The sequence below is a fragment of the Rhodopirellula sp. UBA1907 genome (assembly GCF_002337565.1).
GTDB lineage: Bacteria > Planctomycetota > Planctomycetia > Pirellulales > Pirellulaceae > Rhodopirellula > Rhodopirellula europaea.
The window spans coordinates 41673-92004 of the sequence record NZ_DDGH01000089.1 but is presented as its reverse complement, the minus strand read 5'-3'; the positions used below and the strand labels follow the sequence as shown (position 1 = coordinate 92004).

General features: G+C 56.2%; 30 protein-coding genes and 2 tRNA genes. 19 read left to right on the top strand and 13 right to left on the bottom strand.

Annotated features, from left to right (window positions below; translation table 11 throughout):
* A partial coding sequence (locus B2R17_RS19625; protein WP_286765300.1) for a PQQ-binding-like beta-propeller repeat protein occupies positions 1–1050 on the top strand: 1050 nt, incomplete at its 5' end.
* Between the two features lie 85 nt (positions 1051–1135).
* On the opposite strand, the gene B2R17_RS19620 is transcribed toward B2R17_RS19625, so the two are convergent.
* Positions 1136–4144 (bottom strand): hypothetical protein, encoded by a 3009-nt coding sequence (locus tag B2R17_RS19620; RefSeq protein WP_339886605.1) that lies wholly within the window; start codon positions 4142–4144, stop codon positions 1136–1138.
* A gap of 87 nt (positions 4145–4231) precedes the next feature.
* Between B2R17_RS19620 and argH the strand changes: the two genes are divergently transcribed.
* Complete coding sequence (gene argH, locus B2R17_RS19615; protein ID WP_286765298.1) at positions 4232–5614, top strand: argininosuccinate lyase; 1383 nt, start codon at positions 4232–4234, stop codon at positions 5612–5614.
* A gap of 288 nt (positions 5615–5902) precedes the next feature.
* Here argH and B2R17_RS19610 read toward each other — a convergent pair.
* The 3 genes from B2R17_RS19610 to B2R17_RS19600 all read right to left on the bottom strand — a co-directional run bounded on the left by B2R17_RS19610 (position 5903) and on the right by B2R17_RS19600 (position 7289).
* Positions 5903–5977 (bottom strand) — tRNA-Met (locus B2R17_RS19610).
* Positions 5978–6025: 48 nt separating this feature from the next.
* Positions 6026–6613 (bottom strand): ATP-dependent Clp endopeptidase proteolytic subunit ClpP, encoded by a 588-nt coding sequence (gene clpP / locus B2R17_RS19605; protein WP_007339633.1) that lies wholly within the window; start codon positions 6611–6613, stop codon positions 6026–6028.
* A 58-nt stretch (positions 6614–6671) separates the two neighbouring features.
* On the bottom strand, positions 6672–7289 hold the full coding sequence (locus tag B2R17_RS19600; protein WP_007327156.1) for a ClpP family protease: 618 nt from the start codon (positions 7287–7289) through the stop codon (positions 6672–6674).
* A gap of 334 nt (positions 7290–7623) precedes the next feature.
* On the opposite strand from B2R17_RS19600, the gene B2R17_RS19595 reads away from it, so the two are divergent.
* On the top strand, positions 7624–8475 hold the full coding sequence (locus B2R17_RS19595) for an SGNH/GDSL hydrolase family protein (RefSeq protein ID WP_286765297.1): 852 nt from the start codon (positions 7624–7626) through the stop codon (positions 8473–8475).
* A 109-nt stretch (positions 8476–8584) separates the two neighbouring features.
* On the opposite strand, the gene B2R17_RS19590 is transcribed toward B2R17_RS19595, so the two are convergent.
* Positions 8585–9583: an NHL repeat-containing protein gene (locus B2R17_RS19590; RefSeq protein ID WP_286765296.1), complete on the bottom strand. Its 999-nt coding sequence runs from the start codon at positions 9581–9583 to the stop codon at positions 8585–8587.
* Between the two features lie 37 nt (positions 9584–9620).
* Here B2R17_RS19590 and B2R17_RS19585 point away from each other — a divergent pair, with 37 nt between their 5' ends.
* The 5 genes from B2R17_RS19585 to B2R17_RS19570 all read left to right on the top strand — a co-directional run bounded on the left by B2R17_RS19585 (position 9621) and on the right by B2R17_RS19570 (position 14673).
* Complete coding sequence (locus B2R17_RS19585; RefSeq protein ID WP_339886621.1) at positions 9621–11006, top strand: Sua5/YciO/YrdC/YwlC family protein; 1386 nt, start codon at positions 9621–9623, stop codon at positions 11004–11006.
* Positions 11007–11009: 3 nt separating this feature from the next.
* On the top strand, positions 11010–11483 hold the full coding sequence (gene rpiB, locus B2R17_RS19580; protein WP_007339637.1) for a ribose 5-phosphate isomerase B: 474 nt from the start codon (positions 11010–11012) through the stop codon (positions 11481–11483).
* A 3-nt stretch (positions 11484–11486) separates the two neighbouring features.
* Positions 11487–12617 (top strand): ATP-binding protein, encoded by a 1131-nt coding sequence (locus tag B2R17_RS19575; protein WP_286765295.1) that lies wholly within the window; start codon positions 11487–11489, stop codon positions 12615–12617.
* Between the two features lie 43 nt (positions 12618–12660).
* Positions 12661–12714: a hypothetical protein gene (locus B2R17_RS28435; protein WP_414707382.1), complete on the top strand. Its 54-nt coding sequence runs from the start codon at positions 12661–12663 to the stop codon at positions 12712–12714.
* Between the two features lie 330 nt (positions 12715–13044).
* Positions 13045–14673, top strand: coding sequence for a DUF1598 domain-containing protein (locus B2R17_RS19570; RefSeq protein ID WP_286765294.1), 1629 nt, complete (start codon positions 13045–13047; stop codon positions 14671–14673).
* A gap of 369 nt (positions 14674–15042) precedes the next feature.
* On the opposite strand, the gene B2R17_RS19565 is transcribed toward B2R17_RS19570, so the two are convergent.
* From B2R17_RS19565 to B2R17_RS19545, 5 genes are all read right to left on the bottom strand, one after another.
* Complete coding sequence (locus B2R17_RS19565) at positions 15043–16203, bottom strand: iron-containing alcohol dehydrogenase (protein ID WP_286765293.1); 1161 nt, start codon at positions 16201–16203, stop codon at positions 15043–15045.
* A gap of 77 nt (positions 16204–16280) precedes the next feature.
* Positions 16281–18650 (bottom strand): VWA domain-containing protein, encoded by a 2370-nt coding sequence (locus B2R17_RS19560; RefSeq protein ID WP_286765292.1) that lies wholly within the window; start codon positions 18648–18650, stop codon positions 16281–16283.
* Positions 18647–21214: a BatA domain-containing protein gene (locus B2R17_RS19555; RefSeq protein ID WP_286765291.1), complete on the bottom strand. Its 2568-nt coding sequence runs from the start codon at positions 21212–21214 to the stop codon at positions 18647–18649. Before B2R17_RS19555 ends, B2R17_RS19560 begins: the two co-directional genes overlap by 4 nt.
* Complete coding sequence (locus B2R17_RS19550) at positions 21211–22017, bottom strand: alpha/beta hydrolase (protein WP_286765290.1); 807 nt, start codon at positions 22015–22017, stop codon at positions 21211–21213. Before B2R17_RS19550 ends, B2R17_RS19555 begins: the two co-directional genes overlap by 4 nt.
* Before the next feature lie 189 nt (positions 22018–22206).
* Complete coding sequence (locus B2R17_RS19545; RefSeq protein ID WP_339886606.1) at positions 22207–24339, bottom strand: sigma-54-dependent Fis family transcriptional regulator; 2133 nt, start codon at positions 24337–24339, stop codon at positions 22207–22209.
* Between the two features lie 40 nt (positions 24340–24379).
* Here B2R17_RS19545 and B2R17_RS19540 point away from each other — a divergent pair, with 40 nt between their 5' ends.
* The 5 genes from B2R17_RS19540 to B2R17_RS19520 all read left to right on the top strand — a co-directional run bounded on the left by B2R17_RS19540 (position 24380) and on the right by B2R17_RS19520 (position 28542).
* Entirely contained in the window at positions 24380–25204 is an 825-nt protein-coding gene (locus tag B2R17_RS19540; RefSeq protein ID WP_008653502.1) for an enoyl-ACP reductase FabI, read from the top strand.
* A gap of 60 nt (positions 25205–25264) precedes the next feature.
* Positions 25265–25858: a thioredoxin family protein gene (locus B2R17_RS19535; protein ID WP_008653500.1), complete on the top strand. Its 594-nt coding sequence runs from the start codon at positions 25265–25267 to the stop codon at positions 25856–25858.
* Between the two features lie 5 nt (positions 25859–25863).
* Positions 25864–27270, top strand: coding sequence for a glycerate kinase type-2 family protein (locus B2R17_RS19530; RefSeq protein ID WP_286765455.1), 1407 nt, complete (start codon positions 25864–25866; stop codon positions 27268–27270).
* 102 nt (positions 27271–27372) lie between these two features.
* Positions 27373–27446, top strand: a tRNA-Arg gene (locus tag B2R17_RS19525).
* 112 nt (positions 27447–27558) lie between these two features.
* Entirely contained in the window at positions 27559–28542 is a 984-nt protein-coding gene (locus B2R17_RS19520) for a hypothetical protein (protein WP_286765288.1), read from the top strand.
* A 63-nt stretch (positions 28543–28605) separates the two neighbouring features.
* Here B2R17_RS19520 and B2R17_RS19515 read toward each other — a convergent pair whose 3' ends face one another.
* The 3 genes from B2R17_RS19515 to B2R17_RS19505 form a co-directional block, all read right to left on the bottom strand.
* Positions 28606–29493 (bottom strand): DUF2059 domain-containing protein, encoded by an 888-nt coding sequence (locus tag B2R17_RS19515; protein ID WP_286765287.1) that lies wholly within the window; start codon positions 29491–29493, stop codon positions 28606–28608.
* A 52-nt stretch (positions 29494–29545) separates the two neighbouring features.
* Positions 29546–30337: a trypsin-like peptidase domain-containing protein gene (locus tag B2R17_RS19510; protein WP_286765286.1), complete on the bottom strand. Its 792-nt coding sequence runs from the start codon at positions 30335–30337 to the stop codon at positions 29546–29548.
* A 141-nt stretch (positions 30338–30478) separates the two neighbouring features.
* A complete protein-coding gene (locus B2R17_RS19505; protein WP_286765285.1) occupies positions 30479–31648 on the bottom strand; it encodes a zinc-dependent alcohol dehydrogenase in 1170 nt (389 codons plus the stop codon).
* Between the two features lie 626 nt (positions 31649–32274).
* On the opposite strand from B2R17_RS19505, the gene B2R17_RS19500 reads away from it, so the two are divergent.
* From B2R17_RS19500 to B2R17_RS19475, 6 genes are all read left to right on the top strand, one after another.
* Positions 32275–34050, top strand: coding sequence for a helicase-related protein (locus B2R17_RS19500; protein ID WP_286765284.1), 1776 nt, complete (start codon positions 32275–32277; stop codon positions 34048–34050).
* Positions 34050–35039, top strand: a complete 990-nt coding sequence (locus B2R17_RS19495) for an efflux RND transporter periplasmic adaptor subunit (protein WP_286765283.1) — start codon at positions 34050–34052, stop codon at positions 35037–35039. Before B2R17_RS19500 ends, B2R17_RS19495 begins: the two co-directional genes overlap by 1 nt.
* Positions 35029–36495 carry an efflux RND transporter periplasmic adaptor subunit gene (locus B2R17_RS19490; RefSeq protein WP_286765282.1) on the top strand — a complete coding sequence of 489 codons (1467 nt, stop codon included), beginning with the start codon at positions 35029–35031 and terminating at the stop codon, positions 36493–36495. Before B2R17_RS19495 ends, B2R17_RS19490 begins: the two co-directional genes overlap by 11 nt.
* A 3-nt stretch (positions 36496–36498) precedes the next feature.
* Positions 36499–38700: a biotin/lipoyl-binding protein gene (locus B2R17_RS19485; RefSeq protein ID WP_286765281.1), complete on the top strand. Its 2202-nt coding sequence runs from the start codon at positions 36499–36501 to the stop codon at positions 38698–38700.
* 256 nt (positions 38701–38956) lie between these two features.
* Positions 38957–40849, top strand: coding sequence for a TolC family protein (locus tag B2R17_RS19480; RefSeq protein ID WP_286765280.1), 1893 nt, complete (start codon positions 38957–38959; stop codon positions 40847–40849).
* Positions 40850–41381: 532 nt separating this feature from the next.
* Positions 41382–50332: SdrD B-like domain-containing protein (locus B2R17_RS19475; RefSeq protein WP_286765279.1), on the top strand; the 8951-nt coding region annotated here is incomplete at its 3' end.

Here is a 50332-nt window from a genome sequence, read left to right as displayed (position 1 = left end):
CAAGTCTTCTTGCTCGACACCGCGACCGATCCCGCCGACAAGTCAATGAAGTTGGATCTGGTCAGCATCGATGCATCGACCGGCGATGTCCTTTGGCGCCGCTCGCATCCGTTTGAAGAACGTCATCGCCACAGCCGCAACACCGCCGCGTCCAGCACGCCTGTTGTGCATGAGGGACATGTGTACTTCGCATACGGCGACGCCAACCATGCCGAACTGCTGGCATACGACATGAAAGGCGAACCAGTCTGGTCGCGTGACTTAGGACCTTGGTCAGGAGTGCACGGTTTTGGTGCCAGCCCGGTCGTGATCGACTCCAAGTTGCTGCTTTTCAACGATCAGCAATCCAAGAGTTTGGAAGCGTGGCAGACACCAGGCAAGAGTTCCATGTTGGCGTTTAATCCCAAGACCGGTGAAACGATTTGGGAAACGCCCGTCACTTCAACGCGACCGTCGTACGGCGTCCCAACGACTGATGGCAAGCAACTGATTTGTGCCAGCACCGGTGACGGTGTGTTTGGTCTCGATCCCGAAACCGGCAAGATGCTATGGTCGCTCAAGGTGTTCAACAAACGATGCTGCAGCTCGCCGTTGGTGGTTGGCGACTTGGTGATCGGCACCTGTGGAAGCGGTGGCGGTGGAAACTATTTGTCCGCCGTCCGCATCCCGAAGAGTGCGTCTGATCAACCCACCGAAGCTTTCCGCATCACGACAGCCGCACCGTACGTCCCAACGCCCGCGGTCAAAGATAATTTGATGTTTCTGATTTCGGACAACGGGATCGCAACTTGCATCGATTGGCAGGACGACGGCAAGAAAGTCTGGAACAAACGGCTGGGTGGTAATTTCGGTGCCTCGCCCATCATCATTGGCGATCAGCTGCTGGCGATTTCATTAGACGGAACCGCACACGTGATGCCTGCCGGCGATTCACCAAGCGGAGCCAAATCATTCGATTTAGGCGGCCCGGTCGGAGCCACACCCGCATTCGCGGAAGGGCGTTTGTTCCTTCGCATCAACGACGAACTGTGCTGTTTGAAGACGAAGTAGTCGCACAGTGTCCTGAACGAGCATGCCCTTAACGAGCATGGAGCCGACATTGGACTCCATGGCTCGTTCGCGAGCATGCGGGACTCTACTGTGCCCGTGCGATCTCGATCGTCGCATCGGCGATCAACCGGTTTGGATACTGAGTCAAACGTGCCTCGGCACCGCGGAACCAACCCAACAATGGAGTTTGATATTCCGCCGGTGCGTACGGTGAGGGACCGAACTGATCGGACGGCCAAGCTGTGCTGACAAACCGTCGCCGAGCGGGATCAAACTGGTAGTCGCCACCGAGCGGGCATTGTGGACGACCACCCAAAACCAACTCGGCTTCGTCCATCGCTTGATCCACCGGCACGCCCAACTGAGCCACCAACGAATTCAAAAACTCGGCTCCCGCCAGACTGGCCGTTGCCGCTCGCTCGTAAAGCTGTTGATTCACCCAACCTTCCAGCTTCGTGCCTTTTAAGTTGTCAATTCTTCCTCGCACCTGAGCGTGATCGTCCACTTCGTTCGCGGAAAGATGCTGCAGTGAAGCGTTCAACACATCGGGTTGGAATGACAACACGCTGAAACCGCCACCGGTGTAGCGATACAAACCACCGATCAATCGGTTCATCCCTGGCCCAACAGGCTGGCCACGTCCCAGCCCGAGCGGCAATCGATCCAGCGCACCGGGTTGAGGCCACGCACCGAGGTACCCTGGCAGAGTCTTGAGGGCTCGATACTTGCTAATCAAACCATCAATCGACTCCGGTTCAGGCGGGAACGAATCCTTGATGGCAGCGAACAAGTGCGTCGGCGGGCCGAGAGTTTCCGACGCGACGTGAGCTTGCAACGCGACCACATCATCGGGAGCAAACTCCATCGCGACTTGTGTTGGCGGGCCGAGCTGCTTCGCCCAACTGCCATAGTTCTCCGGTTGCCAAGGTGCGATCTCAGCGTGAATGGTCAATCGTTCGCGACGCTCACCGGCGGTGGGTCCCGTTGGATCAATCGGAAACTCTTCTCGCTGCACGCCAATCACAATCGGATCGAGTGAACTGAATTGATCACTGTACGCGGCAGCAATTTGCCCGTACCAACGTGACTCGCTGGCGGTCACCGTTTCGACGGGATTATCGGCGATCGGCAAGAACGTTCCGCGAGCACCACGTCGTGTGTCGACTAAGTGATTGGCGAATGAAACCACACCGGTTCCATCGGCTCGATCACCAAAATTCTCAGGCAGGAATCCCGCGTTGATCAAACCGTCGATCTCTTGAATCGTGGATTCGCCGGGAACCGTATTGGATCGTGCGGCCATGCGAGCCAATCGAACCAATGCGATGTCGGCTTCCGCCTGCATCCGCCGACGAAGCTCGATCAAGTAAGAGGGCTCCAACAAACCTTGCAGCATCTCGGCGGAGAAGTAAGCAAAGATGGTGTCGTTGCGTTCCAACGGCATGTAGCTGCGAGCCAACTGAAAATCCGCGGTGGCGGCCAATGACTCACCGGTCTTCGCGACTTCCAAAAAACGGTCCGCAATGGTCTCGCTGTTCGTGACCAAGATGCATGGCCCGGCTTCGACCAAGAACGATCGCACGCGGTTGTCACTGCTGCGAAGTAACGTCGCGGAACCATGCTGCAGATCGACGTTCTTCAGCGTCACCGAGTCATCGCTATCGGCCAACTTGGTGCGGTCGCTATTCAAACTGCTTCGCAGCAAGAACACGTTCTTGGCATGAAACAAAACACCAATTGAGGCCCCATCGTCCAGGTACATGTCGCGACCAATCAACGCTTGATCCTCAATCACGCTGGGACCCAGCAAACGACTCATCGCATTGGTCTGAACACCCAACTGACGTTCCAAACGTTCCGCGGATTCGTTGCTGATCCCACGCAGCGTGATCATTCGCGAGATGTCACCGCCGTACTCGAGTGTCAAATCGCGAAACCACAGGTAGTTTTCAAACGATCCATAACGAAGATAGAAGCACTCCGGCGGCACATGTTCCGCCAAAACTTCCATCGCGGGCGGCTCGACGGGTGCGGTCGAAACCGGAGGTTGCCAAACCGGCGCGGCAGGCAGCGGCAACGCGGCGACCTGAGTCGGGGTTGGGTCGTTCAGAGTTTGTTGCAGCGGACCACCTGCGGCAGCGACGGCGAAGACTTCGTTGGCAACTCCCGCCGCACCACCGATCCACTCGAGCGTGTGAAGCAGCGGGTCATCCGTTTCGGTTTCATCACCTCGTCCAAACCAAGCCGGCAACGGCAAATTCAAACGCCCCGACAACATTGCGATCAGATAGGTTGGCACCCACGGCGGAGTGTCGGTTGCATCGATCTGTCGTTTCGCGGCCGCTGTGGTCTCATCCCACCAAGCCGTTTGCATGGTTCGAGCAAGTGCCGGATCAGCCACCGGCCGAACGTCCACCATCGTCAGCGTGCCCAGGTGATCTCGCACGGGCACTGAGAACGGCTGGTCGCCGGTGAAGAGGAACATCACACGGCGTCCGACCGTTTGTTCCGTCGCATCGTCACTCGATGTCAATTCGCGAATCAGATTGCCGACTCGGTTCAGCAAACGGCCACGGCCGATTTGGGGCACGGGTTGCTCCGACGGCGGACGTCCCACCGTAACACGGATGTCGTTGCTCACCGGATAGAAAATTTTCGTTGTCGCCGGAGCGGGTTCTCCATCGATCGTCAGGGGACCTGGAGCGGGTCCGACGATCGGATTCCGCAGTGGCATTTCGATGACTGCCACGCCGTAAGGCTGCCCCGTGACAGCTTGCACACGAACATCGACCGCATTGGTTGCACCACCCAGCGGCGGAGCAACCGCACCCTGCGAGAATGGACCTGGCGGGACTTGGCCGGACTGCCCGAACGGCACCGGTGGAACTGTAGCGGGCTGAAGCGGTGTGGCGGGCAACTGAGCTTTTGCGACCGAAACGTCACCGGCAATCAACAGACCAAACACCACCCCGGCGGACAACAGCACGGTCACGAGAAGGGTCTTCTCAGAAAACAAAGTGCGAATGGGGGTGGATTGTTCAGACGGGGAAGGCATGATCAGAGTCTCGTGGAAGATTGGCAGCGTGGTTTTCACCAGCCGTGTCTTGCGACATTCTATTCGGGCCTGAATTTGGGCACGCGAATCCTGAACATTCGAAACCTCTCACCCAGAAAGTCAACCGTGGCCAGCCCGTCTCGAAGTGGTGTCTTCCAAGCCGAAACCGATGCCCGACTGGAAGCATACGCCGAAAGCATCAGTTTTGACTCGCGGCTGTACGAGCACGACATTCGCGGATCGATCGCCCACGCGAACATGCTTCGCGACGTGGATCTGCTGACGGAAGAGGAATTCAAGCTCATCAAGGACACTTTGGAAACCATTCGAGGCGAACTGGATCGCGGCGAATTGCCGATGCGGTTCGAGCTCGAAGACATCCATATGCATGTCGAACAAGCCTTGATCGATCGGATTGGCGACACCGGCCGCAAACTGCACACCGCTCGCAGCCGAAACGATCAAGTCAGCACGGACACCCGAATGTGGATCCGGCAATCCCTCGATGAAATCGATGCGTTGTTGGTCGATCTGCAAGCCGCGTTTCTTTCGCGTTGTGAGAATGACTTTGACGTTGTCCTGCCCGCCTACACGCACCTGCAACGAGCCCAACCGGTGCTGGCGCCGCACTACTGGCTGGCCTACATCGAAAAACTGGAACGCGACCGGCAACGAATCGCCGATTGCCGAAAACGAGTCAACCAGTGCTCGCTCGGCATCGCCGCCGTCGCCGGCACGACTCTGCCCATCGATCGTCAACACACCGCGTCGGCGCTGGATTTCGAAGGCATCACCGCGAACAGCCTCGACACCAGCAGCGACCGTGACTTTGTGGTCGAGTCCACCTTTGTGATGTCGTTGATCGCATCCCACCTGAGTGGCTGGGCCGAAGAATGGATTTTGTGGAGCACGGTGGAGTTTGACTTCATCCAAATCCCACAAGCCTTCTGCACCGGCAGCAGCATCATGCCGCAAAAGGTGAACCCGGACACGCTGGAACTCACCCGCGGCAAATCGGCTCGCGTGATGGGTGCCCTGCAAACCCTGATGTTGCTGATCAAGAACTTGCCACTGGCTTACAACCGCGATTTGCAAGAAGACAAACCACCGTTGTTTGATGCGTTCGACACAACCCGAGCGATGTTGGAGTTGGCCGCGCCGATCGTTCGCGGCGCCGAACTCAAACGAGAATCCATCTCGGCACGGATCGAAAAGGGATACCTCGATGCAACGACGTTGATGGAATGGATGATCGCTCGCGGGATGCCACAACGAACCGCTCATCACTTGGTCGGCGCGATTGTTTCCGAAGCGATGCAGCAGGGCGTGACGCTGTCCGACTTGCCGCTGGAGACTTATCAAAAGCTCAGCGACCAAATCGACGAATCGGTCTATGAAGTGCTTGGCACCGCCAACGCAATCGCCGCGTTCCGCAGCGAAGGCTCCACCGCACCGGCACGCGTTCGCGAGCAGATCAAGCTGTGGACCTCACGCCTAGAAAACGCGTGACCAACACCGTCGCACCCCGTATCCCATCGACGCCGTTCGATGGGAGGTCAACGCAGCCTGTACCCCACCGACGCTGCTCGGTGGGAAATCAAAACAGCTGTAGCCCACCGACGCCGCTCGGTGGGCAGCCTGGGCATTGAAAAAGTGAAATTGACAATTGTAAATTTTAAAATGCTGTGACGCTGGAAGCAGGTTGCCTGAATCCGCGATTTTGCATTTTGCAATTGTCCATTTGCCCTTTGCGATCAGCACCACGCAGGCGTTGCAAGAACGCCTCAAGAGCAAGAGTACCCCCTGCCCGATTCGAACGAGCGTTTCCGACCGGATATGGGCCGATGTCCTGGGCCACTAGACGAAGGGGGCGATGCGAGACGGCCAGTCCAAACCGGCCATCTCTTGAATCGCAGGGGATCAGTCGTCGATGCTTTTGACGACCTTGTCGATCAAACCATAACTGCACGCTTCGTCAGCGGACATGAAGCGGTCACGGTCGGTGTCCTCTTCGATTTTCTCGAGCGAGTGACCGGTGTGTTCGATCATGATCTCGTTCATGCGTTGCTTGATCCGGCGCAACTCAGCGACGTGGATTTCCACTTCACGAGCGGTGCCCTGCATGCCAGCGAGTGGCTGGTGAATCATGATGCGAGCGTTCGGCAATGCGAATCGTTTGCCCTTGGCACCGGCGGTCAACAAGACCGCACCCATCGAAGCGGCCTGTCCAATGCAGTACGTCGCGACGTCACACGAAACGAATTGCATCGTGTCGTAGATCGCCATCCCCGCCGTGATGCTGCCACCAGGCGAGTTGATGTACATGTGGATGTCCTTCTTGGGATCATCGGCTTGCAAAAACAGCATTTGAGCGACGAGCGCGTTGCTGATTTGGTCGTCGACTTGTTGACCCAAAAAGATGATCCGGTCTTTCAGCAACCGGCTGTAAATGTCGTACGTGCGTTCTTCGCGGCCGTTGCTTTCGACCACGTAAGGAATGACGGGCATGATGATGTCCTAGTTGTTTTGGTTCGTTGAGAAGGGGAGGTCCGAAGTCTGAGAGGAATCAGTCTTCGTCTTCTTCGCTTGCGGGAGTTCCCAACAAGAGGTCGTCAACGAGCCCATATTCTTTGGCTTGTTGTGCGTCCAAGAAGAAATCGCGATCGGTGTCCTTGGCGATTTGCTCCACCGATTTGCCGCAGTGGCTGGAGATGATTTCGTTCAGTTTATCGCGATAGCGGAACATTTCCGCTGCTTGGATTTCAATGTCGCTGACTTGGCCTGAGACGCCGCCGAGCGGTTGGTGCATCATCACGCGACTGTTTGGCAAACAGAATCGTTTTCCCTTGGCACCACCGATCAACAACACGGCCGCTCCACTGCAGGCTTCGCCGACGCAGTAGGTCGCGACGGGGCACGACAGCATTTGCATCGTGTCATAAATCGCCAACGTCGCGGTGACGCTGCCGCCGGGCGAGTTGATGTACAGGTGGATGTCTTTGCGACGATTTTCGCTCTGAAGATACAACAACTTCATCACGATTTCGTTGGCATTGGCGTAGTGGATCTCGCCTTGCATGAAAACGATTCGGTTTTCAAGCAACAAATCGCCCAGCGTCATCTGACGTTGGCGTTGATAACTCTGATAGGAAGCCGCGTTCGCGAGACGATGATCCGAAGCCATGGCGTGTTGCGCGTTTAGGTTCTGATCATGCAGGGACGGAAACGGGGAACCAAACGGATCGGACATTCGTGGTAGCCTTTGGCGTGGAATACAGGGTTGCCGTCATGAACAAAAGGCCCAATCGGGGCAAGAAGGTTCAGTGTTCGCGATTGAACACCAGGTGACAAGACGGGTTGACCCGCGAAGGTGTTCTCCGATGCCCTTGGGATGCGTGCTAAACTACGCATCTTAACGTTCCGGCCCGTTTCACCCGCCCTTCACCCCGCCTGACGAAGCCGGCCCCGTCCACCGGCAACGCCCCCGCCCCACACGCTCCCCACCCAGGTTCCACACCATGCGTTTGAAAACGACTCTCTTTCGCCAGCCCGCCGATTCACTTCCTGCCAGTCCACGATTCACTTCCGCCCGTTTAACGGCATGGATTTTGGGCGGATTCGCCTGCCTTTCGATTCTTTCCGGCACGCATTTTCGCAGTGCAGAGGCTCAAGACGTTTCCGCGACGGGTGTCTCCGCCCAAACATCCGAGAGCGATGCCGATGTTTTGGCTCCCTATCGCGAAGCGGCCACCAAACGCTGGGAAAAGGAGATCCAGAAATACGAGGCTCTCGACGCGAAAACCACTGATCCGGCGGACGGAATTTTGCTGATCGGCAGCAGCAGCATTCGACGCTGGGATTCCGCCGCCGAAGACTTGGCGCCATTTCGAGTGATCCCAAGGGGCTACGGAGGCGCCAAGTACTCGGACCTTGCCGTTTTCGCTGAGCGGCTGATCACGCCCCATGATTTCCGTGCTGTGGTGATCTTCGTTGGCAACGACATCTCGGGCAAAGAAAACGATGCAACGCCCGAGGAAGTCGAACGATTGGTTCGCCACGTCGTCGCTGTCACTCGCGAGCATCGCCCCGACGCACCTGTATTGCTGGTCGAAGTCACCCCGACCCGTTCACGCTACGACGCCTGGCCAAAAATTCGCGAACTGAACGCGATGCTGCGAGAAGTTTGCTTCACCGAGCCCAACGTTCACTTCGTCGCGACGGCGGAAACGTTTTTGACGCACGACAATCAACCGCGAGAAAATCTGTTTGTCGACGATCAGTTGCACCTCAACGAAGAAGGCTACGACATCTGGGGCGACATCATTCGCGATCGCCTGATCGAAGTCCTCCGCGAACAGACACAAGATTGATTCGTCGCCAATGAGTTCGTCGCCCGTTGGCTCCGCCCAACGGAGATCCACCCCCGCAACAGCGAAGTGAGTCGATTGGCCGGAGCCAATGGGCGACATTGGTCACCCGCTAACCCGGCAGCGTGAATCGCTGCACACGGTGGTTGTTGCTATCCAGCACGTGCACACGCCGCTGAGAATCAACGACCAATCCCCAAGGCTCATAGAGCTGTCCGGGGTCATGTCCGGGGGCGCCCCAGGACGAAACAGGTTCGCCTTCGGGCGTCAAACGTTGAACCCGTTGGTTACCAAATTCACAGACCAACACGGTGCCATCCGGGTCCACCGCGATTCCATAGGGATAGTAAAACTCGCCGAGTTGCTTGCCTTCCTGTCCCCATGATCCAATCCATTGCGGCTCGGTCGTCGAGATATCGTATCGCTGAACACGATGATTGCAGGCGTCCGCGATCCACAGAGTCTGCTCGTGAATGACCAGGCTCTGCGGCCGGACAAAGTGCTGAACCTCGCGCCCCGTTCCGCCCCATTGAGCCATGAAGGTGCCATCGGGATCGAATCGTTGAATCCGATCCGACGCTCCATACTCGCCGATGTAAAGACAACCATCGCCATCCACCGCGATATCGGTCACGAAGGCAAACTCGCCGGCACCGCTGCCGGACGTGCCGCCGATTTGATCCTCCGGCAAAAGCTCTCCCGTCGGTGTAAACGCGAGCATCCGATAGTAGTGCGTGTCAGCGACCAGCAATCGGTCTTTTGCACCGTCGAAAACCATTCCCGTGGGACGTCCGTTGTTTGTTTCCGGCGTCGTCCAAGTTCGTAAATGTTGGCCATCGGCATCGAAAACTTGGATCCGACCGGTCGTGTCGACGATGTACAGTTGGTCGTCCGGATCGATCGCCATCGCTCGCGGCTTCAAAAAACGTCCGTCTGAAAACCCACGTCGTCCCCAAACCAGTTCGGGTGTCCCGCCGAACGCGGAAGCAACGCAACCGTTCAGACTCGCCAGGCCAATCAACGATGTCGCTCCGGCCACCAATTGCTGACACGCCTGACGCCGATCAATCGGATTGGATTCAGCGAGATTGATTTGCGATGGTTCGCGCATGCGGCCTACCTGGAGAACGTGGCGTCTGCCGTGTCGCATGCAGGCTGCCAACGATGAGCTCGAATCGCTAGCATATGGTGTCCCGCTAGCGTTTGCTTCTGAGTTTAGCGGCCATCCGCGTCGGATGGATCGCCCACCTCACAAAGTGCCCATGATTTACGACCTGCAAACGACCGACGATCCACGCGATATTGTTCATCGCAGCGTTCAAGCGCTGGTCGAAGGTCAGGTCATCGGCGTCCCCAGCGAGACAGTCTACGGATTGGTGGCCAGCTCACTGTGCCCGGCCGCGGTGCGTCGATTGGCGCAGTGGACAGCGACTTGCCGAGGCTGGTCGACTCAATCGGATGAATCCACGGCGGACCAAGCCGGCTTTGTCGCACCCACGGCCGATGCGGGTTCGATCGCACTGTGTGTTCGCAGCACCGAAGCGGTGGGCGACTTTTTGATGCCAATGACGATTTTGGGCCGACGATTGTCCGAACGATGCTTCCCGGGCCCGCTGACGCTGATCGCGGACTGCGACGATGCGGTTTCGGCAATGAGCTGTTTACCAGAGTCGGTCGCTGGAACCCTACGAGCGGGGGCCGGCCATCGGACCTCCCCAGCGGGTGGTCCGGTCGCATTTCGAGTCTCCGGGCATCGGTTGCTCAGCCACATCCACCGCTACCTGTCCGCGCCGTTGGTCTGGGGCGAAATTGGATTGCCGGACGCATCTCCGCCCACCACAGCGGAGAAATTGCAATCGGCGTTGAACGCCGGAACGGGCGAGTCCTTGCCACTGCTGCTCGACGACGGTATCAGTCGTTATGGTGATGAAGGAACGGTGGTCCGCGTCACGGGCAATCACTGGCACGTCCAGCGAACAGGAGTGATCCAACAAGCTGCCATGAATCAATTTGTCAAACCAGTCATCGCACTCGTGTGCACCGGCAACACCTGCCGCAGCCCCATGGCAGAAACGTTGCTTCGGGAAGCGTTGCGACGTAAATTCGGACGTGAGGATGTCGCCCGTGTCGTTTCGGCTGGCGTCGCAGCGGGACACGGCAGCGGAGCCAGCCCCCAGTCAGTGGAAGTGATGGGCCGGCGCGGGTTGGATTTGACTGGGCACGCCAGCCAACCGCTCGAAGATTCCCTGATGACGATGGCCGACTTGGTACTCACCATGACCCGTCGTCACCGAGATGCGATCGTGGCGGCTTGGCCGGACCGAGCCGAACGAGTGTTCACTCTTCGTCGTGACGGAGGTGATGTCAGCGATCCGGTTGGAATGCCGGTCGACGTGTATGAACAATGTGCAGATCAAATCGTAAGCGAACTGGAAGGTTGGCTGAGCGAACTGCCCCCCGATTTCTTTCCGTCCGATGGCCCAAACGAAGGTCCAGATGACGAACCACCGCGGCACAATGCTGGTTCAGAGTAAGGCATGACAATCAAAGTAGGCCTGGCGAGCGACCACCGTGGCGTGCACATCAAAGCACGTCTCCTGCAAACGCTTCAACGCGAAGGGTTCGAGGTATGCGATGAGGGCACCGACTCGACCGACCCTGTTGACTACCCCGATTTCGCCATCCGCGTTGCCGAGCAAATTCGCGATGGCAAATTGGATCGCGGGATTCTGATCTGCGGCACCGGGATCGGAATGGCAATTGTCGCCAACAAATTCCACGGCGTCCGAGCAGCTTCGTGCTACGACGAAGTCATCGTGGAAATGTCTCGCCGCCACAACGATGTCAACGTGCTGTGTCTGCCGGGTGACCTAATCGGCGAACGCCCAGTCGATGAATTGGTTTTGATGTGGCTTCGCACCGATTTCGAATGCGGTCGCCACGCACAACGCGTCGACAAGATCACGGCGATCGACAGTATCGACACGCCTGACATCAATCGCGGCGTCTAGTTCGTGGCCGCGAAGAAAGCCTCCACGACTTCTCCCAAAGCCGCGAAAACCACGCGAGCAATCGCGGTCGATGCGCCGCCGCTGAAATCTTGGAGCGACTTGATCGGGCACGATTCCTTGATCACGGGACTCACCGCAGCCATCCGCCAAGGTCGCCTCGGTGGAAGCCTTCTATTCGTCGGTCCCAACGGCGTCGGCAAAACCTCCGCCGCGATTCTGCTTACACAAACATTGTTGTGCGAGCGAAGCACGGCGCGGGACATGGCTCCGTGTGGCGAATGTCCGTCGTGCGTCCAAGTCCGAGTCGGCACGCACCCGGACTTCATCCAAGTTCGCAAACCAGACGACAAAACTCTGATCCCATTGGAACTGCTGATCGGTCCAGTCGACGCCCGTTTGCAAGAAGGGTTTTGCCATGACGTGCACCTGAGACCCATGCAGGCTCAACGCAAAGTCGCGATTCTGCATGACGCTGATTTCCTCAACGAAGAAGGTGCCAACTGTCTGCTCAAGACGCTGGAAGAACCGCCCGCCAATGCATTGATCATCCTGATCGGCAGCAGCGAACAACGCCAACTTCCCACCATTCGTTCACGATGCCAGGTCCTTCGTTTTCAAACACCGCCTGGTGAAGCGGGGCGAGCGTTGCTGCGAAAACAACTCGATCACTATCAGTCGCAACACGAAGACGAATTGTTGCCGACGATGTCGGACGATGCTCTCGATGCGGCAATCGAGTTGTCCGCCGGCGACATGCATGTCGCCGCTCGGTTGGCTCGCGGAGGCGGCGAACAAATTCGCGAAGCCCTTTGGAATCAACTCGCCGCTCCGGTACCTGACCCAACCGCGATTGTTCGTTTGATCAATGGGCATCTCGACTCGATCAGCAAAGACGTCCCCAAACGACGTGCAGCGCTGCGAGATGTTTTCTCGATCGCGGTCCAGCACTACCGTCGGCAACTGCGATCCGATGCCAGCTCCGGCGAATACGATCCTGCCACCCACCGGCGACTCGATCGCACCCTGAGAACATTTCGCGAGATCGACCGCAGCGCCAACCTCGGTACACTTGTCGACTGCTACGCCTCCGACTTGACCCTGGCCGCCACCGGCGACCGAGGAGCCATCGGCTAGGCAGTCCCGACTGGCCGCCCCTCGTCGTAGGCCAGGTTATCACCTGGCATCCAGCCAATGCTTTGGAACAAAGCGAGGCGTCCAGCCCTCCCGCTAGACTCCCAGACGTACGACCAGCCCCCCGCCAGGCAAAACCTGGCCTACACCGCCGCTTTACAGCTTGTCGACTTAATCATCAACCAGGTTTGAACGCATCTAGGATGGGCACTCTTGCCCGCCCAAGCCGCGGACGCCGGCCAAGAGTGGCCAACCGACAGGAAAATTGACGAGTCGTGTTAGGGTCGGCACCCGCTGAAAGTCCCACGACTTCGATGCAAGTCAGCCACACCGAGACCACAAAGCTCGCCAAGTTTTGCTGTTCGGCGACTTGGCCAACCGTTACGCTAGAAGCACCGCCTTCTCTTCGCCGTCTTCTCGGGGTGTCACGATGTTCGCTTGGAAAAAACTTCTCGCCAGCGTTTGGCTGCTCGCCTGGCTCGGTTTCGCCGGAGCCTCACACTCACTCGCCCAAACCAACAGCGGCCTGAACGATCCCGGCGGCTTCGCCACCCATCCAGCGGGTTCAGGGGGCGCCAATACAAACCCGGGTGCAGCAGGTGGTCAATCATTGGCCGACTTCAGCCAGTTGATGCAATTGATTCAAACCACGGTTGAACCCGAATCGTGGGAAGCTCTCGGCGGCGTTGGAACGATGGCTCCATATCCTGCCGGCATCGTGGTCGCTCCCAATGGCCTGCTTCGCGAAGCCGAGGAAGACAGTGAAACTGAACCGAAGTCGGTCGAATGGAAGAAGCATGCGACCGCATTGATGCTGGACGCGGCTCGCGGTCGCGATGATGCATCCGAATTGGTCCCAGAACACTGGACATCACCAGCCAAAATTCGGTGCGTGTCGGTCCGGCGTTGGATGCAAGCACTCGCTTCGGAAAACCTTGCCGATCACAACACTTCAGAACCAAACTCCAACAACGATGCACTTGGACATGCCGGTGGATTGTCCAAGGTCTCGCTTGTTTTGTTAACCGACGACGACATTGTCTTGGCCGGCACGGTGGGTGGCTTCGATCAAGTGAACGGTTGGCAAGTTGATCGACGCTCGGGTCTTCCGCCAATGAACTTGACGTCGCTCGCGGTCGGATTGTCCGCCGCTCTTCACCAACAACCATTTGGTTGCACGATCGATCCCACACCGGACGGACTGAAGAAAGCGACTGCTCTCGGACAATCCATCGTCTCCGGTGACGTACCGAGGGGACTGGCGGCCGAGTCATTGGCCGAAGCCCTGGGCCGGCAAGACATTCACGTCTTTGGCACCTCCGCGGACCACGAAATCGCCTGGCTTCTCATCGAAGCGGATCGCCATATGAAACGACTGGCACTCGGTGACGAAGACATGCCCGATGGAGTTCGCAACTACTTGCAAACCATCCAAGCCACGGCGGGCAATTCGCCGCCTGCCGATCTGTTGCTTCGACTTTGGTTCACCGGACAAGCCTTGGATGTCCACCACGAACGCGCCGATTCCGCCAACCTTTGGCAATTGACCGGCACCCCTTTGCGACTCAGCGGCGAAAATGAATTGGCGTTGCTGAATGGCCAGCGTGGCAATGTTGTTTTGGATCCATCGACGGAAGCCTTCGTCAATCACTTCAACCAACAGTGGTCAACGATCAGGACCCGCTATCCGCTCTACGGTGCACTCGAGTCGGTTTACCAAGCCACCGCGTTGGGACAACTTTGGGTTCAGAACAGCCAGCAAACCTCGACCATGGTTTCCCCTCAAAACGATCACGCCACTCTGCAACGAGCGCTACTGCACTTCGCTTCGAAGAGGTCCACCCAATTGGCAACGCCAACCCAGGTCGACTCGATCGCAGTCCTGCATCGATATCGCCACCGCAACAAAATGCATCAACTGATTCTGGCCAGCGGCGGAGTCAGCATCGAACCTTCCGGCTTGCTCCCCGAACAAGTCCAACCGCGTCCAAGCTTGGCCCACTACGGAGAACTCGTCGACGCACGCCCCAGCGATCGCTGGTGGTGGAACGCAGAGTGATTGACCGAGCCAGTGCCCAACCAGTCGTGCCTCGATTTCCATCGGCTCACGCCGATGGCTACATCCTGCCGCCACTTCGTGGCTAAAACTCCCGCACCAGTCCCAACGGGACGACAGGTTGTCGCCACGGGTGCAAACCCGTGGTCAGGGGAGGCAACGCACCAGAAACCAAAGCCCTGAAGGGGCGACAGGTGTTTGCAAACGACATGCGACCTGCCGTCCCTTCAGGACTGGATGATTCTGCCGCGGCCCGTTTCCATCGGCTCACGCCGATGGCTACATCATGCCGCCACTTCGTGGCTAAAACTCCCGCACCAGTCCCAACGAGACGACATTCGCCGACACTTCGTGGCTGTTTTTGAGAGATCACTAGACCACTTCGCGATACAGCGCTCGCGTTGAATCTTCGTCAAGCTCGATTGGGTTGAACGTTCCCGTCCACTGCTTCAGCGCATCTTCGACGAACAAACCGATGTCAGATGTTGGAATGGACAGATCATCCAGCGTCGTCGCAAGGTCTGCTTCTCGCATCCACTCTTCGATCAATTCGGCCAGACGTGTGGGTGCCTCGGAAACCTCACTGTGAGGTTCCAATTCTCGCAACAACTCCGAGTACCAATCCGCGTGCACGGTTCCGTTGAACCGAACCACCGCTGGCAACATCAACCCAACCGCTTGACCGTGCACCACGTTGTGCCGAGCGGTCAAAGGATTGGCCGTGGCATGCGCCGCGCCCAACATCGATGTTTCAATCGCCATTCCGGCGAGACACGCGCCAAGCTGCATGTCCGCCCGAGCTTCCAAGTCATCCGGCACCTGCAACACTCGAACGAAGGATCGGGCCAGCAATCCAAATGCCCGTCGACTGTAAGTCGTCGACATCACGTTGCGTTTTTTGCTGACGTAGGTTTCAACCGCGTGCGAGATCGCATCAATGCCGGTCAGCGCCGTCACTCCGCGAGGCTGCGTCAGCGTGAATGTCGGATCCAACAAAGCGATCCGACATGCGGCCTTGGGATCACCACACGCCATCTTCACGTGCGTTTCAGCATCGCTGATCAAAGCAAAACTTTGAGCTTCGCTGCCGGTACCCGCCGTGGTCGGAATGGCAATCATCGGCAGCATCTCCGACGTCGCTTTGCCCACGCCGTGGTAGTCGTGAATGCGACCACCGCAGCTGTATACAAAGTTGATCCCTTTGGCGCAGTCCATGCTGCTGCCGCCGCCGAGCCCGATTAGCAGGTCCGGCTGAAAATCCGCTGCGACGCTCACGCCCGCGTCCACCATCGCAGACGTTGGGTTCTCGGCGAATTCATGAAACGCGTGGACTTCCCAGTCGTTGTCACGCAACAAACCGGTGATGCGATCAAAATGGCCGGCCGCCACAATTCCCGGATCGCAGACAACCAATACTCGAGGCCGTCCCGAGTCCAAGACGCCACCCAGAGAGCGTGCCAACTCGTTGATCTGATTTGAAACGTTCGGCCCAAACACGATTCGCGTTCGTGGATGAAGATCAAACGGTTGCATGCGGGAGTCCTAAAGAGGGGCGGCAATCGAGGCGGGAGATCAGGCGGGAAGGCCCATCAGTTGAACGCATCCTTCGCTCATGCCAAACCCCATTGACGTCGCAGAAACCACTCGACCGACAAAGCCCCGGCAAAAAATAGGAAAATGAACCAACCGCTCACCGGTCCGTCACCCAATCTGAATTTTTCGATGACCGTGCGGGTCGACTCCGTGCGGCGTGACTGGATCAAATCCACCAATTCATCAATCTGGTCCGGCTCAAAAACCCGTCCGCCGGATCCCGATGTCGCGGATGCAATTTGCCGAAGCAGCGAATGATCGGTCTGCGAAACACTCAATTCTCGGGTGTCGTCAAGAACTTGAAAGGCGACCTCCGCCGGCTCGAGCGGATCGCCAGAGCCCGTCATCGCACCGTCCCCGACCGGACTGACTCGCAATCGATGAAACCCAGGCGGCATGGATGGTAATTGCCCCGTCAACGAGACAGCCGACTCGTTTGTCGACACCGTACTGGACATTTGGACCGCCACGGTCTCTCCCGACGCCAGAATCACTTCGGCCTGGAACGCCCCGGAGTTGGCACCCGATTGCGAATCCGGAAGTGCGGATAGATCGCCCCGAATCGTCGCTGTGAACAAAGGTGCTTCGGTGGCCACAAAACGTCGCGGCGACAATTCCAGCTGAATGGTTTGCTGAGATGAATCCTCACGAGCGAGCGACCACAAAATCAATTGCCGCCAAAACCGACGGTGAAAATCACCCAGCCCCGCACGTCGCCACGTCCAAGTCGAATCAAACGCCAGGGTTGCCACTCGTCCGCGGCCATATTCACCCACCACCATCATCGGCTCGTCACGTGGTGTCGACAATAAAACTTGAACCCCGGGTGCAACCCGAACCGATGGCCATCGGTTGGCACCTGGCATGGGTGGCAAATCAGGCCAGCCAATCACACCACCTTGCTTGCTGACCTCGATGGTTGTGATGGGATGCGGTGTTGATGGTCGCAGCACGATAGGCTGCCGCATTGGATCGGTGTCGTTACCCAACCGATCCGATGCATCCAACGGCCCCGGCGGTTGACGTTGTCGATCATCCAATTGAACCGGCAAGACCTTCGCCAGTGGAGTCGTCGCGTATCCGCCTCGCGAATAAGTGTGCTCACCGCCCAACATGATCAGGGCGGTGCCTTCGCCCACCGAGTCCGCTAGTTCTTGCAGTTGTTCATTTCCAAGTGCCGATGAGTGCAAGTCACCCAAAATCACAACGTCGTAGCGACCACGGCTGAAGTCCTCCACCAAATCGATCGGCCATGCGCCAACCGTGTCTCGCGGAATCCATCGATAGGTCAATTCCAAATCGAGGAAACGACCGAGTGCCCAACGCAGATCCTTTTGTTCCAATCGCGGCGTGCCTTCCAAGTACAACACTCGGCCGCCACCTTCGCGAACATCGACAAACGCAACTTGCGAATTGTTATCCGTGATCGTCTCACCCGATCGTGTCTCGACGCTGGCGACCAATCGATACTTGCCAGGCTTGGGAGCCAACACGGGCACTTCAATCGCGATGGTTTGCTCCATCGATTCGGGCGTGACAGTTCGAGTCGCCGCGATCGCGGTTTGGTCAGCCGAATCGATCCACTGCAGCGAAACTTTGGCGGGCGACTGCACAATGCCTCGCGTGTGCACATCAAACAAAACACTGGATTCGTTGCCAGTGAACATGCGAAACGTTTCCGGCAACGATTCAACTGCCAAATCGATCTGCCGAGATGCCTCGGCGGGAGGCCCCAAAGGAACCGCCCAGACCGGAACACCCATCGCACCGACCAAGCGGGCTTCTCGGCGTGGATCCGACTGTTCCGCCTCGTTGCCTTCGGACCGATTCGTGATTTGGGTTCCATCGCTAAAGACCGCCACTCCGGTCAGCGGGCTGTTTCGCCCTCGGTTCATCGCCATCAACAACGGAGACGACAGATCGGTCTCTTTCCCTGAATGTTCAATTTCACCAACGCGTTGTGCCAGCGTTCTCAGTTCAGTCGTTCCGCTCTCACCGATCACATTTGCCGACGCATCAAACCCCATCACGACGACTTGCAACGCTTGATCAGAATCCGACAAACCTCCCGCCAATCGCTCCAGCGACCGTCGTTGCTGTTGCCAACGATTCTCCGATCCATCGGATGGCAACCCCATGCTTGCCGATGTGTCGATCGCGATGGCAAGAGTGGCCGCCGCGGGCCGGTTGTCTGTCCTCACGAGTGCCGGACGAAGCAACACCAGAGCCAAAGCGATGGATGCCAGACCACGCAACAACAGCAATCCCCGTCGTCGACGCCCGCTGACTCCCGGTGGCAGGATTGTGAACAACATCGTCGCGATCAAACCCACCAACAGCAAAGCCACCGGCAACGAATCATAAATCGGGTCGAGGCTCCAACTCACGCTGCCTCTCCTGATGTTCGGTAAAACCGATTGCTCAGCAATTGCTCAGCCAGAAAGACAATCACTGCCAACAACATCATTGGTCCATGCAGTGACACCGGAGGCGAACCTCCCACACGACCTTGGATCGACAATCGTTCTCCAGAGTCCGACGACATCCATTGCTTGGCTCCAAATCGCTGGTCCATCTCCGACGCGGTGACGCGTTCGTCTCGCGACCAAACGGGGTCCAAGTTCGTTGAATACCCGCCCCAATAATCAGGGCCGCGTAAGAACGTTGTTCCGACTTTGTTCGTCTCTGAGAACACGCCACCACGCTCGGCAACGTTCACTTCGCTGATGGTCGGCTCCCCGTCGATCTCAGTCTCTTCGGCCATCGGTGGATACAGTCGCACGCTTGATTCGTCCAGTGCGCCGGCAGATGCCTCCGCCGCATCCGTGGCACGCCGAGTTTGATTCGCGGCATCCTCTTCAGGAACCACCGCGGACGCGCCGACCAACACCGTCGTGGCTTGATCCGATACTCCGGTCGCCCACTGCATCAATCGACGCCAAACCACAAATGCGGGCCAAGCGTCCGCGGCGGTGAACAGTTGATTCCACGAACGAGTCTTCTTCGACAAGGCGGGCAAGGGTGTGGTGAGCACCGCAACGCGACCTGAGTGGTCGCTGGGATCGTCCGATGCGATGGTTCGAGCAACGACGGCGGGGTGCTGAGTCCCGGCGTAGCGGACCACCGTCTGCCAACCGGCGGCGGCGTTGGGTTCGCTTTGCCAGTAGCGATTCACGCGAAATGCACTCCAAGATGGCTGGTCATCCAGCATCGTCAGGGGTCGCAAAATTGGATGGGAAGGCAAACGCTCTTCCCAAAACCGTCCTGGCTCAGGTACACGCCACGATCTCACCAGATCTGGCAGCAAGCGATCCGTTCCGTCTGAACCTGCCTGTTTGTTCGGTGACGCGACACCCAAAACTTCCGTTGACGGGCCGAGCATCATCACCACACCTCCGCCGCGACGAGCCAACTCGACGAGTTGATCGACTGTACTTTGCGTCAGCCCACTACCGGACACGACCGATTGAGAGGCGGCATCGATTTGGATTGGCGGGTCGATCATCGCAACCGCGTCAATCAATTGCCAATCGACCGCGGACAGATCGGCATATGTCACGCCGGCCACACGAAACCCGGCTCCGTCTTCATCCGGTGCTTTGGGTGCCGTCAGACCGTGTCCCAACTCGTTCCGTTCATCCACGTTTTCGCCTACCAACAATACTCGCGGCGGAACGGGAATGTTGAGCGTCAAAAAACGTCGATCGTCCCATCCAAATGCGTCGTCGCCGACGAGTTCAACGACCGCATGATGAGTTCCCAAATCCAACGGTGGCAACGTCAAAACCAATTCCGCGTTGGCCCCCGCAACAACCGTCGCCGATGCTCGATCCACCCCTCGCAACCTTGGCAAAACCAATTCGCCATCGCGAATGACAGGCAACGACGGGTCGCGTTCATACAAACTCAGTTGCAATGTTACATTGATCGATTGCCCCTCGCTTGCCGAAGACGATTCCATTCCAACCGATACCGAAATGGGGATCGAGACACCCGGTGCCGGAGCCACCTCAATCAATTTGGGCGGCAACAGAAAGCGATTGATCGAGCGTTCGGCCGATGCATCAACGTTCCCTTCGACGCCCGCATCGACTTGCAACATCGATATCGCAACGTCTTCCGGTTGCATCGCAGGTGTTTGCGATGAAGGCTTCCACGACGCGGCGTTCCAGTCCGATACCACGACCAATTGCTTGCCCGGTAAATCGCTGGAACGCAACAACTCGATCGCCGCGTCCATGCGTTCTTGAACCGGCAATGGATTGGCCAGCGGTTTCATTTGAGACAAACGCAGACGCGCCGATGTAGCATCCAACGCAAACCCAATCGGCGTCGCGGAACGGTCCAGCACCACCAAACGACTCCCATCCGGCAAACGTTCAATCACCGTTGCGGCTTCGCGGATCGCATTTTCCAATCGGCTGGAGTTCGTTCCGTCTGAGCTAGCGATCAATCGTTTGGATGAGGGACCATTGTCAATGAGCAAAGCCATCGCGACTGGCTGCTCGTTGCCTTCTGACAAATCACCCGACGTCGCCCACGTTCTTGTTCCCAGGAACAACGAACCGAGCAGCGCGAGCAAACCCGCCACCGCCACGCCGACGGCCAACGACCGTCCCATCCCACGCGCGACAGCAACACTGGCCAGAATCAAGAAACCGACTCCGGTCAGACCCATCAGACCAACGGTCCACCATGTCGACGACATCGCCGAATCGATGTGCGGTCTAGCCAAAGCAACGGCCAAGGCGATGATCGCCAACACGCGAAGCGCCAACAACCACCAACGACGAATTCGCAACCGACTTCGTTGCGAACTCAACTTGGGTCTCAGAAACTGGACTCCCGGAAACACAACGCGTTGCGGTTCACGGCGGGCCAGCAAGTGCAATGCGATTGGCACCACCGCAGCCAGCGTTCCGAGAATCAGCGTTGCGTTGAAGAACGTCACTTGCGATCCGTCAAATCAAGAATCCATTGGGCCAAGTGGTCCAATGTACCCGCCTCGATCGTGTGTGGACCTTGGAACGCTCGGAACTCCCATTCCAAAGCCTCTTCGCGCAACGTGTCCGCCAAAGTCGCGGCACTTGAAAACGGAAGGATCTGATCTTGGCTTCCGTGCGACTGCAGAACTCGAGTCGCTTTCAATCGTCCGCTTCCCGATTTTGACGCAGCTTCGATCCACTGCGGTCCACAAACCAACGTGCCCGAGAACTGAACCAGCACATCCGGCGGAGGGATGTCGCCTGTCAGCGCCGTGTTCATGGTCACCATCGCACCTTGCGAAAAACCACCCAAAACATACGGACGACCGGCCTCACCACTCATCGCCGACGAACCAGAGGATTCAGGCGGATCGGCGGGCATGTTGTTCAGCACCGACTGGACGACGGAAACCAGTTGGCCGCTGGCCGCTTCGATTCCCGGCGGAGTCTGATCGTGCAATTGGTCGAACTGGGACGTTTGCAGCAATTGCTGAAGGGAAGCCATGTTCAGCGGCCACCACGCTCGCCCACCAGGCATCCCTTGATCGGCCAAGTCACCCGGCGCGACCGGATACACAAACCGCACAGCTTTGGCAGCGTCTCCGAGCTTGGCGATCAAGTAGTCCGTCAAGCCGACCAAATCATCGCCGGGGGCTCCATAGCCATGACACAGAATGACCGGCAACCAAGGTTGATCGGAACCATCGACAACGGTGCACGCGAGCTCGCCGAAGGACGACTCATGAAAAGATTTCTTGGGATTGTTCATGCCTCCCAAGATAGTGCGTCGGCGGCGATTGAGTCAGCCCAGAAGCAAATCAAACCAGCGCCCCAATTGTCCCCGAGCACTCACCGAATGATTGTCTCGATTCATTCAACAGGACGCTCGCAAAATGGAACAATTGGGACCGTGGTTCGATGTTGAGCCAGCGGCCGCGTGATTGCTCGCGATGGCGAACTAGCTGGATGTCGGCATTCCCAACTGACGCATCTTTCGATACAGATTCGAACGGTGCAGTCCCAGTTTGCCGGCCGCTTCGGTCATGTTGCCACCGCACGATGCGATCAATCGCTCGATGTGCTGGATCTGGAACTCTCGCGTCGCCGAATTCAAATTGCCATCGACGTCGTCCATCGCCGGCGCGACCGTCGACGCCTGTGTCGCGGAAGGCGACATCATCAAATCACTCGCTTCGATGACATCCGTCGTGGTCAAGTAACAAATACGCTCGACTGTATTACGCAGCTCCCGCACATTGCCTGGCCAATCATGCGACAGCATCGCGTCGCGAGCACTGGCTGCAAACGTCGGCACGGCACGCCCGATCTGGCGGCAGAAATCCGCCAAGAAGTGTTCGGCCAACTCCATCACGTCATCGCCACGATGCGAAAGTGGCGGCAACGTCAGCGACACAACGTTCAACCGGAAGAACAAATCTTCGCGGAAACGCTTTGCCGAGATCAGCTCCTGCAACGGTTGATTGGTCGCCGCGATCACTCGAACATCAACGGGAATCGGTCGCGAACCACCGACTCGAACGACAACCTTCTCTTCCAAAACTCGCAGCAGCTTGGCTTGTCCGCCAGCGCTCATGTCGCCAACTTCGTCCAAGAACAATGTGCCGCCGTTTGCCAATTCAAACTTGCCGACTCGAGTGTCTGATGCGTCGGTGAAAGCACCTTTCTCGTGGCCGAACAACTCGCTTTCCAGCAATGTCTCGACCAACGCGGCGCAGTTGACCGCGACAAACGGGCCGTTGCGACGTTCGCTTTGATAGTGAATGTGTTGAGCTAAAACCTCTTTGCCCGTTCCGTTGCTGCCCAGCACCAGAACACTGAGATCTGTCGGAGCCACCTTCGTGGCGTTGCGGCGGATTTCTTGGATGGAATGATGATTGCCAATCAACGGTTTGGACTGGGCCGCTTGCTCGACCAACCGATCACGGGTCTCGGTCAAATCCGTTCGCGTCCGGTAAGAATCAATCGCGATCGAGGCATGCATCGCCAACTCGGTCAGCGTGCGCACATCAGCGGCATCAAAACTCTCGTTGCGATGATCGCCGGGCCGAGCGTTGATGCCTTCGAAGACGCCGATCACTTGATCGCGAGAGTTGACCATCGGCACGGCCAACAAGGATCGCGTCGTAAAGTTTTGAGCTTGATCGATGCGTCGATTGACGCGGCCTTCATCGGTGCCTCCGGCAGACCACCATCGCGGGCTGCCGCTGTGCAACGCTTCGCCAACGATTCCCGCATTGTCCTCCACCTCAAGAACACCGCCCTCAATTCCAATCGCGGGCCGGCCAATCAACTTCTTCGTGCGTTTGTCCCACAGAAAGATCGTGGCGCGTTCGCAGTTCAAAACTTCACAGGCACAATCGGCCATCGACGCCAAAAGCTTTTCGTCGCTGTCGAGCTGCTGCCAAACGGCGGCGTGCTGCAACATTTTGGAAGTTTGCCACAAACGCCGGGCGTCGTTCTGATGATTGCGTTGCAGCCACAGAAATCGGCCCAACGCGGTCGCCAACATCTTCAATGTGTCCGAGTCAGCAGGTTTGCCATCGATCGACAACACAATCGCGTCGCTGCCAACTCCCGGCAAAATGTCTTGTCCAGACCCCAGATCTCCCGTCACCGCCCCGGTGACACCCGAACCCGATCCTCTCGTCGCTGAAGTGGCCATGTCAGCGCCCGGCGTGACGGAGACACTCAACCCCGCGAAACCGTCCGCGGTGACGAATTGATCGTCCGCGACCGCTTGGCTGGCCAGTGACTCCGCTTGCCCCCAACGATCTCCGGTCCAAAATGTCGGCTGCCAACGATCCTGGATCTGGCTGACCACGCCGCCGCGAATCGATGCTTGACTTCCGACCAACCCCAGCAGAACCGGCATGAATGACGTCAGAGCGTTGCCGTGGGTCATCGATGCCTCCGAAGCTGAGGAGGTAGCGTGCGGAGGCAAAACAGACTGTGACCGATCCATGGTTGAATTTGCTTTGACAACATTAAGAGATGAGTAACCAATCACGCTTTGGTGCCCAGAGAAGAACGTCGGCTTGTCGGTCTTGGAAACCGCCGCGATGATGTTCACCGCTGGACAATCAAATAGAACTAAGCCGAAAAGGTTGAAGATGCAATTTGAAGGAAAAAAGGGACTGATCATTGGAGTCGCCAATGACCATTCGATCGCGTGGGCGATCGCTCAGGAAATTCTGAAGCAGGGTGGTAAATGCGGTTTCACACACCTTCCCGACCGTGCTGACGACGAAAAACAACGCAATCGTCGTCGAGTTGCCAAATTGACAGATCCAGAAGATGGCGCAGAATTCCTGCTACCCATGGACGCGAATAACGACGACGACATCCGCACCATTTTCGAACACACCGAGAAAACCTTCGGGAAAATCGACTTTTTGCTGCATTCGATCGCCTTCGCTGACCGGGACGACCTGGGCCGTGAAACGATGCACACGTCGCGAGCGGGGTTCAAATTGGCGATGGAATCCAGCGTTTTCTCCTTGCTGGCCGTCACCGCAGCCGCCGAACCCATCATGAACCCGGGCGGCTCCGTCCTGACAATGACCTACTACGGCGGCGAAAAATGCGTCCCCGGCTACAACGTCATGGGCGTTTGCAAAGCCGCTTTGGACGCCTCGATGCGTTATTTGGCCTTTGACATGGGTGCCCGCGGTGTCCGCGTCAACGCTCTGTCGGCCGGCCCGATCCGCACGCTGGCCGGACGAGCCGCTGGCGTCGAAGAGATGCTGACGATGTACGAACACATGGCCCCCATGGGACGCAACGTGACCCACGAAGAAGTCGGGAAATCGGGTGCGTTCCTGCTGTCCGACGCCAGCTCCGGAATCAGTGGTGAAATCCTGCACGTGGACGGTGGCTACCACGCCATGGGCAGCCCCGGCCGCTTGCTCGACGAAATCAAAAAGCAAACCAAGTAGCTCCTAGCTAATCGCTAATCGCTAATCGCTAATCCACCCCCTCAGCCCCAAGGACTCTCCATGGTTCGCACCGCTTCGACAATGATGCCACTGGGCACCGCCGCACCCGACTTCTCACTGCCAGAAACCGATGGCGGAACGGTCTCGTTGGCCGACTTCAAAGATCACAAAGCTTTGCTCGTGATCTTCCTCTGCAATCACTGCCCCTATGTCAAACACGTTGCCGAACAACTCAAGTTATTGACCGACGAGTACATGCAACATGGTGTTGGCGTCGTTGGCATCAACAGCAACGACATCGTGAAGTACCCCGATGATGACTTCGACGCGATGAAAGCCGAAAAGGAATCTCGCGGCTACGCGTTCCCTTACGCCTTGGACGAAGACCAATCGGTCGCCATCGCATACGGAGCCGCATGCACGCCAGACTTCTTCTTGTTCGATGCCGATCACAAACTGACGTACCGCGGCCAGCTCGATTCCAGCCGTCCCAAGTCCGACTTGCCCCTCACCGGCGAAGACTTGCGAGCGGCACTGGACGAAACCATTGCGGGTCGTTCGCCCAAGGCCGAACAACGTCCTTCGATCGGTTGCAACATCAAGTGGAAAGAAGGCAACGAGCCGACCTACTTCGATCCCAACGGCACCGCGTGACTTCCATGGCTCCAGGAACGCTGTTAAGCGACGCCCAAGCCATGTTCTCTCACGGCGTCGAAGCGGTCCTGGGAGACCGGCTGATCATCGACTCGGTCTCTTTTGATGAGACCGCAATGCTGATCGCCGACCACGCGATCCGCAAAGACTCCTTTGATCGCATTGTCGTCGTCGGTGCTGGCAAAGCATCCGCGGCGATGGCTGCGGGGTTGTCGGAAGTCATCCGGACCAACCTGACCAGCGCAAACGGCGAAGACTTTCCCGTCATCGGCCATGTCAATGTGCCCGAAGGATGCCACCGCGATCTGCCGGGCATTACGATTCAAGAAGCCCGACCGGCAGGAATCAACGAGCCCACCGTTGCCGCCATTCAAGGCACCGATCGCATCCTCCAATTGGTCGCCGACGCTGGTCCTCGTGACCTAGTGATCGGCCTGATCTCCGGCGGCGGCAGTGCACTCTTATGCCGACCATCGCCCGGCATTTCGCTGGACGACAAACTGACCGTGACACGTTGGCTCAGCTCGCACGGCGCCGACATCGTGGCTCTCAACACGGTCCGCAAACACCTCAGCGAGGTCAAAGGCGGTGGACTCCTACGAGCCAACCAGGCCGGCCAATTTCTCACCCTCGTGCTCTCGGATGTCCTCGGCGATCCACTCGACCTGATCGCCTCTGGACCAACCGTCCCAGACACTTCCACGGCGACGGATGCGTTGGCTGTTTTGGATCAATTCGATCCCGACCACCAACTGCCCGCGGTCGTTCGTGAACACCTACAAAGAGCGGCCGAACACCCCGCACCCTCGATCGACGCTTCCGAACATTCCACGTTTGTGCTTGGCAACAACGCGGTCGCCGTCGACGCAGCCGGAATCACCGCGGAAGCCCTGGGCTACAACCACGTAATGCATTGCCATCGCCAATCCGAAGGCGATGCGGAAACCGTCGGCAGGCATCTGGCGGACCTAACACTCACGATGCTGCAAGCCGACCCGACCGTGCATCGACAAGACGCGTTCTTAAGCGGCGGCGAACCAACCGTCTCACTCGCGGACGCATCGATCCGAGGCGTCGGAGGCCGCAACGGACAACTCGTCCTGGCCGCCTACGCTCGACTGCTGGAACTGAATCTGCCCGACGATCAATGGTCACGACTCGCCATTCTGTCCGGCGGCACGGACGGCGAAGACGGCCCCAGCGACGCCGCGGGCGGGATGATCGACGGCAGCGTCCACCGGCGAATCGTTGAGCTCGGACTCGACGTCCACGACGCCTTGCGACGCAACGACTCGCACAGTTTCCTTCGCCAAGTCGGCGGGCTGCTCCTCACCGGCCCCACTGGCACGAACGTTTGCGACATCCGCATCGCGCTGGTTGACCATCCGAAGCACCGCCGCCATCAAACCTGACGCATAACTTGCGTGCTCTGCGATAGCCCACGCCAGTCATCTATTCCAACCTTACTCGATCCGTCACAATTGACTTTGTGAATGAGCCTCGCTCATCCACACGCACCCGTGGCACAATTGGATAGCGCGTCGGCCTCCGAAGCCGAAGGTTGTGGGTTCGAACCCCGCCGGGTGTATTTATGAGATACCTTTTTGGTCTCGGCGTCACGTCCTACATTCGCACAGACGAACCGAAGTGGCTCCGCGTTCGACGCGGAGCAAGTGATTCGATGCCGTGATGACCATGGTGTGAACGCCCCATGCGACTCAGTGCATCTTCTTTCCAATTGGGGCACACAGAACATGCGATCGCATTTCTTTCACTTCAGCCTGCTCGTATTCGCTCTCTCGAGTCCGATCAGTGAAACCATAAATTCATCGGCGGATGAGCCTACTGCTCCTGCGGACGTGGTCGAATTGCTGGACGGGGCGGACTCTGCCGAGGCAGCCCTGAAAGCGATGATTGCCGCCTCCAATGCCGGGGACGATCAGGCAGCAATGCTGTTGGTCGACCCTGCCATTCGTCCCTTGTTGCTCCCAGGCATTGCCATCGAACGATACGCCATCGATTCTTTTTTATTGAAAACGGGGTCGTTTGGAGAAGACGAAAACTATCGCGGAGGATTGCTGTTCCATTTCACACTCCGAGACCTTGTTTGCATCCGAAGCATCAAGCTATTGGAAACACGAGTGGTTGATGACAAACGCGTTGTGTTCACGGTGCTCACAACAGAGAACATCAACCATGAGGAAGAGCAGACTCACAATGTACGTTCTTTCTTAGCAATCCAGCGTTCGGATCGCTGGTATCTGTTTCGCTCATTCGGAGAACTGACAATGCTCTTTGCCGGTTCCCTGGTGTTGCAAGGCACGAATGAACCAGTGACATTTTTGAAAATCCATGCTCGCTGCGATGACAGTGAAAATCGTGAAAACGCCGACAACGAGTTCGAGTATTTACTCCCAATCGAACTCATCCACGAACACTTGGTGGAAGCAGCGACTGCCCCGGAGATCAAAGAGGCCAATCAGTTGGCAAGGAAATCGAAACGCTACTACGACAACATCGTCAACCGAACAAAGCGAGGTGACTACGAAACTCGAAGTGAACTCGAAGACGCGATGGATCCGATCGAGGACTGGGTTGACATACTTTCAGGAACAACCGCTTCATTGACCCCAGGCTTGATCGAATTCGCGAAGAAACATGGCCTCAAGCCAGAGCCGAATTGAAGGCACGCCTAAGGACGAAAACGACAATTCCTCTTGAAAGACATTTCAACTGTTGCCGCTAGTTCACTCGAATGGGTCCTTGTAACCGGTCGGCTTCTCGGGAAGCGTGATCTCTTTCTTCGTGTCAACGATCAACGGCCATTCTGATGGCTCAGCATTCAACTCTACGAACCGATACTTCAACTCATCCGCGGTGACCGATTCGATAACAATCAGCTGACTCTCTTCTGCATAGTTGAAGTTCGTTTCCGCCAACAACTTCCCTTGGAGGACCCAAACGCCCTCATCGCTGAAACTCATGAATTCTTTGGATGCATGGTTGATCTGCACGCCATGCAACGCGTTGGATCCCGACAGACTTTTCTTGTGCCAGCCCCGGTATCCGTTACCTTGCTCATCCATATCGTCTGTATACCATGTTCCAACCAAGTGTTCTGGCGAAATTGGTGGGGACTGAATAGCGTCTTCCAGCAATTTTTTCAAAGGCCCCGTGGCGCCGTCGACGACATTGGTAACATTGGATTTTGTTCGCAGAATCAACGGCAACTCGAGCTTCGCAAGTGCTACCCGGCGTAGGACCTTGTTTTTCAGATCAGTTTGTTCCGCAAGGAATTTGCTACCTGTTGCGGACGAATAGAACGCATGAATCTCCCCGAGCTCTACGTTGTCAAATTTTGTTGAATATTCATCTGCGACATAGGTTTCAATCTGCTTCCAATCGAAGCTGCCCTTGAATTCAGCCTCACTGGACTCCAATCGCTTTCGCACCGCCTCGGGCAGATCAGACTCAATCACATTTTGAGTTGCCACTTCGACGTCGCGTCGCCAACCATCGACGACGAGACTTGCAACACGCCCAGCAAGCTTCTCTCGCTTCGACACAACTGGTTCGTCGCCGCTGCAGGCGGTGCCAAAAACCACAAGGAAGGCAACCAGCGTGAACCGAAACATGGGCAAAATCCTAGAAAGCGAGTGAATTGACTGACTCGGATGGTACACAAGATCATTCATCTGGCATGGCCTCTTCCAGTCCAGGCACAAATCGCGTGACAGGGTTGCCATATCCCCAAAGAGCACCTTCCACCTGCATTCCAGCCAGATTCACAGCCACGACATGCCCGCTCTCATCGACGATTGGTGCACCGCTGGTTGCTCGCAAATCCAATTGCGCGTTCAAAAACTCCATTTTGAAATAGCCGTCGTCTTCGATTCCAAGGAATCGTCCTTGATGAAGAAACCGACCCTCGGGCGCCCCGCCAATCACGTGCGCCGCCAACCATACCGGATCACCAGGCTGAAGAGCCGCCGTAGAAAACTGAATTGCGTCCAAAGCCGTTTCATCTGGAACAGCAAAGACGAGCACGTCGCCATTCGTTGAACTCTCGGGGAATGGAGCAGCACCTGCAAGTTGATATGGAATCGCCGGAAAACTTTGTTCTTGTTCGTCACCTGCAATTCGAAAAATCGAGATCGTTTCCACGACGTTCGAAATCTCTGTCGCCGACACTTGCGACGACAATCCACCTGCCGGACCCAGCAAATGAATTGCAGTGACGATCACCTTGCGATTGGACTGTGGCAGCTTGGCTGCAAAGGCGGTTCCTGCTGTGACGTCACCTTGAATCGTTTCGATTCGCTGTCGAAAAATGCAAGCAACTGCGTCTTCAACATTCCCGGTTTGATCGGTGACTACGGACGGAGATTGTGATGTTTCAAGATCAGATCCAGACGGGGCACATCCGACGGCAAGCAACAACAAACTCTGAATACAGAGGAACGACAGTTCTTTCTTCATGAATACCCTGGCAACTTAAACGCAACATATCGGCCCAAAACATTCGCCATTTCTGAACGTTGAAGGCACAATAGTCGATGCGTCATTGATTTCACACCTCGGTGTCGGGTGAGCAGGGACCTTATCGAAATGCCTGCATCTTTATGGCTTCAAGATGACTTTGATGCAGCCGTCTTCTTTGTCTCGGAACTTGTTGTAGGCTTCCGGGGCTTTGTCGAGTGGCTCGACGTGGGTGATCACGAACGATGGATCGATCTCACCACCGGTGATCTTTTCCATCAGGGGCGTGAGATAACGCTGCATGTGAGTCTGGCCCAAACGAATCTGCAACGCTTTGTTCATGGCGGTTCCCCACTGCAGGCTCACGCTGCTGAAGTAAACACCGGGCACGGACACTCGGCCGCCTTTGCGGCAGCACTTGAAGATCTCGTTCAGCACGTGCGGTCGATCCGATCCGAGATGCAGCGCTGTCTTGGCATCGTCCAGCGCGGACTGTAGGTTGCCCGCGGCGTGATTCTCTGCCCCGACCGCATCGATGCAGCAATCCGGTCCGAGACCCTTCGTCCACTCCTGCAAAGTCTCGTACACATCCGAGTTTTCGTAGTCGATGACTTCCGCCTTGGATACCGATCGAGCCATTTCCAATCGCTCAGGCACATTGTCGATCGCGATGACTCGTTTTGCACCCAGCATCCAAGCACTCTGAATGGCGAATTGTCCAACAGGACCACAGCCCCAAACCGCGACCGTGTCGGTGGATTGGATGTCGCAGTTCTCGGCAGCCATGTAGCCGGTTGGAAAGATGTCCGACAAGAACACGACTTGTTCATCCGGCAGTCCATCGGGCACTTTGATCGGTCCCACGTCCGCGTAAGGAACTCGCAAGTACTCCGCTTGCCCTCCCGCATATCCACCGAGCATGTGCGTGTAGCCAAACAAACCGGCGGGCGAATGCCCCATGATCTTCTCGGCCTGTTCCGCATTGCGATTGGACTCATCGCACAACGAATACAACGTGCTTTGACAAAAGAAACATTCACCGCAAGAAATTGTGAACGGCACCACCACTCGATCGCCAACGCTTAGATCGCTCACCGCATTGCCAACCTCGACGACTTCGCCCATGGGTTCATGACCGATGATATCGCCGGCTTCCATCGCAGGAGCAGCACCGGCCATCAAATGCAAATCCGACCCACAAATTCCCGAGGCCGTCACGCGAATGATCGCGTCGCGAGGGTCCAGTATTTTTGGGTCGTCGACGTTGTCCACGCGAATGTCGTTCCGACCGTGCCAGCAAACCGCTTTCATCTATCCAGTTCCTTTTCGATGTGATTGCCCCGCCGAATCGAAATCAACGGAAGCCCCGAGCGATGGCCGAACACTCTGCAAACCTTGCAACTACCCAAAAAGCATGTTGCGATTCGGCCGGGTGTTTCACTGGAACAGCAACTCCCGCGCCGATGATTCGAATCAGCCCACATCAACATTAGCGCCTCGACCCAACCAAGTCATGCGCCATCTCACTTCATTACCAAAAACATCACGGGCATTTTGAACTGGGCCAATCCCGCCAGGATCATGTCACATCATCGCGTTCGCCAAACGCGTTTCCGTCGATCGATTTTCAACGGAGCCCACCTCCTTCCCGCTGCGCCTTTGATGGCACCGCGCCCCCGTCTGAGTTGGCTTCGAAAAACAGGAAACATTGTGGGATTGCGTGTTCTCGCACACCCGTCAACGAAGTTCGAAACTGACCGCGAAAGCACTTCAAAATTCGCATTCCGATCGACCGGATTCTCCGCTTTGCATGCACTACTCGCCCAATCAGTCTTCCATTTTGCGAAACGTGTTTCTCTGACGTCAACCAAAGCGACTCGTATGGACGAAGGTGACAGAACCTGTCCTTCCGCGCGTCTTTCTGGTTCAACTTCGGGATGCTATTTCAATCATTCCTACGGAATCCATCGCCATGCCTTCAGGCAATCGACCGGACCAAGGTCGATTCCGTTGTTGATGTTTTTCACGATGTGCTTGGAATCCGTTTGTATCCGGTGCAGATCGAAGCAGCGATCGCGCTGACGCAGGGTCGAATTGCGGAGGTTCAAACAGGAGAAGGCAAAACCTTCATCACCGGACTTGCCGCTGCGTTGTTGGCAAACGACAGCGTCGGCGTACACGTTGCAACAACGAACGAATATCTCAGCCGCCGAGACTACGAACAATTGCGTGCCGTTTTCCGTTGTCTCGGACTGACAGTGTCCTGCTTGCACAGTGAGCAATCAGCCGACGAGAAACGCGTCGCTTACTGCTCTGACATCACCTACGGATCGGGATGCGAATTCGGCTTCGACTACTTGCGAGATCAAGTCAACCTGACGAGCCAAGGTAGCGTTCCGGCCGGACGCCGATTCTTAGACACGTTGAATGGATTGCCCAGCCTTGAGTCGCGGCCGATTCAGATCAGAAGAGGTGTGGCGATCATTGATGAGGCAGACAGCGTGATGATTGACGAAGCCGGCACGCCGTTGGTGCTGGGTAGTTCGGCGGGAGCAACTTCATTGGACGAAGAAGCATTGCGAGAGGCGAACTCTCTAGCAACCGAGTTTGAAGCTGGACGCGACTTTCAGTTGAATCAATCACGCTGCGTTTTTTCGGTTGAGGCAGACAATCGAATTCGAGAGCAGCACAAACGAGTGGCAAACAGTCCGCTTCGGCGACCGTGGCCCCAATATGTTTCTCAAGCTGTCATGGCTCGTCATCGCTATGCTCGCAATGTTGACTATGTCGTCTCCGAGGGCAAAGTAGCAATCATTGACGTTCACACGGGTCGGATCCATCCAGAACGAACTTGGCGAGGTGGTCTGCATCAGGCAATCGAGATCAAGGAAGGCCTGCAGCCTACCTGTGAATCCTCCACCGCCGCTCAAATCACCCGGCAACGATTCCTTCAAAAGTACGACCTACTGTGTGGGCTGACGGGAACAGCGACGGGAAATGAGAAGGATTTCCAAACCTTCTTTGGACTCAAAGTCCAAATGTTTCCCACTCACCGTCCGTCCTTGCGTCAACGACTTCCATCGCTTTACTTTTCGAGCATCGAGACGAAGGAACGATTCGCCAGTTCGGAAGCCATCCGCATAGCAAGCGATGGACGGGCAGTGATTGTGGCGACGCGTTCCATTGAAGAAGCGGATCGCATGGGAAAATTGATTCGGATTCAAAACCCATCGGTTCGCATTTTGCACGGCATGCAAGATGAGGACGAGGCCGAATTAGTTGGTCAGGCCGGTCGCCCGAACCGAATCACAGTAACAACCAGCATTGCAGGCCGTGGAACCGACATAAAGGTTGCTCCTGAGGTGCTTCAGCGGGGCGGGCTGCATTTGATCTCAACACAACACCACGACTCAATGCGTGTTGATCGACAACTTGCCGGACGTGTTGCTCGCCAAGGCCAGCCTGGTAGTGTCCAACAACTTGCCAGTTTGCACGACATGGTACTTGAGAGCCATGCAGCTTCTTTCGTTTTGGCCCGCCGCATACAAAGCAAACTCGCTCGGTTGGACAGTCCGAACGGCACTCCTATTCCCAGCATCGACAGAGCCATTCAAAAACTGCAACGACAACTAGAACACCACGGCCATGTTCAACGATTGCAACTGGTCGCTCGCGATCAGTGGATCAACCGAATTCAAAACGAGGTGGCATAATGCAATCCCAAAACGCACTCGCTTATCATCCCGTCCAAGTTTCATTTACTCTCTCTACCCGAGTCGCTGTCTTACTGTTGATACTGGGATTATTAAGCCAAACAAGTCAGGGCGAAGATTGGATCTCTTTCACCCAGCCCGTTCATCGGATTGAGTTGGCTGCGAAAGAGTCGGGACGGATTGAAGAAGTCCTGGTCAAGAAAGGTGATGAGGTCCGCGCTGGACAAGTCTTGATTCGACTGGACGACGACCTGCATCGGATCGGGCAACGACTAGCCGAGTGTGACGCCAAAGACAATTCGCAAATCGAACAATTGCGGATTGAGCTGGAGAGCTACCGAACTCACGCGAAGAACGTGCGGAGGCTGTACGATTCCGGTGCAACCAGTCCTGAAGAACTGCGGGAAGCGGACCTCAAAGTTGCAACGCAGGAAATTGCCTTGCAGTCAGCGGAGAACGACTCGGCTCAAAAACAATTGCGTTTGGAAGAAGCCAACACGCGACTCGAACGAAGATTGGTTCGCACGCCATTGTCGGGCGTCGTGGTGGATGTGATTGCTCATCCAGGCGAATACGTCTCAACAGCCACCCCGCACCTGATGACTTTGGTGCAACTGGATCGTTTGCGCTGCACATTCTTCCTAGACACTGATGCCGCGTCCTCTCTGACTGTTGGACAAAGCGTTGCGTTGGAATTCGATAGTGCACGCCGATCCCCGGTGGTGGGAGAAGTCGAACACATCTCCGCAGTCACAGAAGCGGACAGTGGTTTGGTCAGCGTCGATGTGATGCTCAACAACGACTCGCGTCAGTGGCGGGCGGGCCGCCGAGTGCGACTGCTTTCACTGCAACCAGTGGTGACGCGATCTAGTGCACGCACTTCTCCATCGCTCAATCCACCGCTTTCGAATGCTCCCTCCGCGTTGACTGCACCGCGAATTTCTGTTTCGGCTTCTCACCGCGATCTGGAGGCGTACTATGCCCGCTAGTTCAAACGACGCGCCGACACCGGTCAAGATTCGTCCAACACAGCGAGTTCATTCCGCCGAAATCCCATCGGGATCAGACCTCGAACTACGTCAGCGCATCGCCGTAGCCAACGCGAAACTTCAATCTGCTGCTTGGTTGATCGAGGTGCTTGAGGATCTTTCTCGATGTGAATCGTTCGTTTCGGCATGCCACCTCGTGACTGATCACCTGCGTCGCCATCTTTCAGCGCAGCGTGTGGTTTACATCCAAGCTGAAACGGATCGTCCCAATCGAGTCTTGGCGGTCACCGATACGCCAGCGATCGACCAGGAATCCGACCTGGCACGGCTGTATTGTCAAGTTGCGGTCGAGTGTGCAGATTCCGATCAAATCAGAATTGCTTCTGCTGTTCTCGCGCAACCAACCGAGAGCATCGTTGGGTATGCACAGCAACAATTGAGTGAGAATCAGGGCGACGTCCTGGCAATCCCTCTCTTCGACTCTCAATCAGAACCGCTGGGATGCATCCTGATCGTTGGTCGGGTGGGAACACTTGTTTCTCACGATGGCTTGACTGAGTTTGCGTCAGCGATCCGAGGACCAATCACGTCCGTGTTGTCTCAAAACCAGCGAGCCGAGGGTGGACGCTGGGAACAGCTTCGACAGCGAATCAGTGGCCTGACTCCCAGTCGAAAACTTGCGGTTTTGATCGTGTCGGTCACGGCAGTGGCGGCAATGTTCGTTCCGGTGACTCACAACGTCACCTCTGATTTTGAAGTCCAACCGACGACTCGCAACTTCCACGTTGCACCATTTGATGGATTGCTTCGAGAGATGAACGTCGTCGCCGGAGACGAAGTGGTCCCTGCTCAATGCTTGGCGAGGATGGAAGATCGCGAACTGCTGTTGCAAATCGACGAACTGAACGCCAAGCGTTTAGAGCTCGCCAAAAGCCAAGACCAGGAGTGGATCGCTCACCGAGCCGCCGAAGCGGTCGCGGCAGGCCTGCAGATCGAGCAAATCGACGCCAAATTGTCTCTTTTCAACCAACGGCTCGCACGCACAGAGTTGAATGTTTCCAAGGCTGGCATTGTCTTGCAGGCTCCCCTGGAAGATCGGCAAAACGTTCCGGTCCATCAAGGCGATGTGATCTTTGAGATCGCACCGCTGGAACAATTGCGGGCTGCTGCTTTGATTCCCGGTCCTGACATTCACCATATTCAAACTGGCATGCAAGTCGATCTGGATATTGATGGACTGGGCGGGTCGTCCATCACGGGAACCATTGATCGAATCATGCCTCAGGCCACCGCAGTCAATCAACAACATGGATTCGTCGTGCATTGCACGATTGACAATCGCAATGGTCGTTTGCGACCAGGAATGAATGGCGTGGCCAAGGTCGATGCGGGCACCAAGTCGCTGGGCTGGGTTCTTTTCCATCGCCCATTTGATCGCATTGCAAGATGGTGGTGAACGATGTCCCAAGCATTCAATTCAACCACCGAACCATCCTTCTCTGGCAATCCATCGCCGACAGAGTTTGACGCGCAAACAGTCGACCTCATGTCGATCTCGCCAGAATTGCGTTCAGACCTGACTGTTGTCCGACACTTCTATCGCGGCTGCCCGTGTTATGTGATTGATGATCCAGCGAGCGGTCGGAACCATCGTTTGGGTGAATCAGAATACTCCTTCGCAACCGCAATGAACGGCAGACGAACGGTGGAGCAAGCGGTGGCGGTCGTCGCTCAACGCTTCGGACCAGAGGCTCTCAGCGACGATGAAGCCCTCGGGCTATTGGGCTGGTTGGTGGATACCGGGTTGCTGCACAGCCGGACGCGGCAGGGCCAACACGGTGAGTCAGAATCACAAAACAAGTTGGATCTCAATCGCCGTTCGCTCACTGTCGGAACATTGTTTCAACGTTTTCGCTTTGGGAATCCTGATCGCTACATCGCCGCAATCACGCAGCGGCTTTCACAACCGATCCTGGTGCTACTCGCGATCGCATCGGCACTCTGTCTTTTCACCGGCGCAACGCTATTCGCGGGTCATTTGGACGCATTGGAACGAACCGTTCGCCAAGCCGTTGTGAGTGATCGCCTGTTGTCCTTGATGTTCACCTTTGCTGGTTTGAAAGTCCTTCACGAATTCGGTCATGCGCTGGCGTGTCGCTTGTTCGGATGCGCCGTCCGCGGTTGCGGAATCGTGATGATTCTCTTTGTTCCAATGCCTTACGTGGATGTATCGTCGGTTTCACTTTTGACATCGAAGTGGAAACGCATTGCGGTTTCGTTGGCTGGAGTGTTCTTCGAATTGATGATCGCTTCCGTCGCGATGATCGTCTTTGCATCCACGAACGATCCATTGCTTCGATTGCAATGCGTCGACGTGATGGTTGCAGCTGCAATCACCAGCTTCGCATTCAACCTGAACCCGTTGATGCGCTTTGACGGCTACTACGCGATGGCTGATGGACTGGAAATCCCAAACTTGGCCACCCAAGGATCCCGCGCGGCGCGAGCCATCCTAGGGAGAGTTTTGACGGGAAAGGCAATCGGTCCCAACCAAATCGCCAACCCGAAAGGATGGATCATTGGGCACGGCATCCTGTCCGGATTGTGGAGGGTATTCATCACTGTCACCTTGCTGATTGCAGCTTCCACCATGTTTTCGGGATGGGGACTCCTTCTAGTTTTCGCGGTCGCCTTCGGTTGGGCACAAAAACATCTTTCACTACTACTGAGCCACTTGATGGATCCAACGAAAGGAATCGCCATGCATCTCAGCACCAAACGCGTGGCGGCCATGGTCGCAGGAGTAGTTGGATTGGGGATATTCGCTTTGTTCGTTCCAATTGCCCGTTCCAAGCAACTTCCCACCAGCATACGATTGGCAGACACGCAGTCGATTCGGTGTGCTGAATCTGGATTTGTTGCGGAGGTCATGGTACGCGTTGGTGATCAGGTTCAAAAAGGTGACCCGTTATGCCAACTGACCAGCCCTGAACTGGAATCGGAATTGGCAATTGTCCAATCCAACCTCCGGTTATCCGCAAGCCACCTTCGTCGTCTTCATAGCCGTGGCGACATCGCAGGTTTCCAAGCAGAAACGGCGAATGAACAATCTCTTCGACGCCGCCTCGATTCCGTTCGTCAGCAACTGGATTCGCTGTTGATCGTCGCACCGCAAGCTGGACAGATCGTCGAAGGCAACCTTGATGACTTGGAAGGTCGCTTCCTACGTCGCGGCGAAGCCGTTTGCACGATGGGCGACAATGAATCCGCCCATATTGTCGCGTTGCTACCCGCTGACCAATCGTTGCACTGGGAAACAAACTCGGTCCATCGGGCGAGGCTGTGGGTTGAAGGCCAACCCAGTCATCCAATGGACATCGCTTTGCAACTCGACTCAATGCAAGCAAGCGATCGGGTCGAGTTCACTGAGCTTGCTGCTTCCGTGGGCGGACCGCTTCCAGTTTATGCCGGTGATGAGTCCGGCGGACCGCGCTGGGTGAACCCTCAACTCAAATTGACAGCGACACTCGCTCTAGACTCGGTTGATTCCGCCAAACCGCAATTAGCGCCTGGCCAAGTTGCGGTATGCCGCATCCAAATGCCGAAGCAACCCATCGCGATGACGCTCCGCGATTGGTGGTTCTATGAAGCCGCGAACTAGTGGATTCACCCACTCAAGATGAACATGAAATAGTCGGATTTTCAAACCGACTGTTTCGGTTGGGACCTTCTGTACACCCATACGACATTCTCTTTCCTGAGCAAGAAGTTGTTTCGATACTGAGTGAAGTTGAATGTCATTGCCAAGGATGCCCAATTCTACGACTCGGCCTTTGCCCGTTTTCGTCCCCTTCTCTACTCAAGGATGTGTCGTGAGCCCGCTGCCTCCCAACTGCGACTCGATGACTCCCATGACGATGAACCGACGATCTATTTCTCATACTCAGTCGCTATCCAAATTTTTTCTCGCCTTCATTGCTGCCATCGTGCTCACCGGAGCCGGGCGCTACGGCTGGTCGCAATCCCCGGCCGCAAGTTTCGACGATCTGCAAGCGGTCGCGAGAGGCGTATCGTTGGACGCTCCTATACCTGAAACATTTGCCTTTGATCACGGATGGTGGACACCACACGTTGGGTCCGCCTTGCAAGATCAAGATCTGCCGCAGGCCATCACGCTGGAACAAACCATCGTCGAAGCGTTGCAGCATTCAGAGCAGATCAAAGTATTCAGTGAGCTACCCCTGATTCGCGAAACAGCGGTCATTGAAGCGAGCTCGGCGTTTGACTGGAATCACTTCATGGATACCCGTTGGGATGACGTGAGCGAACCGATTGGCAATTCCTTGACCGCAGGTGCCGGTGCGACTCGATTCAACGATCACAATTGGACCGGACGAACCGGACTGCGCCGTCGGACTGTTTCCGGCGGAACGTTTGACGTGTCTCAACAATTTGGATTCCAAGACAACAACTCACAGTTTTTTGTACCTGATCCACAGGGAACTGCTCGCTTAGTGCTTGGATTCACTCAGCCACTCATGCGAGGACGAGGGAAGGTTTACAACAAAAGTCTCATTGTCCTGGCTCAGATTGACAAGAATGCCGCCAAGGATGAATTCCGGCGTCAGACGGAATCTCATTTGTTGGAAGTCACCCGCGCTTATTGGGCATTGTACTTGGAACGAGCTGCCTATTTCCAACGCATCAACCTCTATCTACGTGGCAAACAGATCCTGGATCGATTGGAAGCTCGCAGTAGCCTTGATGCAGCGGACGTTCAAGTCGCTGCCGCTCGCGCCGCCGTCGCATCGCGACAATCCGATCTCGTCCGCGCGAAAGCCGCGGTCGCAAATGCGCAAGCTCGTCTTCGAAGCCTCGTGAATTCACCGACATTGGTTGACGTTGAGGTTCTGCCATCGGATGTGCCAACCCTCGAACTCAGCCAGTTCAACTTGGACGAGAGTGTTGCCATTGCGTTTCAACGCCGTCCCGAAGTCTTGCAAGCCATCAAGCAAAACAAAGCTGCGTGCGTTCGACTCAACATGTCTCGCAACGAGTTGATGCCGGTATTGAACCTTGTGACACAGACCTATCTGTCTGGTTTGGAAGACCAAGGTGATTCGCTGGCAGCATTTTCACGCCAATTTGATACCGGTTCACCTTCGTACGGAATTGGGCTTGTCTACGAACGACCGGTAGGAAACCGTGCCGCAAAGGCTCGACTGCGACGACGTAGACTCGAACTTCGCCAGATCGAGCACCAATACGCGACCACGCTGGAAAACATTCGCTATGAAGTGGCGGTGGGAGTCAACGAGCTTCGCACCTCGCTCCAAGAGCTTTCCACAAAGTCACAAGCGCTGGCTTCTCGGCAACGCCAACTCGAGGCTCTTCAGTTGCGTTGGACCCAGCTTCCGCCTCGTCAAAATGGTGCTGCACTGGCGTTGCAAGATCTTTTGGAGACACAAGCGACGGTCGCGAACGCCGAGTACGAATACCTCTCCGCCCAGCTGACTTACAACTTGGCATTGGTCAATCTTAAGAAAGTCACCGGCACGCTGCTAAGTTCAGAGAACATCAATCTCCAGCGGTATTGCGAGTGCAATTTACCATCGCAACAGTACTCCAAGGACTTCTCTCTCGGCATGATTTACGGTGACGAACCAAGTTCGCCGATGGTCGAAGCTTCAGCGTCACCTCGCGTGACTTCGCATGCAGTTTCTGCGTACGGTGACCCTGTGCCGGGCTCGCCAGTGCATGTTTCGCCAATTCGAAACGCTTCATCTGAGTTCACGCCTCAACAACCGTGAGCAGGACTATCAGCATCGAAGCAGGTCGGCAGGAGTCTTTCGGCATTTGAACGGTGTTGGCAAACGCCAATGCTCCCACGTACAACCGAGGCTAACGCCCAAACGGCTCACATGGTTGTGCCCGAACATTTCTGACGATCTGATTGGCCTCGAAACCTTCTGCAAGCCGCTGATCACAATGCGGCCTCGTCCGACTGCTGCGATGCAACGCGTCACGGTATCGACTTCCTTCGCCCCTTCTTGCGATTTCGCGGGCGAAGCAAGCAAAACGATCATCTTCGCCAGTCGGTCGGGTCGTGAGGGTTGTATGTCTCACGAATCGCACAATTTTCAGCCGTGAGAAGTGAGCGGTGAGAATGCGAAACATACAATCAGCACAACCTGTTCATTTTAACTTCGGGATTGCACCAATGCGAAGCTGTATTCGCACATTTGGGCAGCCTTTGAGGCCGGGCGCGGCAAGCTTGTGACAGAAGTTCACCTGAATCCCTGTTTACCGACTGGGACTCGTCACACGTAGCTGGTTGTTCTGATGAAACGTTTTCAAACGCAGTCCATTCGCCTCTATCAAACCCTTGAAGAACGCATCCTGTTTGATGCCGCCGTTCCGATGGAAGCTCCGTCGGAATCCAATCAAGCGGAATCAGCCGAGCAAGCCGACTCGGCCTCACTTGAAACGAATGAATCGTCCGATGCGGCAACATCGAGCGACGATCAGTCAATCGAACAGCGTCGTGAATTGGTGATCATCGACCCAGCAGTCGAAGACTATGAAGAGCTGATTGACGACCTCACCAACCGCGATGAAGAAGACCGTCTCTTTGAAGTGTTTCTCTTGGATGGTGAGGAAAGTGGCTTCGAACAACTCAGCGCGTTGCTAGCCGATCGGCAGGACCTTGACGCGATTCATGTGGTCTCTCACGGCGAACAAGGTGCCTTTCGACTGGGAAGTGATTGGGTTGACGCCGACAGTTTGTACGCCAACGCGGGAAGCGTCTCTGCCTGGGGCGACGCAATCTCCATCAATGGCGATATCCTGCTCTACGGATGCGATGTTGCCGGTTCAGTCGAAGGTGAAGAGTTGGTCGAGCAGTTGGCTGCGTTGACCGCCGCTGATGTTGCCGCCAGCGATGACGATACGGGTGCCAGCCATCGCCAAGCTGACTGGGAATTGGAGCGGCACCACGGGGAAATCGAAACGGAAATTGCCTTCAGCGAACAAGCCCAACAATCCTACTCACATCGATTGGCGGCAGGCCCACAAGTCACTTTGCCAGCCGGTTCCACCGATGCTCAATTGGGTGAAACCGTCAATTTCAACGTTTCATTCGAGAACACCGGCAGTGATGTTGGATACGGGCCAACAGTCGACTTAATCTTCCCGGCTGCGGGAGCTGACGGTGACGATGGCGTCTCGTTTGCGTCGGCGACCTATCTGGGCAATGCGGTTAACTCCGTTGTCACCACGTTCGGGAACGATTCCAACGGATTCGGAGTCGTCGAACATCCGTTCTTCAAAATAGCTCAGAACGAAACGCAAGCGATCACGATCGATCCTGCCACGACGGGCGGAACGTTCACACTTAGCTTCGGTGGACAAACCACATCTGACCTCGCATTCGATGCGGACGCGGCGACAGTACAAGCGGCCTTGGAATCACTCAGCAGTGTTTCGCCTGGCGAAGTCAACGTCACCGGCTCAATGAGCGACGGCTATGTGCTAGTCGAGTTTATCGGCGCCCAATCTCAAGTGGATGTGGGTGACATCACCGTTGACAGCGTCAATCTGATTGGCGGAGCGGCCGCTGCGTTGACTGTCAACGACGGATCCAGCACCGCCACCAAACAACGTTTGTTTGGCCGAGCGGGCGACGAATTGGTGACCTTGGAATTGCCGTTTGGTTCGTTTGCACCCGGGCAGCCTGCCGCTTCGATTTCAGTCACCGGCAACGTGAGCGAAAACGCCGACTTGGGTGAAGAACTGGTCATCGGCTCTCGAAGTGCGTTTCGCTTTGGCGAAGATCCAGTCGACAACCCTGATGCGGACGCCGTACTGCTCAGCGACGACCAAGTCGATGTCAGCGGTGCCTCAGGTGCCAGCAGTCGATGGAGCGAAACAACGAGTTTGAACCCCACGCTGATTTCTCTGCAAAAGACATTCAACGGATCAGAAAACGAAACCGCCACCGGTCCGAGCTATGAGCATCAATATCAGATCCGGGTGGATATCGCGGATGGGCAAACCATCACAGATCTCGATGTCATCGATTCATTGCCTGACAACATCGTGGTCACTGGCATTGATTCAGTCACAGTCAACGGTTCCAACGCCGCCTACACGGACAACCTGGGGAGTCTGTCTGGCCCCGGCACATCGCAAGAGTTGATCGTGAGCCTCGACAATGATGTGACGGGCACCAGCTCCACCGGTGATGTTGTGGTGACGTTCAGCTTCTATGTCTCAGAGTTCGACGGGAACTCCGATCGAGTCATTCCAATCGATGGGGAGGACGACACAACGTCCGCCCCAGACTCGCGATCGATCAACAACGCGAGAGCAGAAGGAACCTGGACACCAACCGACGGCCGTGATGATCCGTCTGCCGCAGTCTCAGATCCTGCAGGCCCTGAACACACCTTGGACAACAAAGCAATCGCAATTCAAAAGTCGGTTGCCGTCATCAACGATGTTGGGTCCGTGGGAGCAACCCCCGGCGACACATTGGAATACACCTTGGAATTCCAAATCAGTGACTACTACACGTTCGGTGATTTACAAATCACGGACCTCTTCGAAGATGGCCAGTTGTTTGACTTTGGCTACGGAGCAACCTTTGACATCACCGACATGAACGGAAATGTCACAGGAAGCTTCACCGTTCGAGATTCCATCGACGCCGATAGCGGTGAGACATTGGTGGTCGATCAAACCAAAATCGATCGAACCGATGATGGTGCTGAGGATGGCCTGTCGGACGGCACGACGACTTTGAACTTCGATCTGTCGCAAGTCCTGATCGACAATGGTGCTACCGATGGAATTCTCCAGGGTGGATTGACGGACGGTGACACCAACCAAGGTTCCGCAACCGGTACGATTCGCTTCCGCACCATCATTCAAGATGAGTACGCCGACACATTCCCGTCTGGTGACCGAAGTGTTGACCAAGGCGACATCATCACCAACTCCAGCTTGACGATATCCGGATCAGTTCGAGAAAACGCCGAAGACGATGACCCGGGCGATGGATTCGCACCGATGGAAAGAGAGCTGCACACCGAGTCGGACACGTCCTCGGCCTCGATCCAAATCCAAGGCGGAACGCTAGAGAAGACGATCTACGCGATCAACGGAAGCACCAGCCTTCCGACCAATCCGGAAACCGGCAAAGTCATTTTGGTCGCCGGTGATGTGGTGACCTATCGAATCAACTATTCGTTGGCCTCGGCTGACTTTGAGAACCTTGTCATCACGGACTTTCTTCCGCTGCCCATTTTCAATGCGACGGACCATGACGCGGACGGAGCGGACAATGCGGGTGGGACCTACGGCTGGACAGTCGACGTAGGAAATTCTTTTGACGCAACTCCACCGGGATCCGGTGTGATCGAATTTGGCGGCAACGATTCGTTTTACAACAGCAACGGTCCCAACTCGAACATCACCCCAACGATTGTTGTCGACCCAGGAACCAATGCCCTCTCTTTGGACTTCGGTAGCTACGACGATCCGAACTCATTGCCGTCGGACATTGAGCTCTATCTTTCCATCACAGCGAGCGATTTGCCTACAGCCGATGGATTGTTTTTGACGAACCAAGTCCGCGCATCGGAAGGAACAACGCAACAAGACTCGACCGTATTGGACGAAATTGTCCAAGTGGAAATGACACAACCTTTGTTGCAGATCCAGAAGGGCGTGGTCGCAACTGACAATGCCAACGCCAACATCACTGGTGACATTGGACCGGTCACGTTCGGCTCGGTGGGTTCAGGTGGGACATTCACCGGCACTCTGAACAGCGATGGCTTGGAAACAACTCCGGTCAATGCCAACATCGATAATTTGGAAGCGGGCGATCGGATTCGCTACGCAATCGTGATCGAAAACTATGGGTCATCCTATCGCGGAGCCCACGATGTCACGGTCAATGATCAACTGCCACCTGGATTCACCTTTGTCGGCGGCTCCATGCGGGTGGTTGATGGCACGGGAGCGGATCACACCTTCACAGATGTCAGCGGTGTAAATCCAGGTTTGTTTGGCGATGGGATCATTATTGACGACCCTGGACCAACTCCCAACTCATCCGGTGCTGATGCGGGATCAATCGATGGTGACGATCCCACCAACGGACGCAATATTCTGGTGATCCTGTATGACGTGGAGGTGTCCGATGCGACTACGATCAACGAAACACACACAAACAACGCCGAGATTACCCACTACGCCTCGAAAGAGGGCGGCCAAAACCATGCGGCAGGTTTGACAGAAACCGCCGATGCAGCGACGCGAAACTTTGATGGCACCAAGACCATTGTTTCGACAGACCAAGCACACACGACGTCGGAGAGTGGCGTCGAACGCATCACCATTGGCGAGACAATTCGCTATCGAATTCAAGTAGAAATCCCACAAGGAAGCCTGGACGACTTTGTCATTCGCGATCTTTTGCCGACCGGACTGACGTACTTGAATGACGGAAACGCCAACGTCGCATTCATCAGCGACGGTGGCCTTTCATCGGACACCATTTCCGGAGCCGGTTTGGACTCCACCAACTCATCCTTCACGCCCACATTCGCGTTGCCTGACAACGCTGTTTCCACTTCGACCAGCGGCAACGACGACGCCTACGCAAGCGGGACCGACGTCTACTTCAAGCTTGGCAATTTGACCAACTCGGACACCGATGCCAACGCAGAATTTGTGGTCATTGAATTCGATGCCCTAGTCGACAATACCAGCTCAGGAAGCAATGACAGCGGCGACAATCGGCACAACGATTTCCGCGTCCAATCCGGAAACACCACTCAGTTCGATCTTCCCAATGGCGACCGTCCACAAGCCCGTATTGTCGAACCATCGCTGACTCAACCAACCATCACATCCGATGTTCCCAATGTCGATGCAGGAGACACGGTCGAGTACACGGTGAACTTCGCCGTCAATAGCGGCATCAACCAATCGGACGCCTTCGATGTGGTGCTGACAACGGCATTGCCGGACAATTTCACCTATGGATCCATTGGAACGATTCTGATCGATGGTGTAGCTGTCAACTCGGGCGATGCTGGTTACCCAACAATCAGTCAAAGCGGGTCCTCTCTGAGTGTCTCCTTTGACCGACTCAATGAAGGCCAAACGGTTCAGATTAAGTACGACGGAACGGTCGATGGCACCATCACTCCCGATGACACACTGACGACCGACGCCACGCTGACCTGGACATCCCTTGAAACGGACACCGGATCGGGATCGCCCACTGGCGAACGTGACGGCAGCGACACCACTGGGCAACCCAACGACTACTACCAAGCAGACTCGCAGGACGTGAACGTGGTCACGACTTGGGACATCACCAAAACGTTGGTGGGAACCGAAATCGTTTCCGGCGGCAACGGCGCCAACCAAGGGGTGATCGGTGAGTTGGTGACCTATCGGTTGGTCATCGACTTTCCGGAGGCCACCGTGCCGCAATCAGTCATCACGGATCAATTGGACGCCGGGCTAGCGTTTGTGAATGTCATCAGCACGAGCGACAGTGGCATCACATACAGCGGTTCACTGACGCCGGTCATCACGAATGACGGCCAGACCATCACTTTTGACTTGGGGACCGTCACCGACAGTGACACGAGCGATGGCAATGGTGGTCAACTGACGATCGAATACCAAGCCGTCGTTCTCAATACGTCTGGTAACCAGGCCGCGACCGCACTGGACAATGTTGCAACTTACACCTGGGGCGATAACGCCGCCAACGATGTCACCGATGATGCGGTCGATGTGACGGTGGTTGAACCAGAGATCACGTTGGACCAGAGCATTTCGATCGCCGGCAACGCGGGACAAACCACCGGCGATGCGGGAGACGCGGTGAGCTACACAATCGAGCTCACCAACGACAGTGGTCTCGACGCATTCGACCTGGGTTTCCTCGATGAGTTGCCAAAGAACGGTGCCGCATCAGCGCTCACGGGTGTGACTTTTTCCGTGACTGACACGGCAGGTTTGGTGTCAGCGGGTGACTTCACACTCACAGGTTCAGACGGCACCGGATATTCGCTGGAATACACCGGCGCAGATTGGGACATGCTCGCGTCACAAGTCGGGCGGACCGTGACCATCACCGTCAACGGAACGGTGGCCTCTTCAGTCACTCCCAACGCAGACTTCGAAAACGATCCGACCGTCGACTGGTCGTCATTGAACGGCGACGTTCAGAACCGGAGCACCCACAACGTCGCCAGCGACGAACGCGTGGGAACCAACTCCAGCGACAACACGGCGGATTACCTTAGTGGCGATTCGATCTCGTTTGTGGTCAATCCTCCCGCTTTCACAAAGGCGCTCGAATCAACCAACCAAACCGAGACCATCGGTTCGAATGTCACGATCGGCGAAGAAGTGACCTATCGCTTGCAAGTGACGATGCCTGAGGGAGAGTCACCCGATTTGACCGTCGTGGATCAGCTTCCGACCGGACTGCAATATGTTTCTTACTCGCTGGACACCAGCGGTTTCAACGGCACGGTCAACGCGCCAACCGTTTCCGGTGGAACGACCGACGGCGAGGATGTCACTTTCACCTTTGGTTCTATCAGCACAGCAGTCGACAACAACGCCGGAAACAATTCGTTCAGTATTCTGGTCACCGCAGTCGTCACGGACAATCCTGGAACAACAGGTTACACCGGATCTCAATCAACGCTCTCAAACGTCGCCACGATCGATGTTTCGGGAGATGGTGTGGCCGCCGCACCATCGAACTCGGTGGATGTCACGGTGGTCGAATCCAACTTGACAATCAGCAAGTCAATCGATCTCGCTAACGTCAACGCTCGGGATCAAGTCACCATCACATTGGAAGTCGAAAACGATGGGCCGCACGCTGCCTATGAAGTTGATTTGCAAGACATTCTGGATCCGGCCGTCTATGACATTTCAACGGTTAGTTTCACCTCCACTGAATCTGGATTCGCCGCAACCAACACGACCGGAACCATCACCTACACCGGTGGCGACATTGCCTCGGGAGCAACTGCGAGCTTCGAGTTCACCGTTCGAATTCACGACGATGTGATCGTTGGCGAAGACTACACCAACACAGCCCGCATCACCTCCGCGACAACCCTCGATGGAAACGAATCGGGTGAGCGAAACGAAACCGATGCCGACGGCGACAACAGCGACGTAGACACCGATGACATCCATGTTCGCGAGCATTCACTCGATGGATTCGTCTACTTTGATGCCGACAACGATGGTGTCTTGGATGGAACAGAAAATGGAATCGATGGCGTCACCGTGACATTGACCGGGACAGACCACTTGGGACGAGCGATCACGGCTCGGACGTTCACAACCGGTGACGGCGCCAACCCGGACGGTTTTTATCTCTTCGATGATCTGCGTCCTGGTACCTACACAATCACGCAAACCCAACCAACCACCGCGGCCAACGGCAAGGCTTACCTTGACGGTACCGACACGCTCGGCACGGGTGGAGGAAACGACTCAACCAATGACACATTCACCACCATCGTGCTTTCGACCGCGAACGAAAACGGTGGATCGGACTACAACTTCGGCGAACTAGAAGAAGGCGAACTCTCTGGAATCGTTTATCACGACGCCAACAGCAACGGAATCTTTGATGCTGGTGACAGCGGCATCAATGGCGTAACGGTCACATTGACTGGCACAGACGACAACGGTGCAATCACTCCCATCGTGGTGGTAACAAGCGGTGGCGGACTCTACGCGTTTGATGCTCTGCGACCAGGCGACTACACGATCACCGAAACGCAACCCGCTTTCAACGCACCGTCGGGACGAGCCTATGCCGATCGATCGGAAACCGATGGATCGTTGTCCAATGGAGACATCAGCACCAACGATCAGATCCAAAGCATCAACGTAGCCGGCGGTGACACCGGAACGGACTATCGCTTTGGGGAAGTCATCGAGTCAACTGTATCGGGGTATGTCTTCACAGACCAAAACAACGACGGCAATCGCTCGGATGGAATTGGCATCCAATCTCAATCCATCCGCATCACCGGCACTGACGATTTGGGCAATGCGGTGGATGAGACGGTGACGACCGATGCCAATGGTTTCTACCAGTTCACCGGCCTGCGTCCTTCTAACGCAACGGGCTACACCATCACTCAAGTCAGCCAACCCGCCGGTCGCCTCGATGGGATCGACACAGTGGGTACTCAAGGCGGAACGCTTGGCAACGACCAGTTCACTGAAGTCGTCATCACCAGCGACACCGCCGGTAGCGAGAACAATTTCGCAGAACTTCGCCCCAATTCGTTGGAGGGTTTCGTATACAACGACCGCGACGACGACGGCGTGAAAGACACTGGCGAGGAAGGGATTGCATTGGTTTCCATGCGATTGACCGGCACCGACGATCGCGGGAACGATATCGACATCACCGTCCAAACGGACAGCAATGGACGATACGAATTCACAAACTTGCGTCCTTCCAACGTGACCGGCTACACGATCACACAGTCGCAACCGGCCACTTGGAACGACGGCAAACACGCGGACGGCAGTTTATCCAACGGTGACGACAGCACGGACAATGTCATATCCGGAATCGATGTCGTCGAGAATGACTTGGGAACGGAGTACAACTTCGGTGAACGTGGAGCCACCATCGCGGGCACGGTCTACATGGACGACAACCGCGACGGCACCCAGCAAGCAGGCGAAACGACCGGCATTGAAACCATTCGCATCGAGTTGTACGACAGCACCGGCACCAATCTGCTGGAATTCACCACCACTGATGCCAATGGAAACTACACCTTTGAAAACCTGGCCGCCGATGACTACGTGGTTCGTCAAGTCCAACCTCGCTACTACACCAGCACCAGTGCGGACGAACTGAACGTCACCTTGCCTTTGACCGGTTCCGTCGATCAGGACTTTGGCGAAACACAGTTTGAAATCGGTGGCGTTGTTTACTGGGACGCGAACAACAACGGGTCCAATGATGCTGGTAGCGAAACCGGATTACCAGGAGTCACCGTCACTTTGCAAATGGACCACGACGGCGACGGAACGTACGAAGAAGACTTCGTCACCACGACGGACTCGGATGGCGTCTATGAATTCGCTGAAAAACCGGGCGCGGACTATCGAATTGTCGTGACCCCGTTGGCTGGAACCACACAGACTGACGATCCAGACGCATCGCTCGACGACCAATCTTCTTTCACCGTCGGATTGGCCAATCT

Bases quoted from the DNA above. Each gene is read 5' to 3' on its own strand.
- clpP (WP_007339633.1), bottom strand. From the start codon at position 6,613: ATGCCCGTCATTCCTTACGTGGTCGAAAGCAACGGCCGCGAAGAACGC.
- B2R17_RS19600 (WP_007327156.1), bottom strand. From the start codon at position 7,289: ATGGCTTCGGATCATCGTCTCGCGAACGCGGCTTCCTATCAGAGTTAT.
- B2R17_RS19595 (WP_286765297.1), top strand. From the start codon at position 7,624: ATGCGTTTGAAAACGACTCTCTTTCGCCAGCCCGCCGATTCACTTCCT.
- B2R17_RS19590 (WP_286765296.1), bottom strand. From the start codon at position 9,583: ATGCGCGAACCATCGCAAATCAATCTCGCTGAATCCAATCCGATTGAT.
- B2R17_RS19585 (WP_339886621.1), top strand. From the start codon at position 9,621: ATGCAGGCTGCCAACGATGAGCTCGAATCGCTAGCATATGGTGTCCCG.
- rpiB (WP_007339637.1), top strand. From the start codon at position 11,010: ATGACAATCAAAGTAGGCCTGGCGAGCGACCACCGTGGCGTGCACATC.
- B2R17_RS19570 (WP_286765294.1), top strand. From the start codon at position 13,045: ATGTTCGCTTGGAAAAAACTTCTCGCCAGCGTTTGGCTGCTCGCCTGG.
- B2R17_RS19565 (WP_286765293.1), bottom strand. From the start codon at position 16,203: ATGCAACCGTTTGATCTTCATCCACGAACGCGAATCGTGTTTGGGCCG.
- B2R17_RS19550 (WP_286765290.1), bottom strand. From the start codon at position 22,017: ATGAACAATCCCAAGAAATCTTTTCATGAGTCGTCCTTCGGCGAGCTC.
- B2R17_RS19540 (WP_008653502.1), top strand. From the start codon at position 24,380: ATGCAATTTGAAGGAAAAAAGGGACTGATCATTGGAGTCGCCAATGAC.
- B2R17_RS19535 (WP_008653500.1), top strand. From the start codon at position 25,265: ATGGTTCGCACCGCTTCGACAATGATGCCACTGGGCACCGCCGCACCC.
- B2R17_RS19530 (WP_286765455.1), top strand. From the start codon at position 25,864: ATGGCTCCAGGAACGCTGTTAAGCGACGCCCAAGCCATGTTCTCTCAC.
- B2R17_RS19515 (WP_286765287.1), bottom strand. From the start codon at position 29,493: ATGTTTCGGTTCACGCTGGTTGCCTTCCTTGTGGTTTTTGGCACCGCC.
- B2R17_RS19510 (WP_286765286.1), bottom strand. From the start codon at position 30,337: ATGAAGAAAGAACTGTCGTTCCTCTGTATTCAGAGTTTGTTGTTGCTT.
- B2R17_RS19505 (WP_286765285.1), bottom strand. From the start codon at position 31,648: ATGAAAGCGGTTTGCTGGCACGGTCGGAACGACATTCGCGTGGACAAC.
- B2R17_RS19500 (WP_286765284.1), top strand. From the start codon at position 32,275: ATGCTATTTCAATCATTCCTACGGAATCCATCGCCATGCCTTCAGGCA.
- B2R17_RS19495 (WP_286765283.1), top strand. From the start codon at position 34,050: ATGCAATCCCAAAACGCACTCGCTTATCATCCCGTCCAAGTTTCATTT.
- B2R17_RS19490 (WP_286765282.1), top strand. From the start codon at position 35,029: ATGCCCGCTAGTTCAAACGACGCGCCGACACCGGTCAAGATTCGTCCA.
- B2R17_RS19485 (WP_286765281.1), top strand. From the start codon at position 36,499: ATGTCCCAAGCATTCAATTCAACCACCGAACCATCCTTCTCTGGCAAT.
- B2R17_RS19480 (WP_286765280.1), top strand. From the start codon at position 38,957: ATGAACCGACGATCTATTTCTCATACTCAGTCGCTATCCAAATTTTTT.